Source organism: Streptomyces caeni (genome assembly GCF_042678285.1).
In the GTDB taxonomy this organism is placed as follows: domain Bacteria; phylum Actinomycetota; class Actinomycetes; order Streptomycetales; family Streptomycetaceae; genus Streptomyces; species Streptomyces caeni.
Genome location: NZ_JBHUDX010000010.1, coordinates 24,813 through 72,625 on the forward strand (window position 1 = coordinate 24,813; position 47,813 = coordinate 72,625).

Here is a 47,813-nt window from a genome sequence, read left to right on the forward strand (position 1 = left end):
GTGCGGGCGCGCGGGGCCGGAGCGCTCCACGAGATCTTCCCGCCCTGCGGCGATCCCCGCCCCCCACACCCCGGCGACCCCCGCCCCCCACTTCCCGCCCTCGCCCGGCGTCAGCAACTCCGCCACGTCCAGCACGTGGTGCCCCTCCATGGACGGCAGGCAGCGGCCGCGCGCCGGGCCGATCGCCGCGGCCCACTCGGCCGGGATCGCCGAGACGCCGAGCGCCGCGCCCGCCAGGGCCCCGGCGACCGCGGCCGTGGTGTCGGCGTCGCGGCCCATGTTGACCGCGGTGAGCACCGACTCGGGGAAGTCGCCGTCCGCCGCCGCGTACGCGCCGAAGGCCAGGGCCACCGCCTCGGGGGCCAGGTCCGTCCAGGGGTAGCCGCCGATCACCACCGCGGAGCGGACGGCGCGGGCGCCGCGGTGGGCCACGGCGACGGCGCGACGCAGGGAGCGGGCCGTCCATGAATCCTCGGGGACGACCGCGAGGGCCGAGGCCACCACGGTGCTCGTCGGCGCGCCCGCCATCGCCGCCGCGACCCCGGCCGCGACGGCCTGGCCGCCGTAGATGCCCTCCCCTTCGTGGCTCACCGAGCCGTCGATCGCCACCAGCCGGGCCGCCTCCGCCGGGTGTCCCGCGGCGAAGACGCCGAAGGGGGCCGCGCGCATGGCCAGGCCGTCGCTCCAGGCGTGCCGGTGCTGCGCCGAAATGGGTGCAGCGAGGCCCCGCCTGAGGTTCTCCAGCGTGCCCCGCTCGCTGAACCCCGCCCCGCGGAACGGCCCCTCGTCGCGGTCCGCGATCCACTCGTGCCAGGCCGACTCGACGTGCGCGACGGTGAGCGCCGAGCCGTGCCGGGCCAGCAGCAGCCCCGAGAAGATCGCGTACTCGGTGTCGTCCGTGCCGGAGGGCTGCCGCGCCACGTACCCCGTGATGCGGCCCCAGCGGGCGCGGATCTCCGACGGTTTCATGTTCTCGGCGGGCGCGCCCATCGCGTCCCCCACGGCGAGGCCGAGCAGCGCACCGCGCGCCCGTTCGCGCAGACCGGCGGCGTCCTCGGGTGTGGGGGCCGGGGGAATACGGGCGATGGAACCCATGCGGTGCCACTCCTCTCAGGGCACCCCCCTCTTCCCGGGGCGATGGAGCCCCTGTGATCTGTCCCACCCGAGCGGCCCGTCAGAGCCTGAGGGGCCTCAGCATCACCCGTCCGACACCGGGGTGCGGGTACTCTCGCGAGTGGCCTCCACGGGCAAACGCGCAGGTTAGCCCAGCCTTTCCTTGCTGGCGGGGCAGAAGACCCGAGCGTACTTTTGCAGTTGTCGAAAAGTGGAAGCAGTCCAATCACGTACCTCTGGGGGGCCGGCCATGGCCATCATCGAGACCGAAGCGACGCTGCACGAGGCGCACCGCGACAACCACACGCACCGTGATGTGAACGGTGGCTGGCTGCGCCCGGCCGTCTTCGGCGCGATGGACGGGCTGGTCTCCAACCTGGCCCTGATCACGGGTGTCGCCGGCGGAGCCGTCAGCCGCCAGACCATCATCATCACGGGGCTCGCGGGCCTGGCCGCCGGCGCCTTCTCCATGGCCGCCGGCGAGTACACCTCCGTCGCCTCGCAGCGCGAGCTCGTCGAGGCCGAGCTCGAAGTGGAACGCCGGGAGCTCAGGAAGCACCCCGAGGACGAGGAGGAGGAGCTGGCGGCACTGTACGAGGCGCGCGGCGTCGACCCGGACCTCGCCCGTGAGGTCGCCAAGCAGCTCTCCCGCGACCCCGAGCAGGCCCTGGAGATACACGCGCGCGAGGAGCTCGGCGTCGACCCGGGCGAGCTGCCCTCCCCGATGGTCGCCGCGGTCTCCAGCTTCGGGGCGTTCGGACTCGGTGCCATCCTGCCGGTCCTGCCCTATCTGCTCGGGGCCCAGGCCCTGTGGCCGGCCGTGCTGGTCGCCCTGATCGGCCTGTTCGTGTGCGGCGCGGTCGTGGCCAAGGTGACGGCGCGCACCTGGTGGTTCAGCGGTGTGCGGCAGCTGGCGCTGGGCGGTGCCGCGGCGGGTGTGACGTACGTCCTGGGTACTTTGTTCGGTACCGCCGTAGGATGAGTTGTCACCTCCGTGTGCGCGCTGCCGGTGCGAGGGACCGCACAGGTAGTTGTTACTCGGTGGTTTCGACCGCATGACCACTGGGCATGAGCCGTAAGCGCCGCGGGCAATGACGCCTGCTCCGCACCTGTCGCGGTGGGCGACGATGTCCACCGCATCCCCGGGCCGACGGGCACCGATCTGTCCGTTCGCGCCCCCTTGATCCCATCTTCGTCGTGCGTGACATCCCTACCACGCCCCGACGATGTCCGCATGCTGGAACGGGCTGTCCGGTTCACGAGAGCCACTCCATCATGTAACCTGCACGAAATTTTGCGCAGAGGGCCAACGTCGTCCCTCGGCACTTGCACATGCCACGACGACGACGGGAGAGCCGATGCGTACACCGCGCCAGCCGTCCCAGCACTCCGAGAATGGCCAGAACTGGTCGTTCATGGATGCTCGCCCTGCTGCGCAGGGTATGTACGACCCCCGCAACGAGCACGACGCCTGTGGCGTCGGTTTCGTGGCCACCCTCACCGGTGAGGCGAGCCATGCGCTGGTCGAGCAGGCGCTGACGGTTCTGACCAACCTGGAGCACCGCGGTGCCACCGGCTCCGAGCCCGACTCGGGCGACGGCGCGGGCATCCTCGCCCAGGTTCCCGACGCCTTCTTCCGCGAGGTGGCCGGATTCGAACTGCCCGAGGCGGGCTCCTACGCCGTCGGCATCGCCTTCCTGCCCGAGGAGGGCACCGCCGAGGCCGTCGCCCGGATCGAGGCGATCGCCGCGGAGGAGGGCCTGACCGTCCTCGGCTGGCGCGAGGTACCCGTCGCCCCCGAGCTGCTCGGCGTGACCGCCCGCGCCACGATGCCCGTCTTCCGCCAGCTCTTCGTGGCCGACGGCGTCAGCAGGGGCATCGACCTGGACCGCACGGCCTTCGTGCTGCGCAAGCGCGCCGAGCGCGAGGCCGACGTGTACTTCCCGTCGCTGTCCGCACGCACGATCGTCTACAAGGGCATGCTGACCACCGGCCAGCTGGAGCCCTTCTTCCCGGACCTGTCCGACCGCCGGTTCGCCACCGCGATCGCGTTGGTCCACTCGCGCTTCTCCACGAACACCTTCCCTAGCTGGCCGCTCGCCCACCCGTACCGCTTCATCGCGCACAACGGCGAGATCAACACGGTCAAGGGCAACCGCAACTGGATGCGCGCCCGCGAGTCCCAGCTGGTCTCCGAACTGTTCGGTCCCCAGGAGAAGCTGGAGCGGATCTTCCCGATCTGCACGCCCGAGGCGTCCGACTCCGCCTCCTTCGACGAGGTGCTCGAACTCCTGCACCTCGGCGGCCGCTCCCTGCCGCACTCCGTGCTGATGATGATCCCGGAGGCGTGGGAGAACCACGACGCCATGGACCCGGAGCGGCGCGCCTTCTACGAGTTCCACTCCACGATGATGGAGCCCTGGGACGGCCCGGCCTGCGTCACCTTCACCGACGGCGTCCAGGTCGGCGCGGTACTCGACCGCAACGGTCTGCGCCCGGGCCGCTACTGGGTCACCGACGACGGCCTCGTCGTCCTCGCTTCCGAGGTCGGCGTCCTCGACATCGACCCCGCCAAGGTCGTCCGCAAGGGCCGCCTGCAGCCCGGCCGCATGTTCCTCGTCGACACCGTCGAGCACCGCATCATCGAGGACGACGAGATCAAGGCGGCCCTCGCCGCCGAGCAGCCCTACGCGGACTGGGTGGAGGCCGGCGAGATCGAACTGGGCGACCTGCCCGAGCGCGAGCACATCGTGCACACCCACGCCTCGGTCACCCGCCGCCAGCAGACCTTCGGCTACACCGAGGAGGAGCTGCGCGTCATCCTGGCGCCGATGGCCAAGGCGGGCGCCGAGCCGATCGGCTCGATGGGCACCGACTCGCCGATCGCCGCGCTCAGCGAGCGCCCGCGCCTGCTCTTCGACTACTTCACCCAGCTGTTCGCGCAGGTCACCAACCCGCCGCTGGACGCGATCCGCGAAGAGCTGGTCACCTCCCTTCGCTCGTCGCTGGGCCCGCAGGGCAACCTGCTGGAGCCGACCGCGGCCTCCTGCCGCAGCGTCGTGCTGCCGTTCCCGGTGATCGACAACGACGAGCTGGCCAAGCTCATCCACATCAACGCCGACGGCGACATGCCGGGCATGAAGGCCGCCACGCTGTCCGGCCTGTACCGCGTCAGCGGGGGCGGCGACGCCCTCGCCGCGCGCATCGAGGAGATCTGCGCCGAGGCCGACGCCGCGATCGGCAACGGCGCCCGCCTGATCGTCCTCTCCGACCGCCACTCGGACGCCGAGCACGCGCCGATCCCGTCGCTGCTGCTCACCGCGGCCGTCCACCACCACCTCATCCGCACCAAGCAGCGCACCCAGGTGGGCCTGCTGGTCGAGGCCGGTGACGTCCGCGAGGTCCACCATGTCGCCCTGCTCATCGGCTACGGCGCCGCCGCGGTCAACCCGTACCTGGCGATGGAGTCCGTCGAGGACCTGGTCCGGGCCGGAACGTTCCTGCCGGACATCGAGCCCGAGAAGGCCATCCGCAACCTGATCTACGCCCTCGGCAAGGGCGTCCTGAAGGTCATGTCCAAGATGGGCATCTCGACCGTCGCCTCCTACCGCGGCGCCCAGGTCTTCGAGGCCGTCGGCCTCGACGACGCCTTCGTCGAGAAGTACTTCAACGGCACGGCCACCAAGATCGGCGGTGTCGGCGTCGACGTCATCGCCAAGGAGGTCGCCGCCCGGCACGCCAAGGCCTACCCCGCCTCCGGCATCGCTCCCGCGCACCGCGCGCTGGAGATCGGCGGCGAGTACCAGTGGCGCCGCGAGGGCGAGCCGCACCTGTTCGACCCGGAGACGATCTTCCGCCTCCAGCACTCCACGCGCACGGCCCGCTACGACATCTTCAAGAAGTACACGGACCGGGTGAACGAGCAGTCCGAGCGCCTGATGACGCTGCGCGGCCTGTTCGGCTTCACGTCCGACCGTGCGCCGATCCCCGTCGAGGAGGTCGAGCCGGTCTCCGAGATCGTCAAGCGCTTCTCCACGGGCGCCATGTCGTACGGCTCCATCTCCAAGGAGGCGCACGAGACCCTCGCCATCGCCATGAACCGGCTGGGCGCCAAGTCCAACACCGGTGAGGGCGGCGAGGACCCGGAGCGCCTGTACGACCCGGCGCGCCGCTCGGCGATCAAGCAGGTGGCCTCCGGCCGCTTCGGCGTGACCTCCGAGTACCTGGTCAACGCCGACGACATCCAGATCAAGATGGCCCAGGGCGCCAAGCCCGGCGAGGGCGGCCAGCTGCCCGGCCACAAGGTGTACCCGTGGGTGGCCAAGACCCGTCACTCGACGCCGGGCGTCGGGCTGATCTCGCCGCCGCCGCACCACGACATCTACTCCATCGAGGACCTGGCCCAGCTGATCCACGACCTGAAGAACGCGAACCCGCAGGCGCGGATCCATGTGAAGCTGGTGTCGGAGGTCGGCGTCGGCACGGTCGCCGCGGGTGTCTCCAAGGCGCACGCGGACGTGGTCCTGATCTCGGGCCACGACGGCGGTACGGGCGCCTCCCCGCTGACGTCACTGAAGCACGCCGGCGGCCCCTGGGAGCTCGGCCTCGCCGAGACGCAGCAGACGCTGCTGCTCAACGGCCTGCGCGACCGCATCGTCGTGCAGACCGACGGCCAGCTCAAGACCGGCCGCGACGTGGTCGTCGCCGCGCTGCTCGGCGCCGAGGAGTTCGGGTTCGCGACGGCGCCGCTGGTCGTCTCCGGCTGCGTCATGATGCGCGTCTGCCACCTGGACACCTGCCCGGTCGGCATCGCCACCCAGAACCCGGTGCTGCGCGACCGCTTCTCCGGCAGGCCCGAGTTCATCGTGAACTTCTTCCAGTTCATCGCTCAGGAGGTCCGCGAACTGCTGGCGGAGCTGGGCTTCCGCTCCATCGAGGAGGCCGTCGGCCACGCCGAGGTCCTCGACGTGACGCGGGCCGTGAACCACTGGAAGGCGCAGGGCCTGGACCTTGAGCCGCTGTTCCACGTGCCCGAGCTGCCCGAGGGCGCGGTGCGCCACCAGCTCGTCGCCCAGGACCACGGCCTGGAGAAGGCGCTCGACAACGAGCTGATCAAGCTCGCCGCCGACGCCCTCGCCGCGGACTCGGCGAACGACGCCCAGCCGGTGCGCGCCCAGGTCGCGATCCGCAACATCAACCGCACGGTCGGCACCATGCTCGGCCACGAGGTGACGAAGAAGTTCGGCGGCGCGGGCCTGCCCGACGACACGATCGACATCACCTTCACCGGTTCGGCGGGCCAGTCCTTCGGCGCGTTCCTGCCGCGCGGTGTCACGCTGCGCCTGGAGGGCGACGCCAACGACTACGTCGGCAAGGGCCTGTCCGGCGGCCGCGTGATCGTGCGGCCCGACCGCACCGCCGACCACCTCGCCGAGTACTCGACGATCGCGGGCAACACCATCGCGTACGGCGCGACCGGCGGCGAGATGTTCCTGCGCGGCCGTACCGGCGAACGGTTCTGTGTCCGCAACTCCGGTGCGCTCGTGGTCTCGGAGGGCGTGGGCGACCACGGCTGCGAGTACATGACCGGCGGCCACGCCGTCGTGCTCGGCGAGACGGGCCGCAACTTCGCGGCCGGCATGTCGGGCGGCATCGCCTACGTCATCGACCTCGACCGTGACAACGTCAACGCCGGCAACCTCGATGCCGTCGAGGCGCTGGACGACGCGGACAAGCAGTGGCTGCACGACGTGGTGCGCCGCCACGCCGAGGAGACCGGTTCCACGGTCGCCGGGAAGCTCCTCGCCGAGTGGTCCGTCGCCGTGGACCGCTTCAGCAAGATCATCCCCAGCACGTACAAGGCAGTGCTCGCCGCCAAGGACGCCGCCGAGCGAGCCGGTCTCTCCGAGACCGAGATCACCGAGAAGATGATGGAGGCGGCGACCAATGGCTGATCCCAAGGGCTTCCTGACGCACGGCCGCGAGGTCGCCACGTCCCGCCCGGTGGCCGAGCGTGTCAAGGACTGGAACGAGGTCTACGTTCCCGGCTCGCTGCTGCCGATCATCAGCACGCAGGCCGGCCGGTGCATGGACTGCGGCATCCCGTTCTGCCACAACGGCTGCCCGCTGGGGAACCTGATCCCCGAGTGGAACGACTACGCGTACCGCGAGGACTGGGCCGAGGCGTCGGAGCGGCTGCACGCCACGAACAACTTCCCGGAGTTCACCGGCCGGCTGTGCCCCGCTCCGTGCGAGTCGGCGTGCGTGCTCGGTATCAACCAGCCGCCGGTCACCATCAAGAACGTCGAGGTCTCGATCATCGACAAGGCGTGGGACAGCGGCACCGTGAAGCCGCAGATCCCCGAGCGCCTGTCGGGCAAGACCGTGGCCGTCATCGGCTCCGGTCCCGCGGGCCTGGCCGCGGCCCAGCAGCTGACCCGGGCCGGCCACACGGTCGCGGTGTACGAGCGCGCGGACCGTGTCGGTGGTCTGCTGCGCTACGGCATCCCCGAGTTCAAGATGGAGAAGCGGCACATCAACCGCCGTATCGAGCAGATGCGCGCGGAGGGCACCCGCTTCCGCACGGGCGTCGAGATCGGCCGGGACGTCAAGGCGACGGACCTGCGCAAGCGGTACGACGCCGTGGTGATCGCGGCGGGCGCGACGACCGCCCGCGACCTGCCGGTGCCCGGCCGCGAGCTCAAGGGCGTGTACCAGGCCATGGAGTACCTGCCGCTGGCCAACAAGGTCCAGGAGGGCGACTACGTCACCTCGCCGATCTCGGCCGAGGGCAAGCACGTGGTCGTGATCGGCGGCGGTGACACGGGCGCGGACTGCGTGGGCACGGCCCACCGGCAGGGCGCGGCCTCCGTCACCCAACTGGAGATCATGCCCCGCCCGGGCGACGAGCGGAACCCGGTCTCCCAGCCGTGGCCGACCTTCCCGATGCTGTACAAGGTCACCTCCGCGCACGAGGAGGGCGGCGAGCGGGTCTACTCCGTCTCGACGACCCACTTCGAGGGCGACGAGGACGGCAACGTGCAGTGGCTGCACCTGATCGAGGTCGAGTTCGTGGACGGCAGGCTGACGCAGAAGCCGGGCACCGAGCGGAAGATCCCCGCGCAGCTGGTGACGCTGGCGATGGGCTTCACCGGCACCGACCAGCACAACGGCCTGGTGGAGCAGTTCGGCCTGGCGCTGGACGAGCGCGGCAACATCGCGCGCGACGCCGGCTTCCAGACCAACGTCCCGGGTGTGTTCGTGGCCGGTGACGCGGGCCGCGGCCAGTCGCTCATCGTGTGGGCGATCGCCGAGGGCCGCTCGGCGGCGCGCGGCGTCGACCGCTACCTCACGGGCGCCAGCGACCTGCCGGCCCCGGTCCGGCCCACGGACCGCGCGCTGATGGTCTGACGGCCCCGGGCGTGACCTGTCGGCCTGCCGGCCCCGGGCGTGACCTGACGGTCACTCATCCGCGTCCCGTACAACGGCGTACGGAACACGGACGGCGCCTGCCCGAACGTCCTCGCCCGGACGTTCGGGCAGGCGCCGTCGCGTGTCCGGCTTCTGTCCGAGGTGGGGGCCACCGCCGGTACGGGACGCCGCGGGGACCCGTGCCGATGACGATGGCCCGCACGCCCTCGCGCGAGTGGGAGCCGTCGGTGGGGACACGGGGCACGGGAAAGCCAGTGGTCGTGGGCGCGCACCTGGTGATTCGGACGGTGGTCCAGCCGAATCGGTAGGCCGGTGGCCCGCGGTCGTGCAGCAGAGTCGGCTGAGTGGTCAAAGCTCGCCGGCGATGATCCCGTCCCGGAACGCGGCCCACTCGGAGGCGGTGAAGCACAGGGGTGCACGCCCGGGGTTCTTGGAGTCCCGGACGGCCCTGGCGCCGCCGGGGAGTTCGGCGACTTCGACGCAGTTGTTCTCCGCGCCGCTGCTCGACGCCTTGCGCCATATCGCTTGGGTGAGATCGCCTGCGTACAGGTCGGCCTTGAAGTCGTTCACTTGCGATGACTCTCTTCCAACTCGGCGATGCGCGCCAGCGAGTCCTCCACCGGAAGGGCCGTGACGCGAATGCACTCGAAAGCCTTGGCGAAGGGTGCTGCGTCGTTGCCTTCAACGTACGTCGCACCGCTGAGGTTTTCCAGCAGTACTACTGAAGGCATGGGCTGGGGGAACGCCGTTACGGTGAAGCCGCCGACCACGCCTGGGTTGGGGGTGGAGTCCAGCGGCATCAACTGCACCGTGACGTTGGGCATCTCCGAGACACCGAGCAGTCGCCGGAGCTGTTCTCGCATGGTCGCGGGACGCGCAGGGAAGCGCTGATGAAGCGCTGCTTCATGGATGATGGCCCACAGCTCTGGAGCCGTTCCCGGACGGGAGAGTACGGCTTGTCGGGCCATGCGTACCTCCGCCAGGGCCACCACTTCTTCTGGTGTGCGTGATGTCGTCACGCCGGCGATGGTCTCCCGGGCGTAGGCGGCCGTCTGCAACAGGCCCGGGACGACCAGTGGCGACCATTCGCAGATCGTATCGGCGTCCGTCTCAAGAGAGATGTAGTCGGCGTAGGCGGGTGACACGATCGTGCTGTACGTCTGCCACCAGCCCTTCTTTCCGGCGTCCTGGGCCAGAGCCTTCAGCGCGTCCTTCACCCGGGTGTCCTGCACCCCGTACACGGTCAGGAGTGCCTCCACCTCGACCGGTCTGATCGACTGAGTGGCGCCCTCGATCTTTGAGAGCTTGGGCGCTCTCCAGGCCATGGCTCCTGCGGCAGCATCGAGGGTCATCCCGGCCTCGTTGCGAAAACGCCGCAGGCTGGCACCCAGGCGGCGGCGTCGAACAGTCGGTACAAGCGGCGAGTTGGGCATGGGTGGAGTCTGGCGACGCTGTTGGGCTTGTCGCACACCATCGCGAGAACTTCACCCCTTTTGGGGGAAATATTTCTACCTCAGGGAGAACGAGGTGCGCCGGGTGCAGCCTGGACCTGTTCCAACCGGCCTTTCAGAAGGCGACACCATGCACCCCACTCCGACCCCCCACCTCACCGTGCCCGGCTACTACCTTCGCCCCCGCCCCCGGGGCTTCGCCGCCCACATCTCCGCCTCGCCCCCGAACCTGCGTGCCGTAAGGGAGTTGACCCGTAGCGAACTGCTCACTCAGGGCCTCGCCCCCGGTGCCGTGGACTCCGCCCGGCTCGTCCTCTCCGAACTGGTCGGCAACTCCGTGCGGGCCTGTGGGGACCACGTTCCGCTCGTGGTGGAGGTGTACGCGATGTCGTACGGCATCGCGGTGAACGTGCACGATCCGGACCCCGGCGTACTGCCGAGGCGGCGGGCGATCGCGTTCGACAGCGCGGAGGCGGAGGGTGGGCGGGGGCTCGGGCTGGTCGACCTGCTCGCCCCCGGGTGGCAGGTACGGCGCTCGGCGATCGGGAAACAGGTGCGCTGCCGGGTGCCCGCCGAGGAGATGTGAGGGACGCGGCCCGCGCGCGGCGACGGGGTTCCATGGCGCGATGGAACGGACCGCACGCACCATCTGCTGGTACTCCTCGCGCAGGTGCAGGGGGAACGCGGCAAGGTTGCGGGCGTCCGGATGCAGGGCTTCCGTGTCCGTGGCGTAGCCCGGCTGCTTCAATGGGGCGCCCGGGGTCGTGTCGTGGAGGTGGTAAAGGCGCCGGCCGGACGGAGTCGGCCCCCGGTACGTCCCCGTGAGGAAAGGAGACCCATGGCCGCCATCAGCCTCGCCAAGGTGGAGGAGGCCGCGCCCGCGCTGGTCGGCCTCTACAAGAGCGCCGGGGTCTCGCTGCGCAAGCACGGGCTGGGCGGGCAGCGGGCCGCCGTCTACCTGGTGGTCGACCACTCGGGGTCCATGAAGCCGTACTACAGGGACGGCAGCGTGCAGGCGCTCGCCGACCGGGTGCTCGGACTGTCCGCGCACCTCGACGACGACGGGAGCGTGTCGGTCGTCTTCTTCTCCACGGACATCGACGCGGTGACGGACATCTCCCTCGCCGACCACCGCGGCCGGATCGACCGGATCGTGGCTGGGCTCGGGCACATGGGCAGGACCAGCTACCACCTGGCGATGGACGCCGTCATCGACCACTACCTCGACAGCGGCGCCGAGGACCCCGCGCTCGTCGTCTTCCAGACCGACGGCGGTCCCGTCAACAAGCTCGCCGCGGAGCGGTACCTGTGCAAGGCGGCCCGGCTGCCGATGTTCTGGCAGTTCATCGGGTTCGGGGATCCCGGCAGCAAGCAGTTCGGCTTCCTGCGCAGGCTCGACGAACTGGCCGTGCCGCACAAGCGCGTCGTCGACAACGCCGGGTTCTTCCACGCAGGCTCTGACCCGCGGGAGGTGTCCGACGACGCGTTGTACGACCGTCTGGTGGGCGAGTTCCCGCAGTGGCTGGCGGCGGCGCGGGCGCAGGGGATCGTGGCACCGGGGTGAGCCGGCGGGACGGACGAGCGGCTCGCTCTCACGGGCCCGGGCGGACGGCCTCGACGACGGCGGCCCGGCACTGCGCCGGTGTCCCCCACGCGGTGAGCAGCGCACGGGCCTTCGTCAGCCACAGGGACAGGTCGTACTCGACGGTGTAGCCGATGGCCCCGTGCAACTGGAGGGCGGTCCGGGCGGTGGCATAGGCCGCCTCGCAGGCCGCGACCTTGGCGGCCGCGACGTCCCCGGGGTTCATCGACAGGGCGGCGCCGAAGAGCAGCGGCCGCGCGAACTCCAGAGCGGTCTTCGCGTCGGCCAGCCGATGCCTGACCGCCTGGAACGAGCCGATGGGCACACCGAACTGGACCCGCTGCCCGACGTACGCGACGGTTCTGTCGAGCAAGGCGAGGCCGACGCCGAGGGCCTGGGCCGCGGTGGCCAGACGGGCCCAGGAGAGGGCGCCGGGCGGGACGGCGGGGGACAGGAGCCGGCCGCCGGGGAGCGGGGTGGCCAGCCTGCGGGCCGGATCCAGCGACGGCCGGACCTCCGGCCGGCAGCCGGGGGACAGCCACACCTCCCCGCCGGTGAGGGCGAGTACGGTGTCGGCCACGTCCCCGTCCAGCGCGTACGGCGCACCGACCGTGACCATCACCCGGCCCGCGGCCGTTCCGGGCAGCAGCCGCTCGGCCTGCTCGGGCACCCCCGCGAGCAGGGCCGCCGCGAGCACCGTCTCCACCACCGGCCCCGGAACCGCATGGCGGCCCAGCTCCACGAAGGCCACGGCGAGTTCGACGGGAAGCGGGCCCAGCCCCTCGTACGCTTCCGGGACCGCCAACGCGAAGACGCCCGCCTCGCCGAGCCGGGACCACAGCGCCCGTCCGGCCGTGTGGTCGCCGGTACTCCATGACCGTACGACCGCCGGTGTGTCCGCGGCGGTCAGCAGGGCGTCCAGCGAGCGGGCGAAGGCGCGCTGTTCGCCGGTGAGCAGGAAACGCATCAGCGGCGGCCCTTCGGCAGGCCGAGCAGGCGCTCGGCGATGATGTCGCGCTGGATCTCGTTGGTGCCGGCGTAGATGGGGCCCGCGAGGGCGAAGACATAGCCTTCCGCCCAGCCGGTGTCCGCCGACTCACCCTCCACGCCCAGCAGTTCGAGCGCCGTCTCGTGCAGCGCTATGTCGTACTGCGACCAGAACACCTTGTTCATGCTGGACTCAGGGCCGATGGCCTCGCCGTCGAGGAAGCGGGACGCGCCCGCGTAGGTGAACAACTGGTACGCGCGGGCCCCGATCACCGCGTCGGCCACCCGGTCCCGCGCCTCCACGGGGCATCCCCGCGCGTGCCACAGCTCGACCAGCCGGCCGGCGGCGGCCAGGAAACGGCCGGGTGAGCGCAGCGTCAGCCCGCGCTCGTTGCCCGCCGTCGACATGGCGATCCGCCAGCCCCGGCCCGGCTCGCCGATCACGTCCTCGTCGGGCACGAAGACATCGTCCAGGAACAGCTCGGCGAAGGCCGGCTTGCCGTCGAGACGGCCGATCGGCCGTACCGTCACCCCGGGCGCGCGCAGGTCGAACATGAGGTAGGTGAGGCCCTGGTGCGGCTCGGGCGCCTCCGGGTCGCTGCGGAACAGCCCGAACGCGCGGTCGGCGAAGGCCGCCCGCGACGACCACGTCTTCTGGCCCCGCAGCAGCCACCCGCCCTCCGTGCGGACCGCCTTCGACGTCAGCGACGCCAGATCCGAGCCCGCCTCCGGTTCGGACCACGCCTGAGCCCAGACCACCTCGCCCGACGCCATCGGCGGCAGGACACGCGCCCGCTGCTCCTGCGTGCCGTACTCGAAGAGGGTCGGCGCCAGCAGGTTGATGCCGTTCTGGCCGACGCGGCCCGGCGCGCCCGCCGCGTAGTACTCCTCCTCGAAGATCAGCCAGCGCACCAGCCCCGCGTCCCGTCCGCCGTACGCGGCCGGCCAGGACACCACCGACCAGCGGTCCGCGGCGAGTTCGGCCTCCCACGCGCGGTGCGCCGCGAAGCCCTCCTCGGTCTCCAGGGAGGGCAGCGGGACGGCGGGCACGTGCGCGGCGAGCCAGGCGCGGGCCTGCGAGCGGAAGCCCTCGTCGGCGGGGGAGTGCGTGAGGTCCACGGGCACCATCCTTCCCTAACAAGTGTTTGGTAGGTTAGCGTGGGCCCATGACAGACGTCGAGAGTCCGTCGTACGTACCCGGCCACGGGCTGCTGAAGGGCCGCACCGCCGTCATCACCGCGGCGGCCGGGGCGGGGATCGGAGGGGCGACGGCGCGCCGGTTCCTGGAAGAGGGCGCACGGGTGGTGATCAGCGACGTTCATGTGCGCCGGCTCAAGGAGTACGAGGCGGAGCTGGGCCGGCGGTTCGACGGGGCGGTGGCGGCGGTCCCCTGCGACGTCACCGACGGGGCCCAGGTGGGGGCCCTGTTCGACGCGGCCGTTCAGATGCACGGGCGCCTCGACATCGTCGTCAACAACGCCGGCCTGGGCGGCACGGCCCCCCTCGCCGACATGACCGACGAGCAGTGGTCGACGGTGCTGGACGTGACCCTGAACGGCACGTTCCGCTGCACCCGGGCGGCCCTGCGCGCGATGAGGGAGACGGGCGGCGGCGTGATCGTCAACAACGCCTCCGTGATCGGCTGGCGCGCCCAAGCCGGCCAGGCCCATTACGCCGCCGCGAAGGCGGGTGTCATGGCCCTGACCCGGTGCGCGGCGATCGAGGCGGCCCCGTACGGGGTGCGGGTGAACGCCGTCGCGCCGAGCCTCGCCATGCACCCGCACCTGGTGAAGGTGACGACGTCCGAGCTGCTGGAGGAGCTGACCGCGCGGGAGGCTTTCGGGCGCTACGCACAGCCGTGGGAGGTCGCCAACGTGATCGTCTTCCTGGCGTCCGGCTACTCCTCGTACATGACCGGCGAGGTGGTCGCCGTCAGCAGCCAGCACGCCTAGGACGACAATGGATCCGTGCCGACCGAGAAGAAGCCCCAGGTGACCGCCGCGCCGGCCCGCCGTCGTGAACTCCTCGACACCGCCGCCGAGGTCTTCGCCGAGCAGGGCTACAACGCCACCACCGTCCGCACGATCGCGGATCACGCCGGGATGCTCGCGGGCAGCCTCTACTACCACTTCGACTCCAAGGAGTCGATGCTGGAGGAGATCCTGCGCACGTTCCTGGACGAGCTGTGGAACGGCTACGACACCGTCCTGGACGCCGAACTCGGTCCGCGGGAGACGCTTGAGGCGCTGGTCACCGAGTCCTTCCGGGAGATCGACCGGCACCGCGCGGCCGTCGCGATCTACCAGAAGGAGTCCAGGCAGCTGGCGGCGCAGGAACGGTTCGCGTTCCTCGCCGAATCGCAGCGCAAGTTCGAGAAGGCATGGCTGTCCACGCTGGAGCGCGGGGTCGCCGCCCGGGTGTTCCGGTCCGACCTCGACGTCCGGCTCACCTACCGGTTCGTGCGCGACACGGTGTGGGTCGCGGCGTCCTGGTACCGGCCCGGTGGACAGCACAGCCCGGAGGAGATCGCCCGGCAGTACCTGTCGATGGTGCTCGACGGAATCGCCGTGCGCACCTAGTCGCATCCGAACGGCCGTCCCAGTGGAGGAGTTGACCATGGCCGAGGTATACATCGTCGAAGCGGTCCGCACGCCCGTCGGGCGGCGCGGGGGTGGCCTGAGCGGGGTCCATCCGGCGGACCTGGGCGCGCATGTGCTGGGGGCCCTGGTGGCCCGCTCCGGCATCGACCCGGCCGCCGTGGAGGACGTCGTCTTCGGCTGCCTGGACACGGTGGGGCCGCAGGCCGGGGACATCGCCCGCACCTGCTGGCTGGCGGCCGGGCTGCCCGAGGAGGTGCCGGGTGTGACGGTGGACCGCCAGTGCGGCTCCTCGCAGCAGGCCGTGCACTTCGCGGCGCAGGCCGTGCTCTCCGGCACCCAGGACCTGGTGGTCGCGGGCGGTGTCCAGAACATGTCGCAGATCCCGATCGCCTTCGCCTCCCGCCAGGCCGCCGAACCGCTGGGGCTCACCGAGGGGCCGTTCGCGGGCAGCGAGGGGTGGCGGGCCCGCTACGGCGACCGGCCCGTCAACCAGTTCCACGGCGCCGAACTGATCGCCGCCAAGTGGGGCATCAGCCGGCGCGACCAGGAGGAGTTCGCGCTGCGCTCCCACCGCCGGGCCCTGAGGGCCATCGACGAGGGCCGCTTCGACCGTGAGGTCGTCGCCCACCGAGATGTCACGGCCGACGAGGGCCCGCGCCGGGACACCTCGCTGGAGAAGATGGCCGCGCTGAAGCCGGTCCTCGACGGCGGCACCATCACCGCCGCCTGCTCCTCGCAGGTCTCCGACGGAGCGGCGGCCCTGCTGCTGGCCTCGGAGCGGGCGGTACGGGAACACGGGCTGACCCCGCGTGCCCGGGTCCACCACCTCTCGGCGCGCGGCGAGGACCCCATCCGCATGCTGTCGGCACCGATCCCGGCGACCGCGCACGCGCTGAAGAAGACCGGCCTCACCATCGACGACATCGACCTCGTCGAGATCAACGAGGCGTTCGCCCCGGTCGTCCTCGCCTGGCTGAAGGAGACCGGAGCCGACCCGGAGAAGGTCAACGTCAACGGCGGCGCCATCGCGCTCGGCCACCCCCTGGGCGCCACGGGCGCCAAGCTGATGACCACCCTGCTGCACGAACTGGAGCGCACTGGCGGCCGCTACGGACTGCAGACGATGTGCGAGGGCGGCGGCCAGGCGAACGTGACGATCATCGAGCGGCTCTGAGGGATCCCAGCGATGCCAGCGCCTCCTCCGCCTCCGCCATGATCCGCTCCACCAGCTCCGCGCACGAGGGCAGGTCACCGATCACCCCGGCGACCTGCCCGGACGCCATCACCCCGAGGTCCGTCCGCCCCTCCACCATGGCGGCCCTGAGCAGCATCGGCGTGTTCGCAGCGAGCAGGACCTGGCTCCAGGTCAGGTCCTTGCCGTGCCTCAGTGCGAGGCCATCGCGGACCATCCGCCGCCACGTCAGGCCCGACAGCCTCCGGAAGCCGGACGCCCGGCGCACCGCGTGCAGCAGTGCCCGCGTACGGCCCGCGCGCTCCAGCGCGTCGACGAGCGGGGTGCGCAGCATACGGTGCGGCAGCCCGTCGACCGCCCTCGTCACGGTGACGTCCTTCACGGTCGCCGCCAGATACCTCGCCTTCACCGGGTCCGGCACGGTCGAGTCCGAGGTGAGCAGGAACCGTGTGCCCATCGCCACCCCCGACGCCCCGTACGCCAGTGCCGCGACCAGCCCCCGCCCGTCGTGGAAGCCGCCCGCCGCCACCACCGGGATGTCCACCGCGTCCACCACCTGCGGCAGCAGCACGGTCGTCGCCACCTCGCCGGTGTGACCGCCGCCCTCGCCGCCCTGCACGATCACCGCGTCCGCACCCCAGGCGGCCACCTTCTCCGCGTGCCGCCGGGCGCCCGCGGACGGGATCACGATCACACCCGCCGCCTTCAGCCCGGCGATCAGTTCACGGGAGGGGGCCAGCGCGAAGGAGGCCACCCGCACGCCCTCCTCGACGAGGATCCGCGCCCGGTCGGCCGCGTCCGAGGCGTCCGCGCGCAAATTCACCCCGAACGGCGCGTTGGTACGCGACCGGACCTCCCGTATCGCCTCCCGCAGCCGGTCGAGCGTCATGGTCGCGGAGGCCAGGATGCCCAGCGCGCCCGCGTTCGCCGTGGCGGACACCAGCCGCGGCCCGGCCACCCAGCCCATGCCCGTCTGGACGACCGGGTGCCGGATGCCGACGAGCCGGGTGAGCGCGGTGTCCATCAGTGTCCTCCGCTCTCGGCGGACCGGTCGGGAACCTCGCGCTCCCGTACCCCCCGCGGATCGATCACCTCGCGGATCAACCGCAGCTCGTCCGGCGTCGGTTCGCGGGTGTACGGCACCTCGTCCGGGACCGTCAGCTCGAAGCCCGTCGCCTCGCGTACCTCCTCCACCGTCACCCCCGGGTGCAGCGAGGCCAGCCGCATCGACCGGTCCGGGGTGGCGAAGTCGAAGACGCCGAGGTCGGACACCACGCGCGGGATGCGGTGGAAGCGGGCGGAGGCCGGGTGCCGGGCCGCCCGGTCGTACCCCACCCCGCACACCATGTCGACCCGCTCGACGAACACCCGCCGCGAGTGCCGCGGTATCCAGTAACTGGTCGGGTTGTTCAGGGTGTTCACCGGTGCGCCGCGCACCCCCAGCAGCTGCCGTCGGGGCCGTGCCCAGTCGCCGACGCACGAGATGTTCTGGTTGCCGAAGCGGTCGATCTGGCTCGCGCCCATCATCACGTGCCGCCGGCCGCCGGTGACCAGCGCCAGATGCTGCCGGTAGGGCAGCCAGCCCTCCACCGTGCCGTCGGGGCCCACGAGCATCGCCTCGCCGTCGGTGAGCAGCAGGTCCGGGGAGAAGGTGTGCCTGGCGAGGCGCACCCCGACGGACGGGACCGGGCCCATGGGGCTGGCGAGGATCTCCCCCGCGCCGCGCCATGCCTCGGCACAGGCGATCACGCAGTACTCGGCGCGGGTCGCTCCGCTCATGGCCGCTCCTTGTGCCAGGCCCGGACGGCCGACTGATAGGTCTGTTCGTCCCCGGCGAGGAACCGCTCGGCGAACCGGGGCCACTCCGTGGTCGCGTAGTGCTTCTGGAAGGGCTCGTCCCGGTCGTGGTCGGGTGCGCAGGACGTGAAGTGCGCGCCGTCCGGCGTCTCGACCACGCCGGTCACGGTGTGCCGCTTGACGAGCAGAGTGTGCGGCGCCGCCTCCTTCGTCAGCTCCGCCGTGTCCACGATCCGCTCGCACGAGACGTACGCCGCGTCGGCGGCCTCGCAGAACAGGTCGTCGAAGTAGGGGTCCGGGCCCAGGTACTGGCCGTTGCCCAGCCGGTCGGCGCGGTTGACATGAACCAGGGCGGCATCCATCCGCAGCGCGGGCATGGCCACGAACTCCTCGCGGACACCGGGCCCGCCCCCGCCGGGAGCGACGGCATCCCCGGGCGCGTCCGGGCGGGCCGGGCCCGCGAACGGCCCCCCGTCCTCGTACGGCGACGTGACCGTCCGCAGGCCGGGGTTGACCCGCATCACGTCCGAGCCGATGCCCGCCCGCACCGGCAGGAACGGCAGCCGGTTGGCCGCCGCGTGCAGCCCCCACATGAACATCGCCTCGTCGATCTCCACCAGTTCGAAGGCGCCGCTCTCGCGCGCCGCCCGGACGTGCGGTTCGAGCGGGATCGAGTCGAGGGTCGCGAAGGCGGCGACCAGGGTGCGGATCCGTCCGGCGGCCGCGAGCATGCCGACGTCCGGGCCGCCGTAGGAGACGACCGTCAGATCGGTGACCTCCGAGCGGAGCAGCGCCCGCACCAGGGCCATCGGTTTGCGGCGCGAGCCCCAGCCGCCGATGCCGAGGGTCATGCCGCTCTCCAGCCGGGAGACGACCTCGTCGGCGGTCATCGTCTTGTCCCCCACCTACGCCCCCTTTGTTCCGAAGGTGTCTCTGACGCGGCCGGCCACGCCGCTCAGGTTCGCCTCGAAGGTGAAGCCCTGCTCGAAGCGGTAGCTACGGCGGACATCGACCGGGTCGATGCCGTTGATGGCGGCCTTGGCGAGCCGGAGCAGCTCGCCGTCCTTGGCGGCGATCTCCCGGGCCAGCTCCAGGGCGGCCGCGCGCAGCCCCTCGCGAGGAACGACCCGCCACACCGAGCCGTGCGCGTGCAGTTCGGCCGCCGTCGCCGTCCGCGCGGTGTAGTACAGGGCGCGCATCAGGTGCGGGGGGACCAGCCGCGCCAGGTGGGTGGCCGCGCCCAGTGCGCCGCGGTCCAGTTCGGGCAGCCCGAAGACGGCGTCCTCGCTCGCCACGATCGCGTCCGCGTTGCCCGCCAGTCCTATCCCGCCGCCCAGGCAGAAGCCCTGCACGGCCGCCACGACCGGCACCTCGCACTCGTACACCGCCGCGAACGCCTCGAAGCATCCGCGGTTGGCTCCTACGAGCGCCTCGCTGCCCCGGGCCTGTATCTCCTTGATGTCCACGCCCGCGTTGAAACCGCGCCCCTCGGCGGCCAGCACGACACAGCGGACCTCCGGGTCGCGGCCCGCCGACCGCACGACATCGGCCAGGGCGAACCAGCCGCCCACCGGCAGCGCGTTCACCGGTGGGAAGTCGACCGTGACGACGGCGATCCCTTTTTCCGGGCACGAGGTGGAGACACCCATGGGCACATCAGCTACCTTTCCACCAAACGTTTGTTAGGTGCGATTCGACGCTAGCAGTCATCGCATTCCGGCGGGAGACCCTGTGGACAACTCAGCCTTTCCGTCCCCGGCGTCGGGCGACGGATCATCACGCGGGGACTTTGGTGCCCGCGGGGACTCCGGCGGGACCGTCCGCGGCCTGCACGGCCGGACCGCCGTAGTCACCGGCGGCACCCGCGGCGTCGGGGCCGGGATCGCCCGGGCCTTCGCCGCGGCCGGCGCGGAGGTCGTGGTGTGCGCCCGCAGGCCTCCCGAAGTCCCCCTGCCGGGCATGGAGTTCGTCGCGCTCGACGTGTGCGACCCCACCGCCGTACGGGACTTCTTCGACGCGCTGCCCCGCGTCGACGTGCTGGTCAACAACGCGGGCGGTGCCCCCTACCGGCTCCTCGCCGACGCCGCGCCCGAACGGCACGCCCGGGTCGTCGCGCTCAACCTCCTCGCCCCGCTGACCGTCTCACTCGCGGCCTACCCGCACCTCAGGCGCGCCGGCGGAGCGGTCGTGATGATAGGCAGCGTCAGCGGCGGCCGGCCCTCACCGGGCACGGCCGCGTACGGGGCGGCCAAGGCAGGGGTCGAGAGCCTCGCCCGGTCCATGGCCGTGGAGTGGGCGCCGCGGGTGCGGGTCAACACGCTGGTCGTCGGGATGGTCCGTACCGAGCTTTCCCACCTCCACTACGGGGGCGAGGACGGCGTCGCGGCCGTTTCCCGCACCGTGCCGCTCGGGCGGCTCGCCGAGCCGTCCGACGTCGGAGAGGCCGCCGTCTTCCTCGCCTCGGACGCCGCCGCGTACATCACCGGTGCGAGCCTGCTGGTCCACGGGGGAGGGGAGCGCCCGGCGTTCCTCGACGCGGCGACCGTGAACCGCCGCGCATGAGACCGCACACCACGGACGACGCCGCACCACGGACGACGCCGCACCACGGACGACGCCGCACCACGGACGACGGCACGTCGCGGACGACTTACATCGATGGATCGATCCATCGACACAACGACAAGGGGACAGATGTGACAGGTATCGCCGATGGCCGGGTGGTGGTCGTGACCGGTGCGGGCCGTGGTCTGGGCCGCGCCCACGCTCTCGCGTTCGCCGCAGAAGGCGCGAAGGTCGTCGTCAACGACCTCGGGGTCGGCCTCGACGGGGTGCCCGGCGCCGACAGCCCGGCCGGCCGGGTCGCCGACGAGATCCGCGCGGCCGGCGCGGAGGCGGTCGCCCACGGCGGCGACATCGCGACGGACGCCGGGGCCGCCTCGCTGGTGGCGAGCGCCCTGGAGACGTACGGGCGCCTCGACACCCTCGTCAACAACGCCGGGTTCCTGCGCGACCGGATGCTGGTCAACCTAGACGAGGACGACTGGGACGCCGTGCTGCGCGTCCACCTCAAGGGCCACTTCCTGACGCTGAAGCACGCGGCGGCGCACTGGCGGGCCGAGGCGAAGGCGGGACGCGCCCCCCGCGCCCGTGTCGTCAACACCAGCAGCGGGGCGGGGCTGCTGGGCTCGGTGGGGCAGGGGAACTACAGCGCGGCGAAGGCCGGGATCGTCGCGCTGACGCTGGTCGCGGCGGCGGAACTCGGGCGCTACGGCGTGCAGGTCAACGCCATCGCTCCGGCCGCCCGCACCCGGATGACCGAGCGCACGTTCGCCGAGGCGATGGCAGCGCCGGACGCCGGTTTCGACGCGATGGCCCCCGAGAACGTCTCGCCCCTGGTCGTCTGGCTGGGCTCCCCCGGGAGCGCCGGGGTCACCGGGCGGGTCTTCGAGGCCGAGGGCGGGCGGATCACCGTCATGGAGGGGTGGCGGCCGGGCCCGACCGCCGACAAGGGCGCGCGCTGGAGCCCGGCCGAGGCGGGGGAGGCGGCACTGAAGCTGCTGGCGGAGGCCGGGGCACCGGGGGCGGTGTACGGGGCGGACTAGCGATGCAGCCCCGCGCCCGATGCAGCCCCGCGCCCGAACCACACCGCCCCGAACCACACCGCGCCGAACCACACCGCGCCCGATGCAGCCCCGCGCCCGAACCACACCGCCCCGAACCACACCGCGCCCGACGCAGCCCCGCCCCCGAACCACACCGCGCCCGGGGCGATGCCGTGGGTGACGGCCGTGTTCGTGCACTGCGCGGTGCCGTGGGCGCCACCGCCCGGCGGGCGGTGGCGCCCACCAGGGGTGGGGACGAGGGCTTCCGCCCGCCTCATCCGCCGCCCGCTCCGGGACTGTCCTCCAACAGGCGGCCGATCGCGTCGTGTCCGGTCTGCCGGTTGTCGCCCGCCACCGGCATGCCGTCGCGCACCAGCCTGACCTCCACGGTCACCGTGCCGGGCTCCTGCTCCCAGCGGCGCGTGACGTACGTGTGGCCGGGGCCGTACGCCGCCTCCAGGCCCGTGCGGAGTTCCGCCGCGACGTCCGGCACCCGCAGGCGCCGGGTCTCGGCCAGCGCCTCCCGCCGCGCCCGCGCCCCGTGGGCCGGCAGGGCACGCACACAGCCGGGGGAGCCGCGCCGGGCGGCCGCCACCAGCGGGGGTTCGCCGCTGGGGCCGGGCAGATCCGGGTCCGCGCCCGCCGCCAGCAACGCCCGTACGACCCCCGCGTGCCCCCACCGCACCGCCCACGTCAGTGCCCGGAACCCGCCCTCCTCGGCCAGATCCGGCGTCGCCCCGGCCGCCAGCAGCACCCGTACGACCTCGGTACGGCCCCCGCACGCCGCGCCGCACAGCGGCGCGTCGGCGCCCTCGCTGAGGCGGTCGGGGTCGGCGCCGGCCGCCAGCAGCAGCCCTGCGATGCCCGGCGCGCCGTTCACCGCGGCCTCGTACAGGACGGTCCGGCCCTCCTCGTCGGCCGACTCGGGGCTTACGCCCGCGCGCAGCAGTCGCAGGACCGCGAGCTCGTCCCCTTCGCGGACCGCCGTGAACAACCTCCGCGGTCCGTGCCTCACCGGTCGCGGCCGCGTCTCATGTGTCGCACTCCAGCACCGTACGGCACAGTGCGCAGCGCGCCCGCACCCGTCCCCGTACCGGCACCCTGATCCGCTGCCGGCAGGTCGGGCACGGGAACGACACGCGCAGCGGGCCGTGGCCGGAGGAGGTGAAGGAGTACGGGACTCCCGGATGCGGGTCGGGGCCGGCGGAGGGGTGGTCCTGGGCGTGGCGGCGGTCCTTGGCGTAGCGGTGGCGGCCCGCCCAGCCGGCGGCGGTCAGCGGCGGCTGCTGCTCGTCGCGGCGGGCCTGCGCCATGCCCTTGGTGTACGCCGTGTACGCCTGCGGGCTGGTGAACCAGACGGCCGGGTCCTCGCCGAACAGCAGTGCCCGCTTGGCGAGGACATAGCCGAACTCCTCCGGGGTGAGATAGCCGAGTTTCTGCGACGACATCCCGTCCTCGCGGAAGGCGTCGAGGAGGAGCCAGCCCGCGCCCAGGTAGGTCGTCGCGGTGTCGGTGAGGATCTCGTTGTCACGGGTGCCGGGGAAGGACAGGCCGAGACGGTGCAGGTAGACGTGCATCACCTCGTGCGCGAGCGCCGCGCCGATGTCCCGGCGGTGGGTGCGGAACCGGTCGTTGAGTTCGACGAAGTACTCCGGACCCGCGGCCAGTTCGACGTTCGCCGCGTGCGTCATCTCACGGAAGCTGACGATGATCCGGGCGTCGGGCAGCCGGAAGTGCCGCACGAGTTCCCGTGCCACGCGCTGCGCGCCCAGGTGCAGGTCGTCCTGGTCGCAGAACGCCACGTCGGCGGGGTTCACGCTGGTCGCGAAGGTGTGGATGGTGTCGTACGAGAGCCGTCTGTACAGCGCGGTGATGGCCGACCGCACCGTCTCCAGATGCGGATAGCCGTGCTCCACCGGTCCGCCGTTCGCCACGGCCGCACCCCCTGAAGACGCCAGCACTGCCCTCCACTGTAGGCGCGCTCCCTCCTGGTGGCGGGGTATGCGCGGGCGCACGGACGTGGCGTCGCACGGCCCTGTGGCCGGAAAACCCTTCTTGTCGCCCCCTTCGGCGCTTCAAATAATCTGCACAGGCTTGGCGGGGGCATGTCATTGAGGTCTTCCGTGCTGTCGCCGTGCCGTCAACCCCCCACGGAAGGAAACACGTTGAAGCTCCTGAAGAAGATCGGCGGCCTCAACAGAGCCTTCGCGACGGTCGCCGTCGCGCTGGCCGCCCTCTCGCTCCAGCCCCTGTCCGCCCATGCCGCTCCCCAGCCCGTCGTCGGCGGGACGCGGGCCGCGCAGGGTGAGTTCCCGTTCATGGTCCGTCTCTCCATGGGCTGCGGCGGTGCGCTGTATGCCAAGAACATCGTCCTGACCGCCGCGCACTGTGTGAGCGGATCCGGTTCCAACACCTCGATCACCGCCACGGCGGGCGTCGTCGACCTGCGGAGCGGCAGCGCGATCAAGGTGAAGTCGACCAAGGTGCTGCAGGCCCCCGGCTACAACGGCAAAGGCAGGGACTGGGCCCTGATCAAGCTCGCCCAGCCCATCGACCTGCCCACCCTGAAGACCGCCACCACCACCGCGTACAACAGCGGTGACTTCACCGTCGCCGGCTGGGGCGCCGCCCGCGAGGGCGGCGGCCAGCAGCGTCACCTGCTCAAGGCCACGGTCCCCTTCGTCGACGACGCCACCTGTGAGCAGGCGTACGGCAGCGATCTGGTGCCGGGCGAGGAGATCTGCGCCGGCTTCCCGCAGGGCGGCGTCGACACCTGCCAGGGCGACTCCGGCGGGCCCATGTTCCGCAAGGACGACACGGGCGCCTACGTCCAGGTCGGCATCGTCAGCTGGGGCCAGGGTTGCGCACGGCCCGGCTACCCGGGTGTCTACACCGAGGTCTCCACGTTCGCGGCCGACATAGCCCGGGCCGCCTCGGGCCTCTGACCGGAATCCGCGCGTACCCTCCCCCCGGGTACGCGGGCGCCCGCGGCCCGCCCCGGCCGCGGGCGCCCCTTCCCGCCGTCCGACGCGTCCGGCCGGCCGCCGAGGTCACCGGGCCGGTCCGGGCACGCCGCCGCGACAGCGGCGACCCGTCCGGTGACGCCCCGGCACCCGGAATCCGCGCCCGGCACGACACCCCGGCCCCGTGTCACGCACTCCTGCAGCGACCGCCCGGCCTCCGTCCGGGGCGCGCCCGCCCCCGGCCACCTCCGCGGGCCCGAGAGTCGCACGGCACGCCCGGAATCCGTGCGCTCCGGCGGCGGTCCCTCGCACCCTGCGGGCCTGATCCGGCACCGAAGCGGTGGCGATCGAGGACCCGCACGCCCCGTAGGCTGGGCGCCCATGACCACCCGCCACACCGCCAACGGCGAAGTCGACCCGGCCGTGCGCGCCGAACTCGCCCGGCTGCGCGACAGCATCGACAACATCGACGCCGCCGTCGTCCACATGCTCGCCGAACGCTTCAAATGCACTCAGCAGGTCGGCCACCTCAAGGCCGCGCACCAGCTGCCGCCCGCCGACCCGGCCCGCGAGGCCACCCAGATCGCCCGGCTGCGCCGGCTCGCCGAGAGCGCCAAACTCGACCCCGCGTTCGCGGAGAAGCTCCTGAACTTCATCGTCGCCGAGGTCATCCGCCACCACGAACGCATCGCCGAGGACGTCACGGGCAGCACCCCCGTCCCGGGAGAGTGACCGGCGGGGGGTGGCCGGGTGTGCCGCGGCGAGTCCCCGGACCGGACCGACCGGGGGCCCGCGATGCCGCGGCACCAGCCCCGGCGACCGAGGCACGGCACCAGCCCCGGCGTGCGAGGCACGGCACCAGCCCCGGCGTGCGAGGCACGGCACCAGCCCCGGCGTGCGAGGCACGGCACCAGCCCCGGCGTGCGAGCCGCGGCACCAGCCCCGGCGCGCCCGGCGAAGTGAGACCACCACCGGCGTCGGCCGCCGGCCTCCGGGAGGCGGTGCGTTACCCGGATGAAGCGGGCGCCCGGGGGCGCACGACCGGCGCCCCCACCAGTTCGGGAGCGCCCCGGAGACGGACATAGAACGTGTACCGGACCGCCCCTGTGCGCTGTCGGCGGCATCGGGCAGCATGTCCCTCATGTCCGTACTGACGCGCGACGAAGCGCAGACCCGTGCCAGCCTCCTCGACGTTCACCGCTACGAGATCACCCTCGACCTGACCCGTGGCGACGAGACCTTCGACTCCCGTACCGTCATCCGCTTCACGGTGCGTTCGGACCAGGACGGCGCGGACACCTTCGTCGAGCTCAAGCCCGCCGAACTGCGCTCCGCCACCCTCGACGGACAGCCCCTCGACCCCAGGACCCTCGTCGAGAACCGGCTGCCGCTGAAGGCCCTCCCCGCGGGCGAGCACGAACTGCGCGTCGACACCCTGATGCGCTACTCGCGCACCGGCGAGGGCATGCACCGCTTCACCGACCCCACCGACGGCGAGACCTACGTCTACACCCAGCTGTTCCTGGACGACGTCCAGCGCGTCTTCGCCGCCTTCGACCAGCCCGACCTCAAGGCCGTCTTCGACCTGACGGTCACCGCGCCCGACGGCTGGAGCGTCCTCGCCAACGGCACCACCACACACGACGGGAACGGCACCTGGCGGGCCGCCACCACGCCCGTCATCTCCACCTACCTGGTCGCCGTCGCCGCCGGACCCTGGCACTCCGTGCGCACCGAGCACCGCGGGCTGCCCTTCGGCATCCACTGCCGCCGCTCCCTCGCCCCCCACCTCGACGCCGACGCGGACGAACTCTTCGAGATCACCCGCCAGTGCTACGACCGCTACCACGAGAAGTTCGAGGAGCCCTACCCCTTCGACTCCTACGACCAGGCGTTCGTCCCCGAGTTCAACGCCGGCGCCATGGAGAACCCCGGCCTCGTCACCTTCCGCGACGAGTTCGTCTACCGCTCCGCCGTCACCGACACCGAGCGGCAGACCCGCGCCATGGTCATCGCCCACGAGATGGCCCACATGTGGTTCGGCGACCTCGTCACCCTGCGCTGGTGGGACGACATCTGGCTGAACGAGTCCTTCGCCGAGTACATGGGCTACCAGACCCTCACCGAAGCCACCCGCTTCACCGACACATGGACCCACTTCGGCGTCTCCCGCAAGTCCTGGGGATACGACGCCGACCAACGCCCCTCCACCCACCCCGTGGCCCCCGAAGCGGTCGACGACACCGCCTCCGCGCTCCTCAACTTCGACGGCATCTCCTACGCCAAGGGCGCCTCCGCGCTGCGGCAACTGGTGGCCTGGCTCGGCGAGAAGGACTTCCTCGCCGGCATCAACACCCACATCGCCCGCCACCGCTTCGGCAACGCCTCCCTCGCCGACTTCATCGACTCCCTCGCCAGCGCAACCGAACGCGACGTGCACGCCTGGGCCGACACCTGGCTGCGCACCAGCGGCGTCGACACCCTCACCCCCCGGCTCACGCACGCCGAGGGGACCTGCTCGCTCACCGTCGACCACCACGGCAGCCGCCCGCACCGCATCACCGTCGGCCTCTACGACCAGGACCTCGCCGACAACGGCGGCCTCACCCTGCGTGAGCGCCTCGCCCTGGACATCCCGCAGAGCGCGCCACGGCCCCTGGGCAAACGCCCCGCGCTGCTCGTGCTCAACGACTGCGACCTCACCTACGCCAAGGTCCGCTTCGATGCCGAGTCCTTCCAGAGCCTGCGGGGGTCCCTGTCCGGGCTGCCCGAACCGCTCACCCGGGCCGTCGTCTGGAACGCCCTGCGCGACGCCGTGCGCGACGGCCACCTCCCCGCCGCCGCCTACCTGGAGACCGCCCGCGCCCATCTGCCGCACGAGACCGACCTGGCCCTCGCCGAAGGCGTCCTCGCCTTCGCCTCCGTCCACGTCGCCGACCGCTATCTGCCCTCGCCCAAGCTCTCGACCCCGCTCAAGCGGGGAGGCGGTACCCCCATCGACCGGCCCGCCGCGCTCACCATCCTCACCAGCCTGTGCCGCGACCTCATCCGCCGCACCGAGGACGGTTCGCACCCCGGCCTGCGGCTGACCGCCGTACGCCACTTCATCGACGCCGCCGCCCACCCCGACACCATCGCCGCCTGGCTCGCCGACGGCACCGTGCCCGGCGGACCCGAACTCGACCCAGAACTGCGCTGGCGCATCCTCGGCAGACTCGCCGTCCTCGGCGCCGTCGACGAGCCCACCATCGCCGGGGAACTCGACCGCGACCCGAGCGCCACCGGCCAAGAAGGCGCCGCCCGCTGCCGCGCCGCCCTCCCGGACCCCGAGGCCAAGCGGCGCGCGTGGGAGGCCATGTTCACCACCGACGACCTCTCCAACTACCTGTTCACCGCCACCGCCCAGGGCTTCTGGCAGCCCGAACAGGCCGACCTGGTAGAGGAGTACGCCGACCGTTACTGGAGCGACGCACCCGCCGTCGCCGCCCGCCGCGGCCCCGCCATCGCCGTCGCCGCCGGCCGATGGGCCTTCCCCCGCCACCCCGTCTCCGCGGACACCCTCAGCCGGGGCGAGCAGTGCCTGCGCGAGGCCGACCTCACCCCGGCCCTGCACCGCACACTCGTCGACCAACTCGACGACCTGGCACGCGTCCTGCGCATCCGCGAGGCATAGCCCCCAGCCGGCCGGCGCACGGTCCGACACCGGGCGCCGGCCGGTACCGGGAACGCCCCTGCCCTACCACACCGCCAACCATTCCGCCTCCCGGCAATACCCCCATCCGGGTCGGATCGTTGTGCTCTTCGGGCGGGCCGGACCCTCGCAGGCGGCTTGACCCGCCCGCCGAGCGCCTGGAGGACCTCCCATGAGCCTGCCGCCCCTCGCCTCGGGACCCCAAGGCCCCGCCGCGCTGCGGCCGTTGCTGGACACCGTCCTCCACGCCCTGCGGGAGGGCGCACGATCACGCGGTGGCCCGTTGCCCGCGGGCGGGCCCCAAGCGGTCGCCGCACGAGTGCGCGACGCCGTCGGCGACGTACTGCCGCAGGAGGGCGACCCGGATGCGCTACGAGCCCTCGTCCACGCCCTCGCCGAGGGCTCCGCCGACCCCGCCGACCCGCTGTGCGCCGCCCATCTGCACTGCCCGCCCCTCGCCGTCGCCACCGCCGCCGACCTCGCCGCCTGCGTCCTCAACCCCTCCCTCGACTCCTGGGACCAGGCGCCCGCCGCCTCGGAACTGGAGGCGCTCGTCACCCGGGCCCTGGCCACCGAGGCCGGCGCCGCCGACGCCCTCGTCACCACCGGCGGCACCGAGTCCAACCAGCTCGCCCTCCTCCTCGCCCGCGAATCCCACGGCAGCGTCCGGCTCGTCTGCGGATCCAACGCCCACCACTCCCTGACCCGCGCCGCCTGGCTCCTGGGCCTGCCCGAACCCGTCGTCGTCCCCGCCCCCCGCGGCATCCTCGACCCCGCGGCCCTCGCCACCGCCCTCGCCGGCCTCACCGGCCCCCTCCTCGTCGCCGCCACCGCCGGCACCACCGACGCAGGCCTCATCGACCCACTGCCCGAGATCGCCGATCTCAGCGCCCACCACGGCGCCCGCCTCCACATCGACGCCGCCTACGGAGGCGGACTCCTCTTCAGCGACCACCACCGCGCACGGCTCACCGGCCTCGACCGCGCCCACACCATCACCCTCGACCTGCACAAACTCGGCTGGCAGCCCGTCGCCGCCGGCCTCCTCGCCGTCCACGACCCCCACGACCTGCACGCACTGCGCCACCGCGCCGACTACCTCAACGCCGACGACGACACAGAAGCCGGCCTCCCCGACCTCCTCGGCCGCTCCCTGCGCACCACCCGCCGGCCCGACATCCTCAAGATCGCCGTCACCCTCAAGGTCCTCGGCCGCACCGGACTCGGCTCCCTCACCGACCACGTCTGCGCCCTTGCACAGGAGTTCGCCCGCCTCGTCCGATCACACCCCGCCTTCGAACTCCACGACCGGCCCGCCATCAGCACCGTCCTGTTCCGGCCCGCCGCCGCGTCCGACGAAACCGTCGCCGCCGTCCGCCGCACCCTCCTGCTCGACGGCCGCGCCGTCCTCGGCCGCGCCCGCCTCGACGGCCGCCTCTGGCTCAAGGCCACCCTCCTCAACCCCCACACCCGGCCCGGCGACCTGGCCGCGCTCCTGAATCTGGTGGAAGGAAGCACGCCCCGATGACCCACCCCCGACACCATGAGCCCGACACCCCTCGCGACCTGGTCGGCATCGGCATCGGCCCGCTCAACCTCTCCCTCGCCGCCCTCGCCCACCCCCTGGCCGAACTCGACACCGCTTTCTACGAACAGCGCCCCGGGTTCGACTGGCACCCGGGCCTGCTCATCGACGGCACCACCCTCCAGGTGCCCTTCCTCGCCGACCTGGTGACCCTCGCCGACCCGACCAGCCCGTGGTCCTTCCTCAACTACCTCAAGGCCCGCGACCGCCTCTTCCCCTTCTACTTCGCCGAGCGCTTCCACATCCAGCGCGTCGAGTACGACGCCTACTGCCGCTGGGTCGCCGGCAACCTCCCCGGACTCCACTTCGGCCACCAGGTCGACGCCGTCCGCTGGAATCCCGCACGCGAGGTCTTCGAAGTCGACTTCCTCCACGTCGGCGAGGACGGCGCGGCCACCTCACTCGGCCGCACCCGCGCGCGCAACATCGTCCTGGGCGTCGGCACCGCACCGTACGTGCCCGAACCCCTGGAACCCCTGGTCGACACCCCCGGCGTGCCCGTCATCCACGCCGCGGACTACCTCCAGCACCGGGAGGCGTTCCTCGCCGCCGACCACATCACCGTCATCGGCGCGGGCCAGTCGGGGGCCGAGGTCTTCCTCGACCTCCTCCGCCACCGCCCCGCCGGCCGGGAGAGGATCCACTGGCTCGCCCGCACCGAGGCCTTCGCCCCCATGGAGTACTCCAAACTCGGCCTGGAGCACTTCACCCCCGACTACACGCGCTACTTCCACGGCCTCGCCGAACCCGTCCGCGACCGCCTCATCTGCGCCCAGTGGCAGCTCCACAAGGGCATCGACACCGACACCATCGCCGCCATCCACGACGAGCTCTACCGGCGCAGCCTCCACGGCGGATGGCCCGACGCCGTACTCACCCCCGGCGTCCACGTCCGCACCGCCGGACGCATCGCCACCACCATGGTCGAACTGCACCTGGAACACGTCCAGCAGCGCACCCGCTCGCGCCTCACCACCAGCGCCGTCGTGCTCGCCACCGGCTACCGCGAGCGCCCCCTGGACCGCATCCTCGCCGGACTCGACCGCCACCTGAGCCGCGACAGCAGCGAACGCCCCCGCATCGACGGCCAGTTCCGCATGGTCCTCGACCCCGCCGTCACCGGCTCGGTCTACGTCCAGAACGCCGAACTCCACACCCACGGCGTGGGCACCCCGGACCTCGGCCTCGCCGCCTGGCGCAGCGCCACCATCCTCAACTCCCTCACCGGCAAGGACCCCTACCCGCTGCCCAGGCGCACCGCCTTCACGACCTTCGGCCTCCAGGAACCCGCCCCGATCCCGCCCGCCCGGCAGGCCGAGGCCCTCGCGCCCCTCGCCGACGGACGCTGATGCCCCAACAGGCATCGTTCGCCCCGTCGCGACGCCCGGCATGCTCCCCCGGGCTCTTCGAGCAGGGGGCACCCCACTCGCCACACCGGCCGAGAGCCCGGGTACGTCCGGTACGGGGACTTCCGGCCGGCACGCCGGGAGCACGCTCCCCCGCTCCCGGCTCCGCTCGCGCGGGCGGTGCCCCCACGACGCCGCTCCTCGACGGGCAGACGTCGCCTGCCGGGGCACCAGAAGCGACGGCGCCCTCACAGGGCGCCGTCGGCCTCACCCCCTAGAACACCGGCGTGCCGTTCCGGGTCAGCTTCCAGTCCACCGACGCGAAGTCCCGCGGATCCAGGACCTTCTTCGCCGTCACCCACTCCGCGATCCTGGTCCGGATCTCCGTCGACTCCGACCACACCTCCCGCGCCGTCGCGACATGCGGGAAGGCGCCACCGCCGTTCGCGCGGTAGTTGTTCACCGCGAACACGAACTGCTGCGCGTCGTCCAGCGCCGCACCGCCGAACGTCAGGTTCCTGATCCGCGAACCCGCCGGCTGCGCGATGTCGATCTCGTACCGGAGACCCGATACATAGTCGTAGTTGTAGTCGGGACGGTTGTTCGCGTTGGTGAGCTTGTCCACGTCGACCGCGGCGTCCGCCGCCGTCTGCACGTAGTACTCCGCCGAGTACTCCAGGTACGCCCGCACCTGGGCACCCGTCAGCAGCTTGGCCACCAGGGTGTTGTCGTAGACGTACAGACTCGACAGATCCCGGATCGTCACCTCACCGGCCGGGATCTCGGACGTCCGCGAGAACGGCGACGCCTGCGCGATCACCGGCAGCGACGCGTACTCCGTGCCCGCCAGCGCCGCCCTGACCACATCCTCCTGCACCGTGGTGATCAGATCGATGATCGGGGCGTCCTTGTAGCGCGCCTCGGCCGTCGTCAGCGTCTGCGTCGCCTCGCCCACGACCTGGTTCACGTACGCCACCACGGCCGCGTGTTCGCCGGACAGCAGCCGGGTGATCTCCGGGTCGTCGGCCACGGCGTTGGAGTTGCGCAGGGACGCCGCGACCGACTCCACCTCCCACCTGCCCCTCTCGAACACCAACTCGATGTCGAACAGTGTGAGCCGCTCCGCGTAGCACAGCGGCTCGGACAGCACGACCGTCCGCCCCGTCTGCTCGTTGGTGACCTTCAGCTCCGGGATCTCCACATGCGCGTGCCCCACGAGGATCGCGTCGATCCCAGGAACCTGCCTGGCGACGTTGGCCGCCGCGTTCTCCACGTACGGCACCTGGTCCCCGTAGGACGACGTACCCGACGTGCCCGAGTGCGCCGACACCACCACCACGTCCGCGCCCATCGACCGCAGCTTCGGCACCCACTTCGCCGCCTGCTCCTCCAGCCCCGGGAACGTCAGCCTGCCCTGCACATACGCTTTGTCCCAGATCGCGATACCCGGGTTGGTCAGACCCAGCACCGCCACCCTCACCGGCGGGGCGCCCCGGACCCGGAACTTCTTGATGACATACGGAGGGAACGCCGGCTTCGACGTCTTCGCGTCCAGCGCGTTCGCACCGAGCAGCGGGAAGCGGCACTGCGCCTCGAACGCCCGCAGCGTCTCGATGCCGTAGTTGAACTCGTGGTTCCCGAGCGCCACCGCGTCATACCCGATCGCGTTCATCGCCTGCGCCATCGGATGCACCGGACCGTCCTCGGCGGTGATCGGATCGACCTTGGCGTAGTAGTACGCCAGCGGAGTGCCCTGGATCGTGTCGCCCGCGTCCAGCAGCAGGGTGTTGCAGTGGCCCTTCTCCTGCCTGACCTGCTTGACCAGGGTCGAGATCCGCGCCAGCCCCTGGGCGTTGCCCGCCTTGTCCGCGTACTCCGCGTCCTTGAAGTAGTCCCAGTTGAACACGTGCCCGTGCAGATCCGTCGTGCCCATCACCGTCAGGGAGTACCGCTTGCGGCGCCCGCCCGACGGGACGCCCGACGCGGCACGGGCCGCCGGAGCCGCCGCGGCACCCGTCAGAGCCACCCCCGCCCCGGTCGCAGCGGATCTCTTCAGGAACTTCCGGCGGTTCAACGGCATGTCTGCGACTCCTCGGAAAATGGTCAACGACGCGCGTAGATTCTGGCTTGTCCATGACGAACCGCAACAGACCCCGCAGGTTGCGATCTGATGACCGGAACATGCACCCCCGTGGCGCATCGGTGACAGAGTGGGACGTATGACCTCCAGCCCCGCACCGGCCCCCGCCCCCTACGGCACCCCCGAGGCCCCCCGCATCGCCGTCTGCGGAGAGGCCCACCTCGAAGCCGACCCCGAGATCGCCCGCATCGGCGTCACCGTCAGCGCCCGCGGCACCGACCGCCACACCGCACTCGACGACCTCACACGCCGCAACGCCGCCGCCCTGGACCTCATCAAGAGCTACGGGCAGGCGGTCGAGAAACTGGAGACCGGAGCCTTCACCCTCAGCCCCGAACTCACCAAGTACGGCCGCGGCGAACGCGTCCGCGCCTACCACGGCCGTGTGCACCTCACCGCCGAACTCACCGACTTCACCGCGCTCGGCGAACTCACCACCCGCCTCGCCGACCTCGAACTCACTCGCGTCGACGGCCCCTGGTGGTCCCTCCGGCCCGACTCGCCCGCCCACCGCACGGCCCGGCAGCAGGCCGTACGCGAGGCGGTACAGCGCGCCCGCGAGTACGCCGACGCCCTCGACACCACCCTCACCGCCCTCGTCGAACTCGCCGACATCGGTGCCGAGGACGCCCACCCCATCGCGGTCGCCGCCGCCCCCGCCATGCGGTCCATGGCCTACGGCGCCTCCGTGCCAGAAGAGGCCGCGCCCCTCGACCTCGAACCCGAGCGCCAGCACATCCACGCCCGCGTCAACGCCCGGTTCACCATGGCGCCCCCGCGGCTGTAGTCACCCGGACCACCACCCTGGGGCAGGTCCGACAAACCGCGGACAAGCGGGCCGGAAGAGACCCGACGGCTTACCGGGAACACCCCGGAAACATCCCGGGATGCTCATCGGAGCACGCCACCGCACAATTCAACACTTGTCAATAATGCTTCACCCAAAGGTTGTTGAGTAGTCATGCCCGGCCAATTCTCTACCCGCCGGTAAGCCCTAGGCTCGAACCATGCGCCGAGCAAAGATCGTCTGCACCCTGGGACCCGCCACCGACTCGTACGACCAGATCAAGGCACTGGTAGAAGCCGGAATGGACGTCGCCCGCTTCAACCTCAGCCACGGCAGCCAGGCCGACCACGAGGAGCGCTACCGGCGCGTGCGGAAGGCTGCCGACGAGACCGGACGCAGCGTCGGAATCCTCGCAGACCTTCAGGGCCCGAAGATCCGACTCGGCCGGTTCGCCGAAGGCCCCGTACTCCTTGAACGCGGCGACACCTTCACCATCACCGTCGAGGAAGGCACCGAAGGCGACCGCCACACCTGCGGAACCACCTACGCCGGACTCGCCGCCGACGTCACCCCCGGCGAGCGCATCCTCGTCGACGACGGCAAGGTCGCCCTCGAAGTCACCTCCGTCGACGGCCCCCGCGTCCACACCACCGTCGTCGAAGGCGGCATGGTCTCCGACCACAAGGGACTCAACCTCCCCGGCGTCGCCGTCTCCGTCCCCGCCCTCTCCAAGAAGGACGAGGACGATCTCCGCTGGGCCCTGCGCACCGGCGTCGACGTCATCGCCCTCTCCTTCGTCCGCAGCGGCCGGGACATCACGGACGTCCACCGCATCATGGACGAGCAGGGCCGCCGCCTCCCCGTCATCGCGAAGATCGAGAAACCGCAGGCCGTCGAGAACATCGACGACATCGTGGCCGCCTTCGACGGCATCATGGTCGCCCGCGGCGACCTCGGCGTCGAAATGCCCCTCGAACAGGTCCCCATCGTCCAGAAACGGGCCATCAAGCTCGCCAGGCGCAACGCCAAGCCCGTCATCGTCGCCACTCAGATGCTCGACTCGATGGTCGACAACTCCCGCCCGACCAGGGCCGAGGCATCCGACGTGGCCAACGCGGTGATCGACGGCACGGACGCGGTGATGCTCTCCGGCGAGACCAGCGTCGGCAAATACGCCACCGAGACGGTCGGGACGATGGCCCGCATCGTGGAAGCGGCGGAGGAGGACATCCTCGCCAAGGGCCTGTCTCCGCTGACGGAACGCAACAAGCCGCGCACCCAGGGCGGCGCCGTAGCCCGCGCGGCCGCCGAGACGGGCGACTTCCTCGGCGCGAAGTTCCTCGTCGCCTTCACCCAGTCCGGCGACACCGCCCGCCGCCTGTCCCGCTACCGCTCCCCGATCCCCCTCCTGGCCTTCACACCCGCCCCGGCCACCCGCTCCCAGCTCAACCTCACCTGGGGCGTGGAGACGTTCCTGGGCCCGCACGTCGACTCCACGGACGCGATGGTCGACCAGGTCGACGAACTGCTGCTGAAGTACGGCCGCTGCCACAAGGGCGACATCGTGGTGATCACGGCCGGCTCGCCGCCCGGGGTGTCGGGTTCGACGAACATGGTCCGGGTGCACCGCATCGGGGAAGAAGACAGGCCAAGGTAGGGGGGCGTGGCCCTCCCCGCGGTCCTTCCCGCGCTGGGGGCGGTGGAGGGTCGGTACTTGGGCCCACGCGGGCGTCCATGAGGGTGACGGAGGCTTTTCGAGCGACGGACACGGCAACGGCAGTGCGGCTCTGGTTGAGCAGCTTCCATTCGACGTCGACCTTGTCGAGGGTGTCCGTGAAGAGCTTTACGTCGTCCGCCGACGTGTTGGTGAAGAAGTACCGCGGGTATTCGTAGCGCTTGCGTTCACCGGTGACCAGGCGAGTCGTCCAGTCGGTGATGCGGCAGCCGTCGGAGTGGATGAGGCCGCGGATGAATTCCCAGGGGTGGGCGTCGACGATTTCCTGCTGCCAGGGGGCGAGGTTGATCCGGTGCTCGTGCTTTCTGCCGGGGCCGTGTTGAGGGAACAGGCAGGGCGGTTGCTTGCTGTAGCAGGTGACGTACTGACAACCCTTTTGCCGCACACGGAACATTTTGTTGGCGGGGCGTACCGCCTGCATGGATTCGGTGCACGCGTGGATGAGGCCCGGCCAGGCCTCGGCGCACGCAATGCGGAGGGAGTAGACGCCTCTTCTGAGGTGGCTCACGCAGCCGTTTCCGAGATGGAGCCCCAGTAAGTAGGGGTGGGCGGCAGGCTCGTCGGGTGCGCCAGGGGCGTCGCAGCATCGCGGGCACGGAGTTGAGCGGTTCGAGTCCAGAGGGTTCAGGCGTATCCGCCAGGACCGGATGGCCGCCCGGGAGATGCCGGTCTCCTTGCTCCCCGAGTTCAGGCTGCGTCCCTGGGAGACCAGAGCAAGAACTCGTCTACGTGTGCCGATGTCGTACATGTGGTCACCCTGTGCCATTCACGGCGACGGTGAGCGGCAGAAAGCGGATGTTCACGGGAACGTGAACATCCGCTTCTCTGGTGCACGGCCTTGAAAACGAAGATAAAGTGCCCCGGGTGGGATTCGAACCCACGCTGTCGGTGGTTTGAGCACCGTGTCTCTACCGCTGGACTACCGGGGCTTCCTCTGAAATGAAGGTTGGCAGTCACCCGCCGTGCTCCACCTTACCGCAGCTAGGTAGGCTCTTGGGAGCAGTACCTGGCCTGCCCCGGACAAGGAGCCCCCGTGACCTCCCCCGAGTCGCCCCAGCCCGCCGCCGACGACGACAAGTCGCACGTGCCTCCGCTGACGACCCGTGTCGTCATCGCCGAGGACGAGGCCCTCATCCGGCTCGACCTCAAAGAGATGCTCGAGGAGGAGGGCTACCACGTCGTCGGTGAGGCCGGCGACGGTGAGCAGGCCGTCGAGCTGGCCCGTGAGCACCGGCCCGACCTGGTGATCCTGGATGTGAAGATGCCCAAGCTCGACGGCATCTCGGCCGCCGAGAAGATCGCGGAGGAGAGCATCGCCCCGGTGCTGATGCTGACCGCCTTCTCGCAGCGCGACCTCGTGGAGCGGGCGCGTGACGCCGGTGCCATGGCGTATCTGGTGAAGCCGTTCAGCAAGAGTGACGTCGTACCGGCGATCGAGATGGCCGTCTCGCGGTTCAACGAGCTGAAGACGCTGGAGAAGGAGGTCGCGGACCTCGCCCAGCGGCTGGAGACCCGCAAGCTGGTCGACCGGGCGAAGTCGGTGCTGCAGACCGAGTACGGGCTGACGGAGCCGGCCGCCTTCCGCTGGATCCAGAAGACGTCCATGGACCGCCGTATGTCGATGCAGCAGGTCGCGGAGGCCGTCATCCAGGACGCGGAGGAGAAGAAGGCCGCGAAGGGCTGACGCCCGCGGCGGCGCGCGTACGGCGAGGCCCGCACCCCCCTGACGTCGGGGTGCGGGCCTCGGTGTGTACGGCGACGCCGCGACGGGGGCCGCTCAGTCCTCGCCGAGGTACGCCTTGCGTACGGATTCGTCGTGCAGCAGGTCCTGGCCGGTGCCGGACAGGACGATGTTGCCGACCTCCATCACATGGCCCTGGTCGGCGAGTGACAGCGCCGCCTGGGCGTTCTGCTCGACGAGCAGGATGGTGGTGCCCTGGGACTTCAGTTCGGCGATGGTCGCCATGATCTTCTGCATCATGATCGGCGAGAGGCCCATGGAGGGCTCGTCGAGCATGAGCAGCTGGGGCTGGGACATGAGGGCGCGGCCCATGGCCAGCATCTGCTGCTCGCCGCCCGAGAGGGTGCCCGCGGCCTGCTTGCGGCGTTCGCCCAGGATGGGGAAGAGGTCGTAGGCGCGCTGGATGTCCTTTTCGATGCCCGGCTTGTCGCTGCGCAGGAACGCCCCGAGCCGCAGGTTGTCCTCGATGCTCATGCGGGGGAAGATGTGCCGCCCCTCGGGGGAGTGGGCGAGTCCGAGCGAGACGACCTGGTGGGCGGGGACCTTCTTGAGTGATCGTCCGTTGAACTTGATCTGGCCGCCGACCGGCTTGAGGAGGCCGGAGAGGGTGCGCAGGGTGGTGGTCTTGCCGGCGCCGTTGGTGCCGATGAGGGTGACGACTTCGCCGGCTTCGACCTTGAAGGAGATGCCCTTGACGGCTTCGATCTTGCCGTAGGCGACCCGGAGGTCCTCGACCTCGAGCAGTGCGGTCATCGGTCGTTCTCCTTGCCGGGAGCGGCGTCCGTCGTGGTCTCGGCGTGTGCCTCGGCGGCCTCGACTTCGCTGGCCTCTTCCTGACCGGGGGCGTTCTCGAAGGGTTCTCCGAGGTAGGCGGCGATGACGCGCTCGTCGCCCTGGACGGTCGCGCTGTCGCCTTCGACGAGTTTCTCGCCCTGGACGAGGACGGCGACGCGGTCGCAGAGGTTGAAGATGAAGCGCATGTCGTGCTCGATGACGAGGACGGCGGTGCCCATGTCGCGGATGGCGAAGACCAGCTCTTCGGTGGCCCGCGTCTCCTGGGGGTTCATGCCCGCAGTGGGTTCGTCGAGGAGCAGCAGGCCTGGTTCGCTGGCCAGGGCGCGTGCGATTTCGAGCTTGCGCTGTTCGCCGTAGGGGAGGTTGCGGGCAAGGTGTTCGGCCTTGTGGGCGAGGCCGACGAATTCCAGGAGTTCCATGGCGCGTTTGCGTGAGGAGGCTTCTGCCTTGTGGAAGCCGGGGCCGCGCAGTACGGCTGACCAGAAGCCTTCTTTTGTGCGGGTGTGGCGTCCGACCAGCACGTTTTCCAGGACGGTCATGTTGGCGAAGAGGCGGATGTTCTGGAAGGTGCGGGCGATGCCGGCGGCGGTGACCTTGAAGGACTTGGGCGGCAGGACGCGGCCCTTGTAGCGGACTTCGCCTTCGGTGGGGACGTACAGCCCGGTCAGGCAGTTGAAGAAGGTGGTCTTGCCGGCGCCGTTGGGGCCGATCAGGCCGACGATCTCGCCGCTGTTGACGGTGAGGTCGACGCCGCGTACGGCGGTGAGGCCGCCGAAGCGCATGGTGACGCCGCGTGCGTCGAGTACGGCCTGTCCGGGGGTGGTGCGCGGGGCTGTGTCGTTCGTGGTGGTGTCGGTGGTCATCGTGGTCAGGCCCCTGTCTTGCTGAGGACTGTGGGCGCTTCGGCTTCTTCGTGGAATTCGAGTTGGCGACGCCGGTTCGGGATGAGGCCCTCCGGGCGGAAGCGCATCAGCAGGATGAGTGCGACACCGAAGGCGAAGAGCTGGTAGTCGCCGAGGAACTGGAGTTTGTTCGGGATGAGGAAGAGCAGCGCGGCGCCGATGAGGGGGCCGCCGATCGTGCCCATGCCGCCGAGGACGACCGCTGCGAGCAGGAAGGCCGAGTTGGGCGGGATGGCGCCGGCGAAGAGGTACTGCTCGGGGGTCACTGTGTAGGTGACGTGGGCCTGGACGGTGCCGGCGAGGCCGGCGAGGGAGGCGCCGACGGCGAAGGCGATGAGTTTGACGCGGAAGCCGTTGATGCCCATGGCGAGGGCGGCGGTTTCGTCCTCGCGGATGGCTACCCAGGCGCGGCCGATGCGGGAGTCACCGCTGCGCCGGAAGACGAGCACGACGACGGCGGTGATGATCAGCATCAGGAGGAAGTAGTTGGCGAAGCGGCCGATGGTGAATCCGCCGATGTCGTGCTGCGCGCCGAAGTCGAATCCGAGGATCTTGAGGTTGGGGATCGACGAGATGCCGTTGGAGCCGTTGGTGAGGTCGGGTCCGGAGATGCCGTCCAGGTTGTTGGCCGTGATGCGGAAGATCTCACCGAAGCCGAGGGTGACGATGGCGAGGTAGTCGCCGCGCAGCCGCAGGGTGGGGGCACCGATGAGCACGCCGAAGACCAGGGATGCGGCGGCGCCGATGAGGACGGCGGCCCAGAACGGGAAGTGCACGTCGAAGGGTGAGCTGGGCGATCCGGAGACGAGGGCCGAGGCGTAGGCGCCGACGCCGAGGAAGGCGACGTATCCGAGGTCGAGGAGGCCGGCGAGGCCGACGACGATGTTCAGGCCGAGTGCGACGGTGGCGAAGATCAGGATGTAGACGCCGAGGGTCGCGTACTGGTCGTCGGTCTGGGTGAAGGGGAACAGCGCCGCGGCGATGAAGGCGCCGAAGACGGTGATCGTCTGGTGCCGGGCGGTGAGCTGGGAGGCCTGGCTGATCAGGCCGGATTTGCCGAGGGCGGCGAAGCCGAGGCCGGCGGTGATGAGGAAGCCGATGAAGAGTTCGTCGTACTCGGTGCCGATGCCGTAGGTGAAGACGAGCAGGCCCAGCGCGAGGATCCCGACGATGATCAGGATCTCGATGTGGGAGGGCAGTTTGCCCAGGGCGCGGGGTGCGCCGGAGGCGAAGGCTGCCTTGAACGTGTCCCACTGGTGGGAGGCCCGGTGCTTGAAGTGTTCCCAGGACGTGTCATCGGGGTCGATGGGGTCCGGCTCGGGGCGCTCGAAGGGGAGGGAGAGGGCGCCGAGCAGGGCGGCGAGGCTGCTGACCGCGACGATGAAGGCGCCGGGTTCGAGGTTGACGATGCCGCCGAGTTCGGTACTGATCGCGATGACCGTGTACCAGGCGGTGGCGAACGTGGCGAGGGCGGCGAGTTTGACGGCGGCGTCGGCGCCTGCGGGGGCGAGTCGGCGCAGGCCCGTGACGCCGTAGGAGGCGAGGCCGAGGAGAGCGGTGAGTGCGCCGCCGATGAGGACGAGGACCTGCAGGCCGCCGGGGTAGCCGTAGACGGTGAGGTCGCCGGGGAATGCGGCGGTCCAGGTCCAGGCCAGGAAGGTGGAGGCGATGGTGAGGACGGCACCGCCGACGGCGAGTGCGCGTCCGATACGCGGAGGGATGCCGACGAGGCCGGACGGTGCGCCGGTCGTGGGGGTGCGGGGGGTGTCAGGTGCGGTGGTGTGTGTGGTCATCGTTGTCACGCCCTGTCCGCGACGCGCTCGCCGAGCAGGCCCTGGGGCCTGAACAACAGGACGAGGATGAGGAGTACGAACGCCCAGACGTCTGCCCAGGACTGGCTGCCGAACTTGTCCATGGCGGGGAGGTCGGCGATGTAGGCGGTGGCCAGGGTTTCGGCGATGCCGAGGACGACACCGCCGATCATGGCTCCGTAGATGTTGCCGATGCCGCCCAGGACGGCGGCGGTGAAGGCCTTGAGGCCGAGGATGAAGCCCATGCGGAAGTCGATCTGGCCGTACTTGAGGCCGTAGGCGACTCCTCCGACCGCGGCGAAGGCGGCGCCCAGGGCGAAGGCGATCACGATGATGCGGTCGGTGTCGACGCCCATGAGTTTGGCGGTGTCGGGGTCCTGAGCGGTGGCCTGCATGCCGCGCCCGGTACGGGTCCTGAGGACGAAGTAGGCCAGGACGGCCATGCTGATGGGGGCTGCGATCACCAGGAAGATGTCACCGGTCTGGATGGTGACGTTGCCGATGTGGAAGGGGCCTCCGTCGATCTGCGGGAAGGTGCGGGCGGACTTGGCCTCGGGGTACCAGGCCCAGACGGCCTGCTGAAGGGCGAGGGAGAGGCCGATGGCCGTGATGAGAGGGGCGAGGCGCGGTGCGTTGCGCAGTGGTCGGTAAGCGAATCGTTCCGCCCCGACGGCGACGAGGACCGCGACCAGAATCGCGCCGATGATCATCAGCGGCAGGGCGACCCACATGGACGTCCCGCTGGGCAAGACGTAGGCGTAGACGGTGAGGGCGCCGAAGGCTCCCGTCATGAAGATCTCGCCGTGGGCGAAGTTGATGAGCTGGACGATGCCGTAGACCATTGTGTAGCCAATGGCGATCAGCCCGTACATGGATCCTAGTAGCAGGCCGTTGACCAGCTGCTGCGGCAGTTCGTTCACCGCATGTCCTCCGAGAGTTTCGGACGTTCGACGGATGTGACCGGAAGCGAGTCCGCGCGGGGCGCCAGTGGAACAGCGCCCCGCGCGGCTCTGGTGATGCGGGTGTGGGTCAGCCGGTGAAGGTACCCGACTTGACTGCCTTCCAGGCACCGTTCTCGACGGCGTACACGGTGAGCTGCTTGTTGGTGGCGTCACCATACTCGTCGAAGGAGACCTTGCCGGTCACACCGTCGAAGGAGACGTTCTGCATGGCGGCCGTGACCTTCTCACGGGCATCGGAGGGCAGCTTGCCGCCGTTGTCGTCGACGACCTTCTTCACGGCCTCGATGATCGACCAGGCGGAGTCGTAGGAGTAGCCGCCGTACGCCGCGTAGTCCTCCTTGTAGCCGGCGGCCTTGTAGTTGGCCACGAACTCCTTGGCGGAGGGGAGTTCATCGACCGGGGCGCCGACGGAGGTGGCGAGGTCACCGCTGGCGCTGCTGCCGGCCAGCTTGATGAAGTCCTCGGCGTAGATGCCGTCGCCGCCGACCACCGGGATCTTGGCGCCGGCGGCCTTGATCTGCTTGCTGAGCGGACCGGCCTGCGGGTACTCGCCACCGTAGTAGACGACCTCGGCGCCGGAGTTCTTCACCTTGGTGGCGACCGCGGAGAAGTCCTTGGTGTCGGGGTTGATGTGCTCGGTGCCGACGACGGTGCCGCCGAGCTTCTTGAACTCCGCGGTGAAGGTGCCGGCGAGGCCCGCGCCATAGGTCTTCTTGTCGTCGATGACGAAGACCTTCTTCTTCTTGGAGTCGTTGTAGACGTACTGGGCGGCGAACGGGCCCTGGATGGCGTCCGTGGTCGCGGTCCGGAAGTACGCCTTGTACGGGCGGACCTTCTTGGTCTGCCAGTTCGTGCCCTGGGTGAGGGCGGGGTTGGTGTTGGCCGGCGAGACCTCGACGAGCTTGGCGTCGTCGAAAACCTTCTGCATGGACTCGGCGACGCTTGAGTTCAGCGGGCCGACGACGCCGAGGACGTTCTTGTCGGCGACGAACTTGCTGGCGTTCTGCTGGCCCGAGGAGGGCTGGGCCTGGTCGTCGAGGGCTTCGACCTTGAAGGTGACGCCCTTGACGTAGTTCTGCTTGTTCGCGGTCTTGGCGGCGAGGTCGGCCGAGTTCTTGATGCCGAGGCCCAGCGCGGACAGGTCGCCGGTCAGCGGGGCGTCTACTCCGATGGTGACGGTGGTACCACCGCTGTTGGAGCCCGAGCCCTTGTCGCCGTCGCGCGAGCCGCAGGCGGTGAGGGTGAGCGCTCCCGCCGCCAGCGCGGCGGTGATGGCGATGAGCGAACGTTGACGCACGATCAGTCCTTTCCCTGGCACAGCCCTTCCCTCTGGAAGCAGCCGAGTCGCGCGCTGGGTCGACGTGACAATCCGACCACGCGGTGACTGGCCGTGACTCTAAGCGGGTGCTGGAACGTGGAGGAGAGGTTGACCCATGCTGTGACGCTCTTGTTATGACACGAGGTAATGGACAGCGGTACTGAGCGGGGGGAAGTGCGAAATTCGGCCCGATTCGCCCTGTCCGCATGGTGAGAATCTCCAGGATGGGCGGGATGCTTTCGGGTGCGTCGATGGATTCGGCGATTACGTCGCATCGTCGCTGCAGGCGGCGTGCAGGGCCTCGGAGAGATCGTGTGCGTAACGCGGTCCCGGAATGAAACTGTGCACCTCTATTGCGCGCGTGTTACGCAGAGTTACATCCAGGAAAGGGAGGCCGGCATTCTTCGGGACATTCCCGCATTCCGTCACATGCAGGGTGATAGTGATCTTGCGGGGGGAGTCTGCGGTTGTCCGGAAAGGTGTACTGGGTGCCGAGGTCAGCGACAGGCCCGCATAGGGCTGGGTGATCCGCGTCACGGTCACCGGCGGGCCCGACCGCACGCTGACCGCCAGGGCGAGGCTGAAACTTCCGGGAGGCGCGTCCCGGGGTGTGACGTCCCTGTTCAGGTAGGTGAAGTCGATGGCCTGGGAGGGGTACGGCGGGGGCGGAGGCGGCGGTTTCTGCGGTCGGGTCGCGTAGAGGTAACCGCCACCCGCGAAGAGCGCGGCGACCGCCGCCGCTGTCAGGGCGGCACGGCGGTGCCGCCCGTACACCCGCAGGAGGCGTCCGCGCGGAGCGGCGGACGGCAGTGGGGAGTCCGGATCCGTGGCGTTCCATGCGTGCGTCCCCTCGCCCGGCTCGACGGGACCGATACCGCTCATCGCCACGGGTCCTTGCCCGGTCCGCCGCGACGGTTCCGGTCGGCGTCCCCGCCGCCCGTTCTGCCGTCGATCGACTCCTCGGCCGCCTCGGCGCCGCTACGCTTGTTTTCGGCCCGCGCGTGGTCCACGTTCCCCTGCCAGGTCCCGTACCGCCCCCTGGAGGGTCCCGCCGACGCGCGGTCCCCGTCGCTGTCCGGTGCCGTGCGTGACCGGTGCGCGACGACCCGCGCGCACCGGTCATCGGCGGGTGCGGCTCGTGGTGGCACCGGGGCGGAGGCGGTCAGCCCGGTGCTCGTCGCGTGGCCGGAGAGGGATGCGCGGCAGGTGACCGCCGCCGTGCCGGTAGGAATCACCGGCCGCAGCCGAAGGTCGAGCGCCGTCACCCCCGGTCGGGGGGTGCCTCCCGTTCCCATGCCATGACGCTAAGCCGCCGGGTGCCCAGGGGCAACGGTGGTGCGGACATCCGCCTCGCGTCTCAGCCCGTCGTGCGCACGGGCGCCTCGTCGCCCGGCCTCACGTCGCGCAGCAGGCAGGTGAGACGGGCGGTGCACACCCGCTTGCCGTCCTCGCCGCTGATCACGATCTCGTACGTCGCGGTCGAGCGCCCCCGGTGGACGGGCGTGGCGACACCGGTGACCAGGCCCGAGCGCACCCCTCGGTGGTGGGTGCAGTTCAGGTCGACTCCGACGGCGATCTTGGAGCTGCCGCCGTGCAGCATGGAGCCGACGGAGCCGAGGGTCTCGGCGAGAACGGCGGAGGCGCCGCCGTGCAGCAGTCCGTACGGCTGGGTGTTGCCCTCCACCGGCATGGTGCCGACGATCCGGTCCGCGGACGCCTCGACGATCTGGACGCCCATGCGGGTGCCGAGGTGCCCGGCGGAGAACAGGGCGGGCAGGTCGACGCCGAGCGCGGCGTACTCGTCGATGACGTCCTGCGGGAACTTCACGGTGTGCTGCTCGCCCATGGGACGGCTCCGTTCGTGGTGATCGGTTACTCGGCTGCTGGCTGAGCAAACGCTCAGTCGGTCGCCGATTGTTCCAGGCGGACCACGACGGACTTGCTGGCGGGGGTGTTGCTGGTCTCGGCGGTGGCGTCCAGCGGGACCAGGACGTTGGTCTCGGGGTAGTAGGCGGCGGCGCAGCCCCGGGCGGTGGGGTAGTGCACGACGCGGAAGCCGGGCGCCCGGCGCTCGACGCCGTCGTGCCACTCGCTGACCAGGTCGACGTACGAGCCGTCCGCCACGCCCAGCGCGCGGGCGTCCTCGGGATGGACGAGGACGACGCGGCGGCCGTTCCTGATGCCGCGGTAGCGGTCGTCCAGGCCGTAGATCGTGGTGTTGTACTGGTCGTGCGAGCGCAGGGTCTGCAGCAGCAGCCGGCCCTTGGGCAGCTTCGGGTACTGGACGGGGGCCGCCGTGAAGTTGGCCTTGCCGGTGGCCGTCGGGAAGCGGCGCTCGTCGCGCGGGGCGTGGGGGAGCGCGAAGCCGCCCGGGCGGGCCACGCGCGCGTTGAAGTCCTCGAAGCCGGGGACCACCCGCGCGATGCGGTCGCGGATGGTCGCGTAGTCCTTCTCGAACTCCTCCCAGGGCACCGTGCTGCCGGTGCCGAGCACACGGCGGGCCAGACGGCACACGATGGCCGGTTCGGACAGCAGGTGGGGGCTCGCGGGCTCCAGCCGCCCCCGCGAGGCGTGCACCATGCCCATGGAGTCCTCGACCGTCACGAACTGCTCGCCGCTGCCCTGGAGGTCGCGCTCGGTGCGGCCGAGGGTGGGCAGGATCAGGGCGCGCGCGCCGGTGACCGCGTGCGAGCGGTTCAGCTTGGTCGAGACGTGCACGGTGAGGCGGGCGCGGCGCATGGCGGCCTCGGTCACCTCGGTGTCGGGGGAGGCCGACACGAAGTTGCCGCCCATCGCGAAGAAGACCTTCGCCTCGCCGTCGCGCAGGGCGCGGATGGCCCGGACGACGTCGTAGCCGTGCTCGCGCGGTGGCGCGAACCCGAACTCCTTCTCCAGGGCGTCCAGGAAGGCGGGGGCGGGGCGCTCGAAGATGCCCATGGTGCGGTCGCCCTGCACGTTCGAGTGGCCGCGCACGGGGCACACGCCCGCGCCGGGCCGGCCGATGTTGCCGCGCAGGAGGAGGAAGTTGACGACCTCGCGGATGGTGGGGACCGAGTGTTTGTGCTGGGTCAGGCCCATGGCCCAGCACACGATGGTGCGGCGGGAGGCCAGGACCATGCGGAGGGCCTCCTCGATCCGCGCGCGGGTGAGGCCCGTCGCCGCGAGGGTCTCGTCCCAGTCGGCGGCGCGGGCCGCCTCGGCGAACTCCTCGAAGCCGTGGGTGTGGTCGCGTACGAACTCCTCGTCGACCGCGCCCTCCGTCTCGATGACCAGCTTGTTGAGGAGACGGAAGAGGGCCTGGTCCCCGCCGAGGCGGATCTGCAGGAACAGGTCGGTCAGGGCCGCGCCCTTGAGCATGCCCTGGGGGGTCTGCGGGTTCTTGAAGCGTTCCAGGCCCGCCTCGGGCAGCGGGTTGACACTGATGACCTTCGCGCCGTTGGCCTTGGCCTTCTCCAGGGCCGCCAGCATGCGCGGGTGGTTGGTGCCCGGGTTCTGCCCGGCCACGATGATCAGGTCCGCCCGGTAGAGGTCCTCCAGGAGGACGCTGCCCTTGCCGATGCCGATCGTCTCGGAGAGCGCGGAGCCGGACGACTCATGGCACATGTTCGAGCAGTCGGGCAGGTTGTTGGTGCCCAGTTCGCGGGCGAAGAGCTGGTAGAGGAACGCCGCCTCGTTGCTCGTGCGGCCCGAGGTGTAGAAGACCGCCTCGTCGGGGGAGCCGAGCGCGGCGATCTCCTCGGCGATGATGCCGAAGGCGCGCTCCCAGGTGACGGGCTCGTAGTGCGTGCCCCCCTCGGGGAGGTGGACGGGATGGGTCAGGCGCCCCTGCTGGCCCAGCCAGTAGCCGCTGCGGGTCGCGAGGTCGGCCACCGGGTGCGCGGCGAAGAACTCCGGGGTGACCCGGCGCAGGGTGGCCTCCTCGGCGACCGCCTTGGCGCCGTTCTCACAGAACTCCGCCGTGTGCCGGTGGCCCGGCTCGGGCCAGGCGCAGCCCGGACAGTCGAAGCCGTCCTTCTGGTTGACGCGGAGGAGGGTGAGCGCGGTGCGGCGCACGCCCATCTGCTTCCGGGCGACGCGCAGGGTGTGCCCGACGGCGGGAAGACCCGCGGCCGCGTGCTGGGGCTCGGTGACCTGCGGAGCATCCTGCACCGGGTCACCCTTGGGCGGCTTGCTGGCCATCTCGGCTCTCCCCTTCGCGTACCTGTGTGAGCTACGTCTTCGATCCTCGCACGGGCCACCGTCGACGCCCTCGCCCGGTTTCCGCCGGCCGGCCGGACAC

The 47,813-nt window shown here is 71.1% G+C and carries 39 protein-coding genes, 1 tRNA gene and 1 pseudogene; 18 read left to right on the forward strand and 23 right to left on the reverse strand.

Features of this window, described 5'->3' with window-relative positions; all coding sequences use genetic code 11:
- A partial coding sequence (locus tag ACFSL4_RS03760) for an ADP-ribosylglycohydrolase family protein (protein ID WP_381078402.1) occupies positions 1–1,095 on the reverse strand: 1,095 nt, incomplete at its 3' end.
- A gap of 268 nt (positions 1,096–1,363) precedes the next feature.
- Here ACFSL4_RS03760 and ACFSL4_RS03765 point away from each other — a divergent pair.
- The 3 genes from ACFSL4_RS03765 (at position 1,364) to ACFSL4_RS03775 (ending at position 8,523) form a co-directional block, all read left to right on the forward strand.
- Entirely contained in the window at positions 1,364–2,095 is a 732-nt protein-coding gene (locus ACFSL4_RS03765; protein ID WP_381078405.1) for a VIT1/CCC1 transporter family protein, read from the forward strand.
- A 376-nt stretch (positions 2,096–2,471) separates the two neighbouring features.
- Entirely contained in the window at positions 2,472–7,067 is a 4,596-nt protein-coding gene (gene gltB / locus ACFSL4_RS03770; protein ID WP_381078407.1) for a glutamate synthase large subunit, read from the forward strand.
- Positions 7,060–8,523 (forward strand): glutamate synthase subunit beta, encoded by a 1,464-nt coding sequence (locus ACFSL4_RS03775; RefSeq protein WP_381078410.1) that lies wholly within the window; start codon positions 7,060–7,062, stop codon positions 8,521–8,523. Before gltB ends, ACFSL4_RS03775 begins: the two co-directional genes overlap by 8 nt.
- A gap of 369 nt (positions 8,524–8,892) precedes the next feature.
- Here ACFSL4_RS03775 and ACFSL4_RS03780 read toward each other — a convergent pair whose 3' ends face one another.
- Together ACFSL4_RS03780 and ACFSL4_RS03785 are read right to left on the reverse strand one after the other, a co-directional pair.
- Complete coding sequence (locus ACFSL4_RS03780) at positions 8,893–9,114, reverse strand: DUF397 domain-containing protein (protein ID WP_381078413.1); 222 nt, start codon at positions 9,112–9,114, stop codon at positions 8,893–8,895.
- The gene (locus ACFSL4_RS03785) at positions 9,111–9,977 is read right to left on the reverse strand and encodes a helix-turn-helix domain-containing protein (RefSeq protein ID WP_381078416.1); all 867 of its coding nucleotides are present in this window, start codon (positions 9,975–9,977) and stop codon (positions 9,111–9,113) included. The genes ACFSL4_RS03780 and ACFSL4_RS03785 overlap by 4 nt, the downstream gene beginning before the upstream one ends.
- 148 nt (positions 9,978–10,125) lie before the next feature.
- Between ACFSL4_RS03785 and ACFSL4_RS03790 the strand changes: the two genes are divergently transcribed.
- Together ACFSL4_RS03790 and ACFSL4_RS03795 are read left to right on the forward strand one after the other, a co-directional pair.
- Positions 10,126–10,581 carry an ATP-binding protein gene (locus ACFSL4_RS03790; RefSeq protein ID WP_381078419.1) on the forward strand — a complete coding sequence of 152 codons (456 nt, stop codon included), beginning with the start codon at positions 10,126–10,128 and terminating at the stop codon, positions 10,579–10,581.
- 252 nt (positions 10,582–10,833) lie between these two features.
- On the forward strand, positions 10,834–11,559 hold the full coding sequence (locus ACFSL4_RS03795; protein ID WP_381078422.1) for a vWA domain-containing protein: 726 nt from the start codon (positions 10,834–10,836) through the stop codon (positions 11,557–11,559).
- 28 nt (positions 11,560–11,587) lie between these two features.
- Here ACFSL4_RS03795 and ACFSL4_RS03800 read toward each other — a convergent pair whose 3' ends face one another.
- Both ACFSL4_RS03800 and ACFSL4_RS03805 read right to left on the reverse strand, forming a co-directional pair.
- The gene (locus ACFSL4_RS03800; protein ID WP_381078425.1) at positions 11,588–12,544 is read right to left on the reverse strand and encodes an acyl-CoA dehydrogenase family protein; all 957 of its coding nucleotides are present in this window, start codon (positions 12,542–12,544) and stop codon (positions 11,588–11,590) included.
- Positions 12,544–13,683 (reverse strand): acyl-CoA dehydrogenase family protein, encoded by a 1,140-nt coding sequence (locus ACFSL4_RS03805; RefSeq protein WP_381078427.1) that lies wholly within the window; start codon positions 13,681–13,683, stop codon positions 12,544–12,546. Before ACFSL4_RS03805 ends, ACFSL4_RS03800 begins: the two co-directional genes overlap by 1 nt.
- A 47-nt stretch (positions 13,684–13,730) precedes the next feature.
- On the opposite strand from ACFSL4_RS03805, the gene ACFSL4_RS03810 reads away from it, so the two are divergent.
- From ACFSL4_RS03810 to ACFSL4_RS03820, 3 genes are read left to right on the forward strand one after another with little or no spacing between them, the layout of a single operon-like run.
- Positions 13,731–14,516, forward strand: a complete 786-nt coding sequence (locus ACFSL4_RS03810) for an SDR family oxidoreductase (protein ID WP_381078430.1) — start codon at positions 13,731–13,733, stop codon at positions 14,514–14,516.
- Between the two features lie 15 nt (positions 14,517–14,531).
- The gene (locus ACFSL4_RS03815; RefSeq protein WP_381078433.1) at positions 14,532–15,143 is read left to right on the forward strand and encodes a TetR/AcrR family transcriptional regulator; all 612 of its coding nucleotides are present in this window, start codon (positions 14,532–14,534) and stop codon (positions 15,141–15,143) included.
- A gap of 37 nt (positions 15,144–15,180) precedes the next feature.
- Positions 15,181–16,338, forward strand: coding sequence for an acetyl-CoA C-acetyltransferase (locus ACFSL4_RS03820; RefSeq protein ID WP_381078436.1), 1,158 nt, complete (start codon positions 15,181–15,183; stop codon positions 16,336–16,338).
- Here ACFSL4_RS03820 and ACFSL4_RS03825 read toward each other — a convergent pair.
- Genes ACFSL4_RS03825 through ACFSL4_RS03840 form a run of 4 tightly spaced genes read right to left on the reverse strand, consistent with a single transcriptional unit; the run spans position 16,322 to position 19,802 of the window.
- Positions 16,322–17,380: an NAD(P)H-dependent flavin oxidoreductase gene (locus ACFSL4_RS03825; RefSeq protein WP_381078439.1), complete on the reverse strand. Its 1,059-nt coding sequence runs from the start codon at positions 17,378–17,380 to the stop codon at positions 16,322–16,324. The genes ACFSL4_RS03820 and ACFSL4_RS03825 overlap by 17 nt on opposite strands.
- Complete coding sequence (locus ACFSL4_RS03830; RefSeq protein WP_381078442.1) at positions 17,380–18,135, reverse strand: CoA-transferase subunit beta; 756 nt, start codon at positions 18,133–18,135, stop codon at positions 17,380–17,382. The genes ACFSL4_RS03825 and ACFSL4_RS03830 overlap by 1 nt, the downstream gene beginning before the upstream one ends.
- Entirely contained in the window at positions 18,132–19,058 is a 927-nt protein-coding gene (locus ACFSL4_RS03835; protein WP_381078444.1) for a CoA transferase subunit A, read from the reverse strand. Before ACFSL4_RS03835 ends, ACFSL4_RS03830 begins: the two co-directional genes overlap by 4 nt.
- Complete coding sequence (locus tag ACFSL4_RS03840) at positions 19,059–19,802, reverse strand: enoyl-CoA hydratase family protein (RefSeq protein ID WP_381078447.1); 744 nt, start codon at positions 19,800–19,802, stop codon at positions 19,059–19,061.
- A 178-nt stretch (positions 19,803–19,980) separates the two neighbouring features.
- Here ACFSL4_RS03840 and ACFSL4_RS03845 point away from each other — a divergent pair, with 178 nt between their 5' ends.
- Positions 19,981–20,715 carry an SDR family oxidoreductase gene (locus tag ACFSL4_RS03845; protein WP_381078612.1) on the forward strand — a complete coding sequence of 245 codons (735 nt, stop codon included), beginning with the start codon at positions 19,981–19,983 and terminating at the stop codon, positions 20,713–20,715.
- A gap of 134 nt (positions 20,716–20,849) precedes the next feature.
- The gene (locus ACFSL4_RS03850) at positions 20,850–21,758 is read left to right on the forward strand and encodes an SDR family oxidoreductase (RefSeq protein ID WP_381078450.1); all 909 of its coding nucleotides are present in this window, start codon (positions 20,850–20,852) and stop codon (positions 21,756–21,758) included.
- Here the strand turns inward: ACFSL4_RS03850 and ACFSL4_RS03855 are convergent.
- From ACFSL4_RS03855 to ACFSL4_RS03865, 3 genes are read right to left on the reverse strand one after another with little or no spacing between them, the layout of a single operon-like run.
- Positions 21,755–22,036 carry a hypothetical protein gene (locus ACFSL4_RS03855; RefSeq protein WP_381078453.1) on the reverse strand — a complete coding sequence of 94 codons (282 nt, stop codon included), beginning with the start codon at positions 22,034–22,036 and terminating at the stop codon, positions 21,755–21,757. The two genes, ACFSL4_RS03850 and ACFSL4_RS03855, sit on opposite strands and share 4 nt — an antisense overlap.
- Positions 22,033–22,752 (reverse strand): ankyrin repeat domain-containing protein, encoded by a 720-nt coding sequence (locus ACFSL4_RS03860; RefSeq protein WP_381078456.1) that lies wholly within the window; start codon positions 22,750–22,752, stop codon positions 22,033–22,035. Before ACFSL4_RS03860 ends, ACFSL4_RS03855 begins: the two co-directional genes overlap by 4 nt.
- Positions 22,753–22,789: 37 nt before the next feature.
- Positions 22,790–23,692, reverse strand: a complete 903-nt coding sequence (locus ACFSL4_RS03865; protein WP_381078459.1) for a hypothetical protein — start codon at positions 23,690–23,692, stop codon at positions 22,790–22,792.
- Between the two features lie 231 nt (positions 23,693–23,923).
- Here ACFSL4_RS03865 and ACFSL4_RS03870 point away from each other — a divergent pair, with 231 nt between their 5' ends.
- The 5 genes from ACFSL4_RS03870 to ACFSL4_RS03890 all read left to right on the forward strand — a co-directional run bounded on the left by ACFSL4_RS03870 (position 23,924) and on the right by ACFSL4_RS03890 (position 31,346).
- Entirely contained in the window at positions 23,924–24,703 is a 780-nt protein-coding gene (locus ACFSL4_RS03870; protein ID WP_381078462.1) for a S1 family peptidase, read from the forward strand.
- A gap of 399 nt (positions 24,704–25,102) precedes the next feature.
- Complete coding sequence (locus tag ACFSL4_RS03875) at positions 25,103–25,453, forward strand: chorismate mutase (RefSeq protein ID WP_381078464.1); 351 nt, start codon at positions 25,103–25,105, stop codon at positions 25,451–25,453.
- Between the two features lie 400 nt (positions 25,454–25,853).
- The gene (gene pepN / locus ACFSL4_RS03880; protein WP_381078467.1) at positions 25,854–28,394 is read left to right on the forward strand and encodes an aminopeptidase N; all 2,541 of its coding nucleotides are present in this window, start codon (positions 25,854–25,856) and stop codon (positions 28,392–28,394) included.
- Between the two features lie 190 nt (positions 28,395–28,584).
- Positions 28,585–29,940 (forward strand): pyridoxal phosphate-dependent decarboxylase family protein, encoded by a 1,356-nt coding sequence (locus tag ACFSL4_RS03885; protein WP_381078470.1) that lies wholly within the window; start codon positions 28,585–28,587, stop codon positions 29,938–29,940.
- The gene (locus tag ACFSL4_RS03890) at positions 29,937–31,346 is read left to right on the forward strand and encodes a lysine N(6)-hydroxylase/L-ornithine N(5)-oxygenase family protein (RefSeq protein WP_381078473.1); all 1,410 of its coding nucleotides are present in this window, start codon (positions 29,937–29,939) and stop codon (positions 31,344–31,346) included. Before ACFSL4_RS03885 ends, ACFSL4_RS03890 begins: the two co-directional genes overlap by 4 nt.
- A 271-nt stretch (positions 31,347–31,617) precedes the next feature.
- Here ACFSL4_RS03890 and ACFSL4_RS03895 read toward each other — a convergent pair whose 3' ends face one another.
- On the reverse strand, positions 31,618–33,423 hold the full coding sequence (locus ACFSL4_RS03895) for a bifunctional metallophosphatase/5'-nucleotidase (protein ID WP_381078476.1): 1,806 nt from the start codon (positions 33,421–33,423) through the stop codon (positions 31,618–31,620).
- A gap of 139 nt (positions 33,424–33,562) precedes the next feature.
- Here ACFSL4_RS03895 and ACFSL4_RS03900 point away from each other — a divergent pair, with 139 nt between their 5' ends.
- Entirely contained in the window at positions 33,563–34,270 is a 708-nt protein-coding gene (locus ACFSL4_RS03900; RefSeq protein WP_381078479.1) for an SIMPL domain-containing protein, read from the forward strand.
- 220 nt (positions 34,271–34,490) lie between these two features.
- Complete coding sequence (gene pyk, locus ACFSL4_RS03905; protein WP_381078482.1) at positions 34,491–35,927, forward strand: pyruvate kinase; 1,437 nt, start codon at positions 34,491–34,493, stop codon at positions 35,925–35,927.
- A 58-nt stretch (positions 35,928–35,985) separates the two neighbouring features.
- Here the strand turns inward: pyk and ACFSL4_RS03910 are convergent.
- Positions 35,986–36,753, reverse strand: a pseudogene (locus ACFSL4_RS03910) (transcriptional regulator); the annotation flags it as partial.
- A gap of 108 nt (positions 36,754–36,861) precedes the next feature.
- Positions 36,862–36,934, reverse strand: a tRNA-Leu gene (locus ACFSL4_RS03915).
- A gap of 104 nt (positions 36,935–37,038) precedes the next feature.
- On the opposite strand from ACFSL4_RS03915, the gene ACFSL4_RS03920 reads away from it, so the two are divergent.
- Positions 37,039–37,689: an ANTAR domain-containing response regulator gene (locus tag ACFSL4_RS03920; RefSeq protein WP_381078485.1), complete on the forward strand. Its 651-nt coding sequence runs from the start codon at positions 37,039–37,041 to the stop codon at positions 37,687–37,689.
- A 93-nt stretch (positions 37,690–37,782) separates the two neighbouring features.
- Here ACFSL4_RS03920 and ACFSL4_RS03925 read toward each other — a convergent pair whose 3' ends face one another.
- From ACFSL4_RS03925 to ACFSL4_RS03960, 8 genes are all read right to left on the reverse strand, one after another.
- Complete coding sequence (locus ACFSL4_RS03925; RefSeq protein WP_381078488.1) at positions 37,783–38,499, reverse strand: ABC transporter ATP-binding protein; 717 nt, start codon at positions 38,497–38,499, stop codon at positions 37,783–37,785.
- Entirely contained in the window at positions 38,496–39,404 is a 909-nt protein-coding gene (locus ACFSL4_RS03930; protein WP_381078491.1) for an ABC transporter ATP-binding protein, read from the reverse strand. The genes ACFSL4_RS03925 and ACFSL4_RS03930 overlap by 4 nt, the downstream gene beginning before the upstream one ends.
- 5 nt (positions 39,405–39,409) lie before the next feature.
- Entirely contained in the window at positions 39,410–41,236 is a 1,827-nt protein-coding gene (locus tag ACFSL4_RS03935; protein WP_381078494.1) for a branched-chain amino acid ABC transporter permease, read from the reverse strand.
- Positions 41,237–41,241: 5 nt separating this feature from the next.
- On the reverse strand, positions 41,242–42,174 hold the full coding sequence (locus ACFSL4_RS03940) for a branched-chain amino acid ABC transporter permease (protein WP_381078497.1): 933 nt from the start codon (positions 42,172–42,174) through the stop codon (positions 41,242–41,244).
- 109 nt (positions 42,175–42,283) lie between these two features.
- Positions 42,284–43,513, reverse strand: coding sequence for a branched-chain amino acid ABC transporter substrate-binding protein (locus ACFSL4_RS03945; RefSeq protein WP_381078499.1), 1,230 nt, complete (start codon positions 43,511–43,513; stop codon positions 42,284–42,286).
- Between the two features lie 285 nt (positions 43,514–43,798).
- On the reverse strand, positions 43,799–44,416 hold the full coding sequence (locus ACFSL4_RS03950; RefSeq protein WP_381078502.1) for a Tat pathway signal sequence domain protein: 618 nt from the start codon (positions 44,414–44,416) through the stop codon (positions 43,799–43,801).
- Between the two features lie 475 nt (positions 44,417–44,891).
- On the reverse strand, positions 44,892–45,380 hold the full coding sequence (locus ACFSL4_RS03955) for a PaaI family thioesterase (RefSeq protein ID WP_381078505.1): 489 nt from the start codon (positions 45,378–45,380) through the stop codon (positions 44,892–44,894).
- 53 nt (positions 45,381–45,433) lie between these two features.
- Positions 45,434–47,713, reverse strand: a complete 2,280-nt coding sequence (locus ACFSL4_RS03960; protein WP_381078509.1) for an FdhF/YdeP family oxidoreductase — start codon at positions 47,711–47,713, stop codon at positions 45,434–45,436.
- Positions 47,714–47,813: the final 100 nt, after the last annotated feature.

Excerpts from the sequence above, each read along its gene's own strand:
- ACFSL4_RS03765 (WP_381078405.1), top strand. The coding sequence starts at position 1,364 with ATGGCCATCATCGAGACCGAAGCGACGCTGCACGAGGCGCACCGCGAC.
- gltB (WP_381078407.1), top strand. The coding sequence starts at position 2,472 with ATGCGTACACCGCGCCAGCCGTCCCAGCACTCCGAGAATGGCCAGAAC.
- ACFSL4_RS03775 (WP_381078410.1), top strand. The coding sequence starts at position 7,060 with ATGGCTGATCCCAAGGGCTTCCTGACGCACGGCCGCGAGGTCGCCACG.
- ACFSL4_RS03785 (WP_381078416.1), bottom strand. The coding sequence starts at position 9,977 with ATGCCCAACTCGCCGCTTGTACCGACTGTTCGACGCCGCCGCCTGGGT.
- ACFSL4_RS03790 (WP_381078419.1), top strand. The coding sequence starts at position 10,126 with ATGCACCCCACTCCGACCCCCCACCTCACCGTGCCCGGCTACTACCTT.
- ACFSL4_RS03795 (WP_381078422.1), top strand. The coding sequence starts at position 10,834 with ATGGCCGCCATCAGCCTCGCCAAGGTGGAGGAGGCCGCGCCCGCGCTG.
- ACFSL4_RS03800 (WP_381078425.1), bottom strand. The coding sequence starts at position 12,544 with ATGCGTTTCCTGCTCACCGGCGAACAGCGCGCCTTCGCCCGCTCGCTG.
- ACFSL4_RS03810 (WP_381078430.1), top strand. The coding sequence starts at position 13,731 with ATGACAGACGTCGAGAGTCCGTCGTACGTACCCGGCCACGGGCTGCTG.
- ACFSL4_RS03820 (WP_381078436.1), top strand. The coding sequence starts at position 15,181 with ATGGCCGAGGTATACATCGTCGAAGCGGTCCGCACGCCCGTCGGGCGG.
- ACFSL4_RS03825 (WP_381078439.1), bottom strand. The coding sequence starts at position 17,380 with ATGGACACCGCGCTCACCCGGCTCGTCGGCATCCGGCACCCGGTCGTC.
- ACFSL4_RS03830 (WP_381078442.1), bottom strand. The coding sequence starts at position 18,135 with ATGAGCGGAGCGACCCGCGCCGAGTACTGCGTGATCGCCTGTGCCGAG.
- ACFSL4_RS03840 (WP_381078447.1), bottom strand. The coding sequence starts at position 19,802 with ATGGGTGTCTCCACCTCGTGCCCGGAAAAAGGGATCGCCGTCGTCACG.
- ACFSL4_RS03855 (WP_381078453.1), bottom strand. The coding sequence starts at position 22,036 with ATGAGGCGGGCGGAAGCCCTCGTCCCCACCCCTGGTGGGCGCCACCGC.
- ACFSL4_RS03875 (WP_381078464.1), top strand. The coding sequence starts at position 25,103 with ATGACCACCCGCCACACCGCCAACGGCGAAGTCGACCCGGCCGTGCGC.
- pepN (WP_381078467.1), top strand. The coding sequence starts at position 25,854 with ATGTCCCTCATGTCCGTACTGACGCGCGACGAAGCGCAGACCCGTGCC.
- ACFSL4_RS03885 (WP_381078470.1), top strand. The coding sequence starts at position 28,585 with ATGAGCCTGCCGCCCCTCGCCTCGGGACCCCAAGGCCCCGCCGCGCTG.
- ACFSL4_RS03890 (WP_381078473.1), top strand. The coding sequence starts at position 29,937 with ATGACCCACCCCCGACACCATGAGCCCGACACCCCTCGCGACCTGGTC.
- ACFSL4_RS03895 (WP_381078476.1), bottom strand. The coding sequence starts at position 33,423 with ATGCCGTTGAACCGCCGGAAGTTCCTGAAGAGATCCGCTGCGACCGGG.
- ACFSL4_RS03900 (WP_381078479.1), top strand. The coding sequence starts at position 33,563 with ATGACCTCCAGCCCCGCACCGGCCCCCGCCCCCTACGGCACCCCCGAG.
- pyk (WP_381078482.1), top strand. The coding sequence starts at position 34,491 with ATGCGCCGAGCAAAGATCGTCTGCACCCTGGGACCCGCCACCGACTCG.
- ACFSL4_RS03925 (WP_381078488.1), bottom strand. The coding sequence starts at position 38,499 with ATGACCGCACTGCTCGAGGTCGAGGACCTCCGGGTCGCCTACGGCAAG.
- ACFSL4_RS03930 (WP_381078491.1), bottom strand. The coding sequence starts at position 39,404 with ATGACCACCGACACCACCACGAACGACACAGCCCCGCGCACCACCCCC.
- ACFSL4_RS03935 (WP_381078494.1), bottom strand. The coding sequence starts at position 41,236 with ATGACCACACACACCACCGCACCTGACACCCCCCGCACCCCCACGACC.
- ACFSL4_RS03950 (WP_381078502.1), bottom strand. The coding sequence starts at position 44,416 with ATGAGCGGTATCGGTCCCGTCGAGCCGGGCGAGGGGACGCACGCATGG.
- ACFSL4_RS03955 (WP_381078505.1), bottom strand. The coding sequence starts at position 45,380 with ATGGGCGAGCAGCACACCGTGAAGTTCCCGCAGGACGTCATCGACGAG.
- ACFSL4_RS03960 (WP_381078509.1), bottom strand. The coding sequence starts at position 47,713 with ATGGCCAGCAAGCCGCCCAAGGGTGACCCGGTGCAGGATGCTCCGCAG.